Consider the following 56808-nt stretch of genomic DNA (forward strand, 5'->3'; position numbering starts at 1 on the left):
GTTAGTTTCGTGCCATTAGTTATTTCAGGCCCGATACGCGGTTGTCCGCAGATGCTCCGGGCTGAAAAGCGCTGCCATTCGCGAAGATACGGTCTCCCAGCACGCGCAGACCAATCATCTGACGGTTCTGATCGATACGGATTTTCAGCGGCGCAGTGGCATTCGGCAGGCTGATGAGGTGATCGCCCTTTTTCAGGCGCAAACGCACGACTTGTGTGAGGTTGGGCAGGGTACGCCAAGTGCGTGTGTCGGCCTGCTCGAAACCATCCCAGTGAGTCACGTATGAGGCCTTGCTCGGATCGCGGCGATTGTCGGTGCCCTGAACGTCTGCTGCGAGGAATGCCCGGTAGGTGGTGCGCTGAATAATCCCCGGCATATCGTCACGCAACGTCCGCAAGGACATGTCAGTGATGTTGTTGACCGAGATCAGCTTTTTCTGGCGCCCGTCGATGCTGACCTGGCTGATTGGCTGGGTGGAGGTGTCGGGCACCATCACCGGGAAGGAGATATTGGCAACGATGACTTGCCCGTCCGCCAGCTTCACCGGGTAGGGCACACGCACCGAACTGCGCGCGGGCGCCAGGCCACTTTGCACGATGATCAGCACGTCGCTTTCGTCGGCTTTGAGTCCGGGGCTGTCGAGGTCGCGCAATGCTTGCTGGAAAAACGCCATGTCCGGGCGCAGCTCAATGGCCTGACGATAACCCGGTGCCGCGAGATCCTTTTCACCCAGCGCTTCGTAGGTGAACCCGGCGAGATAGTGGCTGAACGCACTCTGATAACCGTTTTTCAACGCAATGACGGCGGGCGAATCGAGCATGACTACCGGGTAACCTTGCAGATCCTTGTAGTGCACGCGCGCGCCCTGAGCCTTGGCCGCTGCTTCGACGCGTTCGTATTCCAGTTCTCGCTGACGGGCGATCAGCGTTTCCCGCTCGTGGGTTTTCTTGATGTCGGCACGGGCGCCGTCGAAGTCATTCGCGGACAACTGGTTGAGGGCCATTTGCGTGGTCAGCATGACCTTTTCGTAGTCGTAGCCATCGTAACGGCGAATCTTGTCGTTGATGATGCCGCCCCAGTGATCGCCCATCGCGGCGAGCAATTTATCGCCGGTGGTTTCGATAGTGTCCTGACGCTGAATGATCATCTGTTCGGCACTGCGCCACGCCACCTGGCTCTGCGGCAACTCACCGCCGGCACTGAGAACTGCACCTTTCTCCAGGTAATAGAGCAAATCCTTTTCGGCATCGGGGTTGTGCGCTTCGATCAGTGCGAGTGAGCCGTCGACGTTGCCGGACTTGAGTTGGTCGGTGGTCTGTTGCAGTTCCAGGTCGTAATTGCGGTAAGCGCCGCATCCCGCCAGTTGCACAAGGGTCGCGATCATCAGGGGCAGCAACAGGCATTGGCGCATTGGAAGGGGTCATCCTTGAGCAGAAAAACGACAAGTTGACGCAGTATAGAGGTGAGTAGTGGCCATATGCTGCTCTGTTTTGCGCCGACACTTCGTGCCCTGCAACGGTTACAGGTGGGATGGCCGAGTGGATTGAGCTAGCCTTGGCCATCTGTCTTTCACTGAGTCCGGGACTTCAATGAATCAACTGCTGGCCATGCGTGCGTTTCGTTGCATCGTCGAATGTCGCGGCTTCAGCGCCGCCGCCGAGCGACTCGACACCACGCACTCGACGGTCTCCCGGCAGTTGCAGCAGTTGGAAACCGAGCTCGGCACGCGGTTGATCAACCGCAACACCCGACGCTTCAGCCTGACCACTGCGGGGCAGCAGTATTACGCGGCGTGCGTGGACATTCTCGATCGACTGGATCAAGCCGCCATCGCAGTCGGTCAGGCCCATGAAAGCCCCAGCGGCGTTCTGCGTATCAGCGCACCGATGGTGATCGGCACGCTGGAGCTGGCGAACTGGCTCCCGGCGTTTCAGCAGCGTTACCCCGATATTGAGGTCGATCTGTCCTGCGATGATCGCTTCGTCGATCTGATTGCCGAAGGTTTCGATGTTGCGCTGCGCATTTGCGGGCCACTGGCGGACTCGTCATTGGTGGCGCGATTGCTCACGGTCTCGGACATGTTGCTGGTGGCATCGCCGGCTTATGTGGCGCGCCATGGTCTGGTGCGTCAGGCCCGGGAGTTGACCGGGCATCAATTGTTGGCGTTTGCCGGTGGCAGCGACTGGTTGTTGTCCGATGCGCGCGGAGCAATCACGCCGCTCAGGGCACAAGGTCACTTCAAGGCGAACTCGATCAGCTCACTGCATGCTGCCGCGCTGGCCGGTGTCGGCATCGCCTCATTCACCCGGGCCACGGTGCAGGACGACTTGTTGAGCGGGCGGCTGGTGCAGATCCTGCCCAACTGCACCCTCGGCCAGCGGCATTATTACGCGCTGTATCCGCATGCCCGACATGTCGCACTGAAGGTCAAAGTGTTCGTTGATTTCATGACCGAGCATTACCGGAACCTGAGCACACCCACGCGTTAAAAACGCCGAAACGCCGACAAAGCTTGAGGGAAACGTGTTCGAAGTGAACAATATGTAACTTCGCATTTCCACTTGAGACCTCTTCATGACTGCCTCGTCCCGATTTCTGGCCTGGCTGGTGTTTCCGTTGTGCGCCCTGAGCAGCTTCAACCTGCTGGCCGATACCGTGGAAGGCGCACCGCAAGCGCTGCACCTGCTTGATTACATCAGCGCCGACTACCCGCAGACGGTCGCGGCGGGCAAAGTCGTCGACGACTCCGAATATCGCGAGCAGCTCGAGTTCACTCAGGCGCTGCAAGGCTTGATCGCCGACATGCCGGCCAAACCCGAGAAAGCGGCGCTGGAGCAGGGTATCGAAGCGCTGCACGCGGCGATCAGGGCGAAGCAGGACGGCGCCGACGTTGCCCGTCAGGCCCGGCAACTGGGCGCACAACTGGCCGTGGCGTATGAAGTCAGCCAGGCGCCGATCATCACCCCGGATCCGACCCGTGGCGCGCCGCTGTATGCGCAAAACTGCTCGGTGTGCCACGGCGACAGCGGCGCCGGTGACGGTCCGGCAGGTCTGGGCATGACGCCAGCGCCGGCCAATCTGCGTGACGCGGCGCGTCTGGATCACCTGAGTCTGTACGCGATCTACAACACCCTCGGCCAAGGCGTCGAAGGCACCGACATGCCGGCGTTTGCCGATCAACTGGATGATCGTCAGCGTTGGGATCTGGCCACCTACATCGCCGGCTTCAGCGCCGACGCCGCGGCGGCGACCTCCGAGAAAACCTACAACATCGCCGATCTGGCTCGCCAGACGCCGGCCGAAGTGCAGGCCGCCGAAGGTCCGCAAGCCGCTGCGACGTTCCGTGCCCAACGTGCACAGCCGCCGCAGGTCAAACGCGGCCCGGCGCAGTTGCTCGACTACACCGCAGCAACCCTGGACAAGAGCCTCGCGGCTTACCGCGCCGGAGAACACGATCAGGCCTACGACCTGTCGGTAGCGGCGTATCTGGAAGGTTTCGAACTGGTTGAAAGTTCGCTGGATAACGTCGACGCCAACGTGCGCAAGGACACCGAGAAGTCGTTGATGGCTTACCGGCAGTCGTTGCAGGACGGCCTGCCGGTGGCGCAGGCCGAACAACGTCTGGACGCGGCGAAAGCCAAACTCAAAGAGTCCGCCGGGTTGCTCGGCAGCGATGGTCTGAGCTGGTCGCTGAGCTACATTTCCGGCCTGCTGATTCTGCTGCGTGAAGGTCTGGAAGCGATTCTGGTGCTGGCGGCGATCCTCGCGTTCTTGCGCAACACCGGTCAGCAATCGGCGGTGCGCAGTGTCAATGTCGGTTGGGGCCTGGCGTTGCTGGCCGGTCTCGGCACTTGGGCGCTGGCGGCGTATGTGATTGATGTCAGCGGTTCGCAACGTGAGCTTCTGGAAGGTGCGACGGCGCTGTTCGCCAGTGTGATGGTGTTGTGGCTCGGCGTGTGGATGCACGACCGTCGTCACGCCGCGGCCTGGCAGGATTACATCAAGAGCAGCCTGGTGGGCGGCGGCGGGCGTTTCGGCTTCGCGATCCTGGCGTTCTTCTCGGTCTATCGCGAACTCTTCGAAGTGATCCTGTTCTACGAAACCCTGTGGCTGCAGGCCGGTCCTGCCGGGCATGACGCGGTGCTCGCTGGTGGGGCGACGGCGCTGGTGCTGCTGGTCGGTCTGGCGTGGGTGATCCTGCGCGGTTCGGCGAAACTGCCGCTGACACTGTTCTTCAGCATCAACGCCGCGCTGCTGTGCGCGCTGTCGGTGGTGTTTGCCGGGCATGGCGTGAAGGCGTTGCAGGAAGCCGGAATCTTCGGCACGCGGCCGGTGGCGTTCTTCGAGTTCGATTGGCTGGGGATTCACGCCGATGCCTATTCGCTGACGGCACAGGCTGTGGCGATTCTGGCGATTGTTGTGTTGTATGGGCGTAGTTGGGTGGCCGAGAAGAAGCGGGTCACCGCTTAACCGCATTCGCTGCGCTCACATTCGCGGGCAAGCCCGCTCCCACAGGATTTGCGCGTAACCTGTGGGAGCGGGCTTGCCCGCGATGCTTTTTGGGAAGAGGAAAAGATGATGCGTGTATGGATCGATGCCGACGCCAGCCCGCGGCAGGCGAAGGATCTGGTGGTGAAGTTTGCCCTCAAGCGCCAGTTCGAGGTGGTGCTGGTGGCCGGGCAGCCGCAGACCAAACCGGGGCTGGCCATCGTCAAGCTGATCGTGGTGCCGAGTGGCCCGGATGCGGCGGACGATTATCTGGTCGAGCACGCGGTGCCTGGTGAACTGGTGATTTGCAGCGATATCCCGCTGGCCGATCGGCTGGTGAAGAAGGGCGTGGCGGCGCTGGATCCGCGCGGCAAGGAGTTCGATGCGCAGAACATGGGCGAGCGCCTGGCCGTACGCAACCTGTTCACCGATCTGCGTGAGCAGGGTCAGATGAGTGGCGGCCCCGCACCGTTCGGCGATCGCGAGAAGCAGGCGTTCGCCAATGCGCTGGACCGGATCATCACGCGTCTGACCCGCAACCCCTGAGCCTTACGAACGCTCGTTCCCATGCTCCGCGTGGGAACGCATCTTGGGACGCTCCGCGTTCCGGCCTCACCGCAAATGTACCGCCGAAGTGAGCAGGCGCGGAGCGCCTATGGCGGCATTCCCACGCAGAGCGTGGGAACGATCGTGCGGGAGAATCAGGCATCGTTCTCGTGGGTCAGTTCAAGTACGCGGTCGACGAGTTTGTTGATCCCCGACGCCGCTTCGCTGATGTTCTGCGCCAGCATGTACGCCGGGGTGGTCACCAGTTTGCGCGCCTTGTCTTCGACGATGTCGGTCACCGCGCAGTCTTCGTGGGTTGCGCCCATCTTGTTCATCGCCGTGGCGGTGTCGGCGTCATTGCCGATGGTGCAGGTCACGCCCGGGCCGTAGATCTTTGCCGCGAGTGCCGGCGAGATGCACATCAGACCGACCGGTTTGCCCGCTTCGGCGAACGCTTCGGCCAACGCCAGAACCTCAGGCTGCACGGTGCAACCAGCACCCTCGACGGCGAAGTTCGAGAGGTTTTTCGCCGCGCCAAAACCGCCCGGCACGATCAGCGCATCGAAGTCGTCGACATCGGCCTCGCGGATGTCCTTGATGTTGCCGCGAGCGATGCGTGCCGATTCCACCAGCACATTGCGCGACTCGGGCATTTCTTCACCGGTCAGGTGATTGATCACATGCAATTGCGCGATGTTCGGCGCGAAGCACTGCACCTGCGCGCCGCGTTGATCGAGGCGCAGCAGGGTGATGACGCTCTCGTGGATTTCGGCGCCGTCGTATACGCCACTGCCGGACAGGATCACTGCAACTTTTTTGCTCATGGGTTTCTCTCCAGATTCATGGCGCTAAATGTCCACTAATTTGTCGCGTGTTGCCATAGGGTTAAGGGGCGGCTACACCTAGGATCTGTCCTTGGTATTCCAGTCAGGACGCGTCATGGACTTCATTCTGTATGCGGTGCCGTTTTTCCTGGTGTTGATCGCGGTGGAACTGATCGCCGACCGTTGGCGCGGGGTGAGCAACTATCGCCTGGCCGACGCGGTGAACAGCATCAGCACCGGCGTGCTGTCGACTACCACGGGCTTGCTGACCAAGGGCGTGGGCCTGGTGACCTATGCCTTTGCCCTTGATCATCTGGCGCTGTTCAGATTGCCGGTGGATAGCCCCTGGGTCTGGGTGTTTGCCTTCGTCCTCTATGACTTCTGCTACTACTGGCTGCACCGCATGGGGCATGAGCGCAACATCCTCTGGGCGGCGCACTCGGTGCATCACCAGAGCGAGGAGTACAACCTCTCTACTGCGCTGCGCCAGACCAGTACCGGGTTTCTGCTCGGCTGGATTTTTTACCTGCCGATGGCCGTGCTGGGTGTGCCGCTGCTGGTGTTCGTCAGCGTCGCGGCGTTGAACCTGCTTTATCAATTCTGGGTGCACACCAAGCACATTCCCAAACTCGGCTGGTTCGAGTGGTGCTTTGTCACGCCATCCAATCATCGGGCTCACCATGCACAGAACGCTCTCTACATGGATCGCAACTACGGCGGGGTGTTCATTCTTTGGGACCGGCTGTTCGGCACGTTTCAGGAAGAGGACGACAACGAGCCGGTGATTTTCGGCGTGACCACGCCGCTGGCGAGCTGGAATCCGCTGTGGGCCAATCTGCAGTTTTATACGCAGTTGTGGGATGACGCGCGGCGGGCCGAGAGTCGGTGGGACAAGCTGCGGATCTGGTTCATGCGCACGGGTTGGCGGCCGGCGGACGTCGCGGCGAATTACCCGATAAGCAAACCGGATTTCACCCGGTTCCGTAAATTCGAAGTGCCGCTTGAGCGCCGCCAGCAGTGGTACGTGGCGCTGCAGTTCTGCGCATATATCGCGTTAGGCAGCTATCTGATGAACCTGGAGCGCAGTTTGCCGCCTGCCGCGTTGTTGCTCGGCTGGGGCGCGGTGGCGTTCGGTGTGTTTGGGTTGGGCGTAACCCTGGAGAATCGCCCGTGGGCGCTGAAGGTAGAACTGCTGCGGCTGGCGTTGAACCTGCCATTGGTGTGGCTGGCGCCGCTGGTCGGGCTATGGCCGGCCAGCCCGTTGGTGTGGGCCGGCCTGTTCGGTTACAGCCTGCTCAGCGGCATCGGGCTGTACGGCTGTCGCCAGCGAATTACTCGGCTGGCGTCTTAGGTTCGGCGGCTTTGGCCTGTTCAGCCTGGTGCAGCTGTGCGGCTTTCGCGGCTTGCTCGTCGGCGTAGACCTGTTTCGCCAGGCGGGCATTCTTGAAGCGACGACGCAGCCACAGGCCAACGCCCAGTACCAGCAACGCCCCGAGTACCCACAGCTCGTATTTCTTGATACTGCCGAGCATGCCTTCCAGTACCGCGCCGAAGTGGTAAGCGGCGGCGGCCAGCGCAGTGGCCCAGATCGCCGCGCCAATCCCGTTGAGCAGCAGATAACGTCCCGGCGGATAACCCGACAGGCCGATCGCCACTGGCATCACCGTGCGCAAGCCATAAACGAAGCGGAAGCTCAGAACCCAGATGTCCGGATGCTTGCGGATGTGCTCCAGCGCGCGGTCGCCCATCAGCTGCCAGCGCGGTTTGCGCGCGAGCAATTTGCGCCCGTGCTTGCGGCCCAGGAAGTACCACAGCTGATCGCCGGCATAGCTGCCGAAGAACGCCACGACCACCACCAGGTTGATGTCCATGTAGCCACGGAACGCAAGGAAGCCCGCGAGCACCAGGATGGTTTCGCCTTCGAAGAACGTGCCGAGGAACAAGGCAAAGTAGCCAAAGTCATGCAGAAATTGTTGGAGCATTGTCTGGGTGCTGGCGAAATGAACGCGCAGCCTAACCCTTCGGACACATTCATGAAAGTGTCGAAATGTGTCTCGACGTGAACAATTCCTACACTGAGAATGGAATGCGGCTACATGTCACGGGTCTCACACAACTGTCATCTGTTAGTCATAATGGCCGTCTATAACTGTCACGCTCGCCCGTTTGCGCGGGCTCAGGAGTCTGCCGTGAGCTTTACCCCTGCCAACCGTTTATTCCCAGCCACGCGCCTGCGCCGCAATCGCCGTGATGATTTTTCGCGTCGGCTGGTGCGGGAAAATGTGCTGACGGTCGATGACCTGATCCTGCCGGTGTTCGTGCTCGACGGTGAAAACCGTCGCGAAGCCGTGGCGTCGATGCCGGGTGTAGAGCGTTTGACCATCGACCTGCTGCTTGAAGAAGCGGCGAAATGGGTCGAGCTGGGGATTCCGGCGCTGGCGCTGTTCCCGGTGACGCCACCTGAACTGAAATCCCTCGACGCTGCCGAAGCCTGGAATCCTGAAGGCATCGCCCAGCGTGCGACCCGCGCGTTGCGTGATCGCTTTCCGGAACTGGGGGTGATCACCGACGTCGCCCTCGATCCGTTCACCACCCACGGTCAGGACGGCATTCTCGACGAAGACGGCTACGTGCAGAACGACATCACCGTCGACGCACTGGTCCGCCAGGCCTTGTCCCATGCCGAGGCTGGCGCTCAAGTGGTTGCGCCGTCGGACATGATGGACGGCCGTATCCAGGCGATCCGCGAAGCACTGGAGATTGCCGGCCACGTCAATGTGCGGATCATGGCCTATTCGGCCAAGTACGCTAGCGCCTATTACGGCCCGTTCCGCGATGCCGTGGGTTCGGCTTCGAACCTGGGCAAGGCGAACAAGGCTTCCTATCAGATGGACCCGGCCAACAGCGACGAAGCGCTGCACGAAGTCGGCGCGGACTTGTCTGAAGGCGCGGACATGGTCATGGTCAAACCGGGCATGCCGTATCTGGACATTCTTTTCCGGGTAAAAGATGCCTTCAAAGTGCCGACCTTCGTCTATCAGGTTAGCGGCGAATACGCCATGCACATGGCGGCGATCCAGAATGGCTGGTTGAGCGAGGCGGTGATTCTTGAATCACTGACCGCCTTTAAACGTGCCGGCGCTGATGGCATCCTGACTTACTTTGCTGTCCGCGCCGCTCAATTGTTACGAGAGCAGAAATAGCCCTCCCAGGAACATTCGATGAATACCGAAGGACTCACAGAAGTTGCAGTAAAAGAAGCTCAGCCGGTGGTGGAGCAAATCACCGAAACCCCGCCGGAACTGGAGCCTGCGCCACCCGCGCCGGTCACCGAACCTGCTGCGGCGGCACCGGTGATAGCGATTCCCGGCCTGGATGACAGCAGCCTGTATATCCATCGCGAGCTTTCGCAACTGCAATTCAACATCCGCGTGCTGGAGCAGGCGCTGGACGAGTCCTATCCGTTGCTGGAGCGGCTGAAGTTCCTGCTGATCTTCTCCAGTAACCTCGACGAATTCTTCGAAATCCGCGTTGCCGGCCTTAAAAAGCAGATCACCTTCGCCCGTGAACAGGCCGGCGCCGATGGCCTGCAACCGCATCAAGCGCTGGCGCGGATCAGTGAGCTGGTCCACGGTCATGTTGACCGTCAGTACGCGATCCTCAACGATATCCTGCTGCCGGAGCTGGAAAAGCATCAGGTGCGCTTCATCCGTCGCCGCCACTGGACGACCAAGATCAAAACCTGGGTGCGCCGCTATTTCCGCGACGAGATCGCACCGATCATCACCCCGATCGGCCTCGACCCGACGCACCCGTTCCCGTTGCTGGTGAACAAGAGCCTGAACTTCATCGTCGAGCTCGAAGGCATCGACGCCTTCGGTCGCGATTCCGGTCTGGCAATCATCCCGGCACCGCGCCTGTTGCCACGGATCATCAAAGTGCCGGAAGAAGTCGGCGGTGCCGGCGACAACTATGTGTTCCTCTCGTCGATGATCCACGCCCACGCCGATGACCTGTTCCAGGGCATGAAGGTAAAAGGCTGCTACCAGTTCCGTCTGACCCGGAACGCCGACCTGGCGCTGGATTCCGAAGACGTTGAAGACTTGGCCCGTGCCCTGCGTGGCGAGTTGTTCTCGCGTCGTTACGGTGACGCGGTGCGTCTGGAAGTCGCCGACACGTGCCCGAAACATCTGTCTGACTACCTGCTCAAGCAGTTCAACCTGAGCGAGACCGAGCTGTATCAGGTCAACGGTCCGGTCAACCTGACGCGTCTGTTCAGCATCACCGGTCTGGACAGTCATCCGGAGCTGCAATACACGCCGTTCACCCCGCAGATCCCGAAACTGCTGCAAAACAGCGAGAACATTTTCAGCGTGGTCAGCAAGCAGGACATTTTGCTGCTGCACCCGTTCGAGTCGTTCACCCCTGTGGTCGACCTGCTGCGCCAGGCGGCGAAAGACCCGCACGTTCTGGCCGTGCGCCAGACGCTGTACCGCTCCGGCGCCAACTCGGAAATCGTCGATGCGCTGGTAGACGCCGCGCGTAACGGCAAGGAAGTCACGGCGGTCATCGAGCTGCGGGCGCGTTTTGACGAAGAATCCAACCTGCAACTGGCCAGCCGTCTGCAAGCAGCGGGCGCGGTGGTGATCTACGGCGTGGTCGGCTTCAAGACCCACGCCAAGATGATGCTGATCCTGCGTCGCGAGGCCGGCGAGATTGTGCGTTACGCGCACCTCGGCACCGGTAACTATCACGCCGGCAACGCCAAGCTCTACACCGACTACAGCTTGCTGACCTCCGACGATGCCTTGTGCGAAGACGTCGGCAAACTGTTCAGCCAGTTGATCGGCATGGGTAAAACGCTGCGCATGAAGAAGCTGTTGCATGCGCCGTTTACCCTGAAGAAGGGCATGCTCGACATGATTGCCCGCGAAACCCAGTTCGCCGTCGAAGGCAAACCGGCGCACATCATTGCCAAGTTCAACTCGCTGACCGATCCGAAGATCATTCGCGCGCTGTACAAGGCCAGCCAGTCCGGCGTGCGCATCGATCTGGTGGTGCGTGGCATGTGCTGCCTGCGGCCGGGCATTGCCGGGGTTTCGCACAACATTCATGTGCGCTCGATCATCGGCCGCTTCCTTGAGCACACCCGGGTGTTCTACTTCCTTAATGGCGGCGAGGAGCAGATGTTCCTCTCCAGTGCCGACTGGATGGAACGTAACCTCGACAAGCGCGTCGAGACTTGCTTCCCGGTGGAAGGCAAAAAGCTGCTGACCCGCGTGAAGAAAGAGCTGGAGCTCTACCTGACCGACAACACCCACAGCTGGAGCTTGCAGTCGGATGGTCGTTACATCCGCAACACGCCGACCGGCAACCAGAACCCGCGCAGTGCGCAGGCGACGTTGCTGGAGCGGTTGGGCAGCCCGATTTTGCCGGTGAGCAGCTGACCTTCAGCCCATAAAAAAGGCGATCCCACGGGATCGCCTTTTTTGTGCCTGCCGTTCACTCACCTGTGGCGAGGGGATTTATCCCCGATGGGGCGCGAAGCGGCCCCGGTCTTTTTCCCCAAAAAAAGCTGGGACTGCTCCGCAGTCCATCGGGGATAAATCCCCTCGCCACAAGGGTTATCAGTGGACGGTGAGGACGATGCCAACCCGCGTCAACCAATCCGCCTCAAGCCCGAAATCCGCCTGAGTCAGCTGATTCTCATCCAGCCAGTTTTCCGGGAATTCCACATCCAGAGTGTTGCCCTTCGCATGCAAAACCACCTGCGGCATCGCCTGCGTGCCGCGAATGTGGTGGAACAGAATGGCAAAGCGCAGCAACACGCAGAGGCGGATCAGCTTGTCGCCGTCGTCACCGAAATCGGCAAACTTGTCCTTGGGAATGTTGCGGCGATGGCCGCGCACCAGCAGGGCGAGCATTTGCTGATCTTCGCGGGAGAACCCGGCCAGATCCGAGTGCTCGATCAGGTAGGCGCCGTGCTTGTGGTAGTGATAGTGGGCGATGTCGAGGCCGACTTCGTGCACTTTCGCAGCCCAGCCCAGCAGTTCGCGCCAGATACCGTCATCCAGTTCCCAGTCCGCAGCCACCTGATCGAAGGCGTGCAGGGCTTTGCGTTCAACCCGCGCGGCCTGTTCCAGGTCGACGTGATAGCGCTCCATCAGCGAGGTCAGGGTGCGTTCGCGCACGTCTTCGTGGTGATGGCGACCTAGCAGATCGTAGAGCACGCCTTCCCGCAGTGCACCGTCGCAGTGATCCATGCGTTGCAGTTCAAGGGCGTCGAAGATCGCTTCGAGAATCGCCAGACCTGCCGGGAAAATTGCCCGGCGATCAGGCTTGATGCCTTCGAAATCGATCTTGTCGACATCGCCGAGTTTGAACAGCCGGCGCTTGAGCCACGCCAGACCTTCGGCATTCACTTCACCAGTGCCGTGCCCGCCGGCCTTCAGCGCCAGGCCGATGGCGCGGATGGTGCCCGAGGAGCCGATGGCTTCATCCCAGGTCAGGCGATGCAGGGCGTGTTCGATGCTCATGATCTCCAGTCGCGCCGCCGTGTAGGCCTGGGCATAGCGGGCCGGGGTGATCTTGCCGTCCTTGAAATAGCGTTGAGTGAAGCTGACGCAGCCCATCTGCAGGCTTTCGCGCAGCAGCGGTTCGAAGCGCTGGCCAATGATGAATTCGGTACTGCCACCGCCGATGTCGGCGACCAGGCGTTTGCCCGGGGTGTCGGCGAGGGTGTGCGACACGCCCAGATAGATCAGGCGCGCCTCTTCACGGCCGGAGATGACTTCCACCGGGTGGCCGAGGATTTCTTCGGCGCGGTGAATGAATTCGAGGCGGTTGCGCGCTTCGCGCAGGGCGTTGGTGCCGACGATGCGCACGGCGCCCAGCGGCATACCGTTGATCAGTTGGGCAAAACGCTTGAGGCAATCGAGGCCACGTTGCATCGATTCTTCGTTGAGCTGGCGCTGATCGTCGATGCCGGCGGCCAGCTGAACCTTCTCGCCCAGGCGCTCGAGAATGCGGATTTCGCCGTTCTGGGCCTTGGCCACGACCATGTGAAAGCTGTTGGAGCCCAGGTCGATTGCGGCGATCAGGGACAGATTCTTGGCTTGGGATTGCGGCATGGTCTGGGGGTCTCGGTCGATAACCCCGACATCGTGCCACGATCAAACGCTGGCGCCAACGCGCATGGTTCAAACCGTTGATTCAGCGCAGAAAAGCTTGAGACCGCGGCGCGGTCAATCGCGGGCAAGCCCGCTCCCACAGGTTTTTGTGTCGAACAGACAATCATGTTCCGCCGCAGAACCCTGTGGGAGCGGGCTTGCCCGCGAACGGGCCGCTAAAGTCCCTGAATAACCTTCAGGCTGTCGCTTCAACCGTACCAATGAAGTTGGCCAATTCCACCGTCTGCGGATTGGCAAACAACACCTTCGGATCCCCCACCTCATGCACCTTGCCGTGGTGCATGAACACCAGTTTGTCACCCACCTCACGGGCAAAGCGCATTTCGTGGGTGACCATGATCAGCGTCATGCCCTCCTTGGCCAGTTGGCGCACCACGGCGAGCACTTCATTGACCAGTTCCGGGTCGAGCGCCGAGGTGATCTCGTCACACAGCAGCACCTTGGGCGACATCGCCAGCGCCCGGGCAATCGCCACCCGTTGCTGTTGCCCGCCGGACAACCGATCCGGGAAGGCATCAAATTTCTCCCCCAGGCCGACCCGTTCGAGCATCTTGCGCGCCAGATCCGCAGCCTTGGCCTTGGGCACCTTCTGCACCACTTGCGGCGCGAGCATCACGTTTTCACCCACGGTCAGGTGCGGGAACAGGTTGAACTGCTGAAACACCATGCCGACCTTCTGCCGCAGGCTGCGCAGGTCGGCGCGGGCGGCGTCGAGGTACTCGCCGTCGACTTCGATCACGCCGTCGTTGATCGATTCCAGGCCATTGAGCGTGCGCAGCAGGGTCGATTTGCCCGAGCCGCTGCGGCCGATGATTGCCACCACCTGGCCTTCCTCGACACTGAGGTCGATACCTTTGAGCACGTGGTGATCGCCGTAGTATTTATGCAGGGCGGAAATTCTAAGCAGAGGCATGCAGTCTCCTTTCCAGGTAGCGCGCACTGAGGGACAAGGGGTAGCAGAGCAGGAAGTAGCCGAGGGCGACGAGGCCGTAGACCATGAACGGTTCGAACGTGGCGTTGGCGAGCATGCCGCCGGTCTTGGTCAGTTCGGTGAAACCGATGATCGAGGTCACGGCGGTGCCTTTGACCACTTGCACCGAAAAGCCCACGGTCGGCGCCACGGCAATGCGCAGGGCCTGCGGCAGAATCACGTAGCGCAATTGCTCCAGCGGATTGAGCGCCAGGCTCGACGAGGCTTCCCACTGACCATTGGGAATCGCTTCGACGCAGCCACGCCAGATCTCCGCCAGATAGGCGCTGGTGAACAAGGTCAGAGCAATCGCCGCCGCCATCCACGGCGAGATTTCGAGCCCCGCCAGTGCGACGCCGAAGAACACCAGAAACAGCTGCATCAACAGCGGCGTGCCCTGAAACAGTTCGATCCAGGTCCGGGCGATGTTGCTCGACACAGGGTTTTTCGAGATGCGCATGATCAGGATCAGCAGCCCGACGAGGCCACCGCCGATAAACGCCACCAGCGACAACGCCAGCGTCCATTGCAGACCGGTGAGCAGGTTGCGCAGGATGTCCCAGAAGGTGAAGTCGCTCATTGGCTGCTCCTCGCGATGTAGCGGCGGCCGACCCAGTTCAGCAGTTGGCGGATCAGCAGCGCCATGCACAGGTAGATCAGCGTGGTCAGCGCGTAGGTTTCAAAAGCGCGGAAGTTGCGCGACTGAATGAAGTTGGCGGCGAAGCTCAGCTCCTCGGTGGCGATCTGCGAACACACCGCCGAGCCGAGCATGACGATGATGATCTGGCTGCTCAGGGCCGGCCAGACCTTGCCCAGTGCCGGCAGCAGCACCACGTGGCGGAACGCCTCGAAGCGACTCATCGCCAGCGCGGCAGCGGCCTCCAGTTGGCCTTTTGGAATCGCCTGAATGCCGGCGCGGATGATCTCGGTCGAATACGCGCCGAGGTTGATCACCATCGCCAGCACCGCCGCTTGCCACTCGGAAATCTGCACGCCCAGCGACGGCAGGCCGAAGAAGATGAAGAACAGTTGCACCAGAAACGGCGTGTTGCGGATCAACTCGACGTAGACGCCGAAGATCGCCGAGAACGGGCGAATATTCCACGCCCGCACCAACGCCCCGACAATGCCCACGCCCACCCCGAGCACCGCGCCGATGGCCGTCAGCTCAAGGGTGAACAGCGCCCCGCGCAACAGCAGGTCGGTGTTCTGCACCACCGGCATGAAATCGAACTGATAAGCCATGAAGGTCTCCCGCGCAGTCGATCAGAGATCGGCCGGCAGCGGCTCTTTCAGCCAGGTCTGCGAGTTCTTTTCCAGAGCGCCGTCAGCCTTGGCGGTGGTCAGGATGTCGTTGACCTTGGCCAGCAGCGCCGCTTCGTTCTTGTTCACGCCAACGTAGACCGGCGAATCCTTGAGCTTCACTTTCAGCGCCGGCACACGTTTTGGGTTCTTTTCGCTGATCGCGACCATCACCACGTTGCCGCTGGCGATCAGGTCGACTTGGCCGGCGAGGTAAGCGGCGATGGTCGAGTTGTTGTCTTCGAAGCGCTTGATGGTCACGCCTTCGGGGGCAACCTTGGTCAGCTCGATGTCTTCGATGGCGCCACGGGTGACGCTGATGGTTTTGCCTTTGAGGTCGTCAAGGTTGGCGATCGCAGCGTCTGGCGGGCCGAACACGGCGAGGTAGAACGGCGCGTAGGCGCGAGAAAAATCGATGACTTTCTCGCGCTCGGGGTTTTTGCCGAGGCTGGAAATCACCAGGTCGACCTTGCCGGTGGTCAGGAACGGGATGCGGTTAGTGCTGTTGACCGGCGTCAGTTCGAGTTTGACCTTGAGTTGATCGGCCAGCAGTTTCGCCGTATCGATGTCCAGGCCACGAGGCTTCATGTCCGGGCCGACCGAGCCGAAAGGCGGGAAGTCCTGGGGCACCGCAACTTTCAATGTGCCGCGTTTGACCACATCGTCGAGACCGTCGGCGTGAGCAGGGGCCTGGCTTAGCAGCAGAGAGGAGAACAGGGCGGCGAGGAGGGCGCTGTAACGCTTGGTCATGGACAATCTCCGGATCGGCGAGAAGTTAAATCTGCGATCGGACAGAGCATGTGCCGTGCCAATACGCGGATTTCGTCCCGGCAGGCCGCAGTTTCAGCGGGTTTATTCGGTCTTACTGGTCTGAACAGTCAGGTTGTTTTTCGCACTGCCATGGCGCATCGGCCCGCCGCACCGAACCCCGCTGGGGCACGACTTGCCGGACTCGTCGAATAGCTTTACAACTAGCCGCACATTGGCCTGGCGCGTCCGAAAAACCATGAATTCGATCTCCCGTGCGGTACCCGAAGTGGCGCTGCAAGCGATCCGCAAACTGATCACCGAACAGGGCTTTGGCGCGGGCGACGCCTTGCCGTCACAGCGCGATCTGGCGTTGCAGTTGGGTGTCAGCCGCGCTTCGTTGCGTGAGGCGTTGTCGTCGCTGAGTGCCCTCGGGGTGGTCAGCATTCAGCCGGGCAAGGGGGTTTTCGTACAGTCACCGGTCGAGTTGTCGCGCGGTGAGAATGCTCCAGGCTGGTCGTTCGCGGCGCAGGCCTCGCCGCTGGATATCTTTCAACTTCGCTATGCACTGGAAGGCTTTGCCGCCGGGCTGGCGGCGGTGACGCTGAGCACGTTCGATCTGGATGCGCTGGAAGACAACGTGGCGGCGATGCGCGAGCAATTGAAGGCTGGCGACTTCGAAGCGGCGGCGAAACTGGATTTTGAATTCCACCGGCGAATCCTGCTGGCCAGCGGTAATCAGGCGATGCTGAGCATCCTCACCGCCAGCGCCGAGATCTTTCTGGAGAGCCAGAAACTACCGTTCATCCGCGCCGAACGGGCCATGGAAACCTGGCAGGAGCACCGCAAGATCCTTCGTGCACTGGCTCGCCGCGCTTCGGGCGCCGCGCAAAAAGCCATGCAGGAGCACGTGCGCAACGCGGCACTGCGCACCGGAATCGCCTTCATCGCCCCCGCCACGGCGTGACTTGAGCTATACCCAAACTCATGGGGCACCATAGCAAGACTCAATCATCTGCGGCTTCCTGAACCGGGGAAGGGCGGATATGATGGGCCACGTTTTTTTGCTTACAACCTGGAGAATTCCATGAGCAGCGATCTTATCAAACACGTTAGCGACGCTAGCTTCGAAGCCGACGTACTCAAGGCCGAAGGCGCTGTACTGGTCGACTACTGGGCTGAATGGTGTGGCCCTTGCAAAATGATCGCTCCGGTTCTGGACGAGATTGCCGAGACTTACAAAGGCAAGCTGACCGTTGCCAAACTGAACATCGACGAGAACCAGGAAACCCCGGCCAAGCACGGCGTGCGTGGTATCCCGACACTGATGCTGTTCAAGAACGGCAACGTTGAAGCGACCAAAGTCGGCGCCCTGTCGAAGTCGCAACTGGCTGCTTTCCTCGACGCCAACATCTAAGCGTCGCTGTAAAGTGCCTGAAAAAAAGCCCCGCAATTAGCGGGGCTTTTTGCGTATTCAGGGCTAGACGCTCCGAAACTCAGGTGGTACATTCGGCCCCGCACTGGTTTCTCCACTGCCCCCTGCTAGCCGTCGCCGACGCACTCCTTTTCGAATAAGTTCGCGATCCTGTCGCCTTCTCCGCGGCGCGGCCTCATTAAGCCAAAAGCTTAATTTCCCCCCCTCCATAAATGATTACGTCATTCCTATATGAATCTGACTGAACTCAAGCAAAAGCCGATTACCGAACTGCTCGAATTGGCCGAACAGATGGGCATAGAAAATATGGCCCGTTCGCGCAAGCAGGACGTGATTTTCTCCCTGCTGAAAAAGCACGCCAAAAGCGGCGAGGAAATCTCCGGTGATGGCGTGCTGGAGATTCTCCAGGACGGCTTCGGCTTCCTGCGCTCCGCTGACGCCTCCTACCTGGCCGGCCCGGACGATATCTACGTCTCGCCGAGCCAGATCCGCCGTTTCAACTTGCGCACCGGTGACACCATCGTTGGCAAGATTCGCCCTCCGAAGGAAGGCGAGCGGTATTTCGCCCTGCTCAAGGTCGACACGATCAACTTCGATCGTCCGGAGAACGCGAAAAACAAGATTCTCTTCGAGAACCTGACCCCGCTGTTCCCGACCGTGCGCATGAAGATGGAAGCCGGTAACGGTTCCACCGAAGACTTGACCGGTCGTGTGATCGACCTGTGCGCCCCGATCGGCAAAGGCCAGCGTGGTCTGATCGTCGCTCCGCCGAAAGCCGGTAAAACGATCATGCTGCAAAACATCGCAGCGAACATCGCCCGTAACAACCCTGAAGTTCATCTGATCGTGCTGCTGATCGACGAACGTCCGGAAGAAGTGACCGAAATGCAGCGCACCGTGCGCGGCGAAGTGGTTGCCTCGACCTTCGACGAACCGCCGACCCGTCACGTACAGGTTGCCGAAATGGTGATCGAGAAGGCCAAGCGCCTTGTTGAACACAAGAAGGACGTGGTGATCCTGCTCGACTCCATCACCCGTCTGGCCCGCGCCTACAACACCGTGATCCCGAGCTCCGGCAAGGTGCTGACCGGTGGTGTTGACGCCCACGCCCTAGAGAAACCAAAACGTTTCTTCGGCGCTGCGCGAAACATCGAAGAAGGCGGCTCGCTGACCATTATCGCCACCGCGCTGGTTGAAACCGGCTCGAAGATGGACGAAGTGATCTACGAAGAGTTCAAGGGTACCGGCAACATGGAACTGCCGCTGGACCGCAAGATTGCGGAAAAGCGCGTCTTCCCGGCCATCAACATCAACCGTTCCGGCACCCGCCGCGAAGAGTTGCTGACCGCCGACGACGAACTGCAGCGCATGTGGATCCTGCGCAAGCTGCTGCACCCGATGGACGAAGTTGCCGCCATCGAGTTCCTGGTCGACAAGCTGAAAACGACCAAGACCAACGACGAGTTCTTCTTGTCGATGAAGCGCAAGTAATACGCAGCTGTTTAAAAGAACGCCCCGAAAGGGGCGTTTTTTTTTGCGCTAGCGGTGCATAACTTTCGCCAGCCGCTAGTGTCCTTGTTTGATCGCATGTATCTACAAGGACAAGAAGAGTTATGCATACGTTTGGCAATCGCCGTGATATCGACGGATTACGGGCACTGGCGGTCATTCCGGTCCTGCTGTTTCATTTCGGCTTCAATACATTCAGTGGCGGCTTTGTCGGCGTTGACGTCTTTTTCGTCATTTCCGGCTTCCTGATCACCACCATCCTGTTCCGTGAAATCAGTGCGCAGCGTTTCAGCTTCCTTGATTTTTGGGGGCGCCGCGCCCGTCGCATCCTGCCCGCCTTGACCGTGGTGGTCGTGGTAACACTGGCGCTGGGTTGGCTGTTGCTGACGGCCAAAGACCTTTCCGAACTGGGGCGCACGATTCGTTACCAGTCGTTGTTCATCTCCAACATCCTGTTCATGCGTGAAGATGGCTACTTTGCGCCGGCGTCGGAGCTCAAACCGCTGCTGCATACCTGGTCGCTGGCGGTGGAAGAGCAGTACTACATCTTCTTCCCGCTGATGATGGTGTTGCTGATGCGCTATGTCCGGCATTGGCGCTGGATGCTGTTCGCCGTGCTGCTGGTGTCGTTCGGCCTGAACATCGTCTATATCGAGCGCAGGCCCGAATTCGCGTTTTTCTCGCTGCCGACTCGCGCCTGGGAGTTGCTGTGCGGCGCCATGCTGGCGGTGCTGCCTGCGCCGAAGCAGGCCCCAAGCGCATGGCTTCGGCAGTCTGTCGGCCTGGCCGGATTGGCTGCGGTGCTGGTGGCGATCTTCACTTTTGACCGATCCACGGTGTTTCCGGGCTGGGCAGCATTACTGCCGGTATTGGGTACGACGGCGCTGATCTGGTCGGGCGCGCAGGGCGCGACATGGACTAGCCGGCTGTTGAGTATGCAAGTCCTGGTGTGGATCGGCCTGCTGTCCTATTCGCTTTATCTCTGGCATTGGCCGGTCTATGTGTATGCCAATGCGATCTCGATCGACGGCATCCAGCCTCTTGAGGCGCTGGGCTGGATGGCCCTGGCGCTGGGCCTGGCATGGCTGAGCCTGCGTTATATCGAACTGCCGTTTCGGGAAAAGCGAGTATTCCCCAGCCGTAACTCGGTGTTGGTCGGCGGTCTGGTATCGATCACCGTGCTGGCGATCACCGGTTCGGCGATTCGCTCGGCAGACGGTGTTCCACAGCGTCTGAGCGGCAAGGCGCTGGAGTACGCTCAGTCCCGGGAGTGGAACGCCGGGCAGTCGAAATGCATGCACTTGAGCACAGACAAGGCGCTGACCAAGTCATGTCTGGTGGGCGGCGATCCGGAGAGTGGGGCGACAAAGTTGTTCTGGGGCGACAGCCACGCCGCCGCATTGTTGCCGGCCATCGAAGGCAACACCGGTCGTAATGTCCAGCCTGCGTGGCTGTACAGCTTGACGGGTTGCCCGCCGATTATCGAAGACAGGCTGCGCCAGCAGTGCAAAGACTTCAATAAGCGCAACATGGAACGCGTCACCAGCCTGGGAATCAAGGACGTGGTGCTGGCAGCGAACTGGAGCCTGTACGTTTATGGTCGCGAAGATGGCGACGGCGATCTGCAGTTCCTGCTTGATCGCAAAGACAATCCACGCCAGGCAGAGCAGCGCATGGCCGCCGCCATCAAGGCGCAAGTGGCCGAGCTGCGTGAAGCCGGTGTGCAAGTCTGGCTGTTCAAGGAGGTGCCGCTGCAACACAAGAGCTTCATCGACCGCCTGACCAGCCTGGCGCGTATCGGCCGTTCCGCAGAAGGCCTCGGTCGCCCGCTCAACGAGCACCTGGCTCGCCAGCAGTTTTTCACTTCGCTGTTTGGCTCGATGAGCGCCGCCGATTCCGGCATTCATGTCATCGATCCGACGCCGCTGATGTGCAAGGACGGCTTGTGCCCCATCGATGTCGACGGCCACTCGCAGTACAAGGATGCCGATCATCTTTCCGACGTTGGCAGCGCCAGACTGAGCCCGTTGTTTGCGCCGTTGATGCTGGGCACCAGCAACAATTGATTGCTGCCAGGCTCTGACGGGCTGCTGTTTGCCCGTCAGAGCAGGTAGGATGTACGCCTATTTTGAGGGTGCCATCGTCAATGAAATTCAAGGATCTTCGGGATTTCGTGCAGCAGCTTGAGCAGCGCGGAGAGTTGAAACGCATCCAGATTCCCGTCTCGCCGGTGCTGGAAATGACCGAGGTGTGCGATCGCACGCTGCGGGCCAAAGGCCCGGCGCTGCTGTTCGAAAAACCGACCGGCTACGACATTCCGGTGCTCGGCAACCTGTTCGGCACGCCCGAGCGGGTGGCGATGGGCATGGGCGCCGAATCGGTCAGCGAGCTGCGCGAAATCGGCAAGCTGCTGGCGTTCCTCAAGGAGCCGGAGCCGCCGAAGGGCTTGAAAGACGCGTGGTCGAAACTGCCGATCTTCCGCAAGATCATCTCGATGGCGCCGAAAGTCGTCAAAGACGCGGTGTGCCAGGAAGTTGTCATCGAAGGCGACGACGTCGACCTGGCGATGCTGCCGGTACAGACCTGCTGGCCCGGCGACGTCGGTCCGCTGATCACCTGGGGCCTGACCGTCACCAAAGGCCCGAACAAGGACCGCCAGAATCTCGGTATCTACCGTCAGCAAGTGATCGGCCGCAACAAAGTCATCATGCGCTGGCTCAGCCACCGTGGCGGCGCGCTGGACTATCGCGAATGGTGCGAGAAACATCCGGGCCAGCCGTTCCCGGTGTCTGTGGCCCTTGGCGCCGATCCGGCAACCATCCTTGGCGCCGTGACCCCGGTGCCGGACAGCCTGTCCGAATACGCTTTCGCCGGCCTGCTGCGCGGTAACCGCACCGAACTGGTCAAGTGCCGGGGCAACGACCTGCAAGTGCCGGCCACCGCCGAGATCATCCTCGAAGGCGTGATCCACCCGGGCGAAATGGCCGACGAAGGACCGTACGGCGACCACACCGGTTACTACAACGAAGTCGACAGCTTCCCGGTGTTCACCGTCGAGCGCATCACCCACCGCATCAAGCCGATCTACCACAGCACTTACACTGGCCGTCCGCCGGATGAGCCAGCGATCCTCGGTGTAGCGCTCAACGAAGTGTTCGTGCCGATCCTGCAGAAGCAGTTCCCGGAAATCACCGACTTCTACCTGCCGCCGGAAGGCTGCTCGTACCGCATGGCCATCGTGACCATGAAGAAGTCGTATCCGGGGCATGCCAAGCGCGTGATGCTCGGTGTCTGGTCGTTTTTGCGACAGTTCATGTACACCAAGTTCGTTATCGTCTGTGACGACGATATCAACGCCCGGGACTGGAACGACGTGATCTGGGCCATCACCACGCGCATGGACCCCAAGCGCGACACGGTGATGATCGACAACACGCCGATCGACTATCTCGACTTCGCCTCGCCGGTCTCCGGCCTGGGTTCGAAAATGGGCCTGGATGCCACCCACAAGTGGCCGGGCGAAACCACTCGCGAGTGGGGCCGTGTGATCGTCAAGGACGACGCCGTCACCCAACGGATCGATGCCATCTGGAATCAGTTAGGAATAGATTGATGCGTGTAACCCTGCAGCCCTCCGGAGCGGTGCTTGAGATACGGCCCGGCGAGCGGATTCTCGATGGTGCGCGGCGCCTGGGCTACGACTGCCCGCAAAGCTGCCGCAACGGCAATTGTCACGTGTGTGCGGCGCTGCTGGTCGAAGGCCGTGTCGAGCAGGCCGGCAAGGTGCATGACCACGGCGAGTTCTACACTTGCATAGCCGAGCCGCTGGAAGACTGCATCCTGCTGTGGGATGGCGTGCTCGCGCTGGGAGAACTGCCGGTGCGCAGCCTGTCGTGTCAGGTCATTGAATGCCGGGACGTCGGCGGCGACACCTGGCGCGTGCGTCTGCGTGCACCGGCCGGCAAGCCACCACGTTATCACGCCGGGCAGTATCTGATGATCGAACGCGAGAACGGCGAGAAGTCGGCGTTCTCCATGGCCTCGGCACCCCACGGCGGGCGCGATCTGGAAATCCACGTGCTGGCGCGCGAAGCGAGTGCGTTGAGTCTGATCGAGCAACTGCAACGCAACGCGATGGTGCGCGTCGAACTGCCGTTCGGCGACACCCATCTTGCCGAATTGCCCGACGGGCCGCTGGTGCTGATCGCCGCAGGTACTGGCATGGGCCAGATCCACAGCCTGATCGAGCATTGCCGCGCCAACGGCTTCAAACACCCGGTGCATCTGTACTGGGGCGTGCGTCGTCCGGAGGACTTCTATCAGATCGAACATTGGGATGAATGGCTGAAGCTGCCCAATCTGTTCCTGCACAAAGTTGTCAGCGACCAGTGCGGCTGGGAAGGGCGCTGCGGGATGTTGCACGAAGCGGTGTGCGAAGACTTCCCGGATCTGAAACCGTTGCACGTCTACGCCAGCGGCTCACCGGCCATGGTCTACGGCACGCTGGATGCACTTGTTGAAGCAGGCATGGACGCTCATCAAATGCGTGCCGATGTGTTCGCTTACGCTCCGCGCTCCTGAGTCTTTATAACCCTCTATATAGCTGATCGGTATTTATCTAATTGGGTAAATACCGCTAGGTTATATATCAATAGGGCAATTAATTAAGAACTGTGCCATGGCACTTAAATTGCCTTAAAACATATGTGCCTTATTGTTACAGCGGTGCGTTCTATTAAGTAATTCTTCACCCGCGGGGAGCTGAACGCTATTCGCCATGAGCGCCATTGAAAACGGATTCTTGAATCTCGCTTACCCTCCACGGCTCGATCTTGGGCCGCAGCTGACGCACGAACAACTTCTCGCTTCCATGCAATCGACCATGGCACGCCACAAGGGCGGGCCGGTGTGGCTGTTCGCCTATGGTTCGCTGATCTGGCGGCCGGAATGTTCGGCAGTCGAACGGGTGCGCGGTCGCGTGCATGGCTACCATCGCGGCTTGTACCTGTGGTCGCACGAGCATCGCGGCACGCCGGAAATGCCCGGCCTGGTGTTTGGTCTGGATCGCGGCGGTTCGTGTAGCGGCTTCGCCTATCGGCTACCGGAAGACAACCTCGACGCTGCGCTGTATGCGCTGTGGAAACGCGAGATGCCGGTGCCGTCCTATCGGCCACACTGGCTCAATTGCCGACTCGAAGATGGCACTCAGGTACAGGCGTTGGGATTTGTGTTGGAGCGACACCTGCCCAGCTATGCCGGCAACCTGCCAGATCATGTGCTGAGCCAGGTGTTCGAAAGCGCCTGCGGGCGTTACGGCACCACTCGCGATTATGTCGAGCAGACCGCACACGCCCTGCGCAGCCACGCCATGCCAGATCGGAATCTGGAGGCGCGGCTCAAGCGCTGTAAGTCAAAAGCCGATCAGGCGATGGCTTCGCGGCTCTGACTGGCGACTTGCTTGTGCCACAGGGTCGGGGCCAGGAAGGCCATCGACAGCAGGCAAGCGCCGACCAGCAAGACGAAACCACCGTCCCAGCCGAAGTGGTCCACGGTGTAGCCCATCGCCGCACTGGCCGCGACCGAACCGCCCAGATAACCGAACAGACCGGTGAAACCGGCAGCAGTGCCGGCGGCTTTCTTCGGTGCCAGTTCCAGCGCCTGCAGGCCGATCAGCATTACCGGGCCGTAGATCAGGAAGCCGATCGAGAACAGCGCGATCATGTCGACGGTCGGGTTGCCGGCCGGGTTCAGCCAGTAAACCAGGGTCGCCACGGTCACCAGTGCCATGAACACCATGCCGGTCAGGCCACGGTTGCCACGGAAGATCTTGTCCGACATCCAGCCGCACAGCAGCGTGCCCGGAATGCCCGCCCACTCGTAGAAGAAATAGGCCCACGAGGTTTTATCCACGGTGAAACCCTTGGCTTCCTTGAGGTAGGTCGGCGCCCAGTCCAGAACGCCGTAGCGCAGCAAGTAGACGAAGACGTTGGCCATGGCGATGTACCAGAGCATTTTGTTGCGCAGCACGTACTTGACGAAGATTTCCTTGGCGCTGAATTCGTCTTCGTGGCTGGCGTCGTAACCTTCCGGGTAGTCGTTCTTGTACTTCTCGATCGGCGGTAGGCCCACCGATTGCGGGGTGTCGCGCATGGTGATGAAGGCAAACACCGCCACGCCCAGCGCCACCGCTGCCGGTACGTAGAACGCTGCGTGCCAGTCGTTGAACAGGCCCATGCCGATCAGGAACAGCGGGCCGATCAGGCCACCGCCGACGTTATGCGCCACGTTCCACACCGACACTACGCCGCCACGTTCCTTCTGCGACCACCAGTGCACCATGGTCCGGCCACTTGGCGGCCAACCCATGCCCTGGGCCCAGCCGTTGATGAACAACAGAATGAACATCATGGTCACGCTGGACGTTGCCCATGGTGCGAAACCGAAAATGAACATCACCCCGGCCGACACCAGCAGGCCGAACGGCAGGAAGTAACGCGGGTTGGAACGGTCGGACACCAGGCCCATGAGGAATTTCGACAAGCCGTAAGCGATCGCGATCGCCGACATCGCCAGACCCAGATCACCGCGGCTGTAGCCTTCGTCGATCAGGTACGGCATGGCCAGTGAGAAGTTTTTGCGCAGCAGGTAATAACCCGCGTAGCCAAAGAAGATGCCGGCGAAGATCTGCCAACGCAGGCGTCGATAAGTGCTGTCTATTTTTTCTTCAGGCAATGGAGCCTGATGTGCGGCAGGACGAAAGAAAGCAAACATTCAAGAGCTCCAAATTTCTTGTTTTGACTGCGGATGCGAATGTTACAGTTTCGTTACCGAAAATAGCACCGGTTCGCATCGACCAAACAGCGGAAATAGTCGAATTCGCGTGTTCCTTTACGAACCTGTCGCTCAGCTGTAAGAACAGGGCGTTTTTGTAGCGGTCGACGATGGCTGTCATAGACTCCTGATCAGTCACTCCGACCGATGCAACCGAGATAAATGTTGGCTCTGAAGGTTCGTATGTTGCTGCCCGGATTGCTGGCGGCGGCCGTAATCACTGTGTCCGTTCTGGCACTGAGTTACGCCCAGGATTCTGCGGCACCGGGTTTGCGCAATGTCACGGTGCTGATCGTGCGTCATGCGGAAAAACCTGAGGTCGGCAGGCAGCTCAATGCCCGAGGAGAGCAACGGGCTGTGGCCTATGCCGACTATTTCAGTGCGCTGATGCTGGACGGCCAGACGCTGATACCTCAGCGCCTGATCGCTACCGCCGACAGCGCGGAAAGTATGCGCCCGCGTCAGACGCTGATCCCGCTGTCCCAGCGCCTGCAACTGCCCATCGAACAGCCTTATGCCAATAACGATGTCGACAAACTGGTCAGTTTGCTGCGCAAGAGTAATCAGGCGAAAACCGTGCTGATTGCCTGGCACCACGGACATATCAACAAGTTGATCTCGGCTTTTGGTGGCGACGGCCCGGCATTGATCGGCCAACCGAAATGGCCGGTGGATGTCTACGACTGGCTCATCGTTTTGCGCTTCGACGACAAGGGGCAACTTGTCGAATCGCGTAGCCAGAAGATTCAGGAACATTTGCTGCCGGGCGATATTGCTGATCCCGGTCGCGGCTAACAGTCCGTCAGAAAAGTTACCGGTGACCCTTTTGCGCGGTTATTTACCTTTTTTAGGGACGGGGTTTAGGAAATGTCCTGCGTCCAAAGGAGAAGCTGCGCCATTCAGTTCAAAGCCATTGCTCCGTAACCTTTGTGCTGTTGCCGGGAAAGGCGAATCACTAAGGAAGGGGTGGGATCATGCGCTGGTTTTTTGCTTGGCTTTTGTTGGTGTTCGGAGGTTCCGCGCTGGCCTCAGAGAAGTTTTTGATCCCGGAAAACAATCCCAAACCGGTCTATCCTCGAATGCTGCAGCGGGCGGGCATCACCGGGGAGGTGAAGGTCAGTTTCATCGCCAGGGCGGATGGCTCGGTCAGCGACATCAGGATTCGGGAAAGCACTCACCCGGACTTGGCCGAAGCAGTTCGAGCCGCGATAGCGCAGTGGCGGTTCAAACCCTGGGTGGTTGAAGGGGACAAACCTGAAGAGCAGGAAATCGTCGCGCCAATGATTTTCCACCTCGAAGACCACCCGCTTCATATCAACCAATGGCTGAAAACAGTTAAATGCCGGGCCGTTAACGAAAACCTTGGAAATATGAGCGAGTTCGATTGGGTTGACTCAAGCGTATTTGCGTATACGCGGGCCTATCTTTCAAATTCAATCACCAGGCATCAATTGTCGGATGAGGAGCGTCTGGCGATGATTGCGAAGATGAATCAGCGAGTACCGACAATTGTCAGGGGCTGTCGGGACAATCCGACACGCAAATTCATGAGTCTTTTGCCCGTGGAGATTCGCGAGTTGCTTTGATTTGAGCCACTAAGGAAAAGCCAGAACCGCCGCACAGACAGTTCTGGCCTCCATCAGAAACTCAGCGCACCTGCACCACCACCTTGCCCACCGCCTTGCGCTGGCCAAGATCATTGATCGCCTGCGCCGCATTGCTCAGTGGATACACCTGCGACACCAGCGGCTTCAACTTGCCCTCGGCAAACCAGCCGAACAACTGCTGGAAGTTTGCAGCGTTGTCCTGTGGCTGACGCTGGGCGAACGAGCCCCAGAACACGCCGAGCACCGCCGCGCCTTTGAGCAGGGCAAGGTTGACCGGCAGCTCGGGAATGCGCCCGCTGGCGAAACCGACCACCAGCAAGCGGCCGTTCCAGGCGATGGCGCGGATGGCTTGATCGAACAGGTCGCCACCGACCGGGTCGTAAATCACGTCGGCGCCTTGGCCATCGGTGAGGCGTTTGATCTCGTCCTTGAGGCTGGTTTCGCTGTAGTTGATCAGCTCGTCGGCGCCGGCCGCCTTGGCCACGGCGAGTTTTTCCGCGCTGCTGGCGGCGGCGATCACGCGGGCGCCCATGGCTTTGCCAATCTCCACGGCAGCGAGACCGACACCGCCGGACGCACCGAGCACCAGCAGGGTTTCGCCCGGTTGCAGATTGGCGCGTTGCTTGAGTGCGTGCATCGAGGTGCCGTAGGTCATGCTGAAGGCGGCGGCGGTGTTGAAGTCCATTGATGGCGGAATCGGCAGCACGTTATAGCCCGGCACCGCGACCTGCTCGGCGAAACTGCCCCAGCCGGTCAGGGCCATGACCCGGTCGCCGATTTTCAGATGACTGATCTTTTCACCCACAACGCTGACCACGCCGGCCGCTTCACCACCCGGCGAGAACGGGAAGGGCGGCTTGAACTGGTATTTGCCCTCGATGATCAGCGTGTCCGGGAAGTTGACCCCGGCGGCGTGCACGTCCAGCAGGATTTCGTTCTTCTTCGCGACAGGGCTGGCGACGTCTTCCAGCACCAGCGATTCGGCAGGGCCGAAGGCTTTGCACAGCACGGCTTTCATCAGGGCTATTCCTTTGGGAGTGATGGCCGATAAGTGTAGGTGTGTCAGTAAACGGGTCAACGAGCATGCCCGGCCCTGATAGTCAGCCATAAGCTTGTGCTTGCGCGGCGGGTCGTTATGCTAGGCCGCAAACCGGATAAGGAGCGAATTGTGAAAGCGTGGATCATGTTGTTGCTGGCCCTGTCTCTGCCTGTGGCAGCGCTGGCCGAAGAAGCCAAAGAAGGCGAGGCGCCGAAGGTCAATTACATCACCCTGAGCCCGCCGTTCGTGGGCAACTACGGGCTGGACGGCACGCCGAAGCTCAAGGTTTACAAGGCCGATGTGGCATTGCGTGTGACGGGCGAAGAGGCGACCAAACTGGTCAAGGCCAACGAGCCGCTGATCCGCAATCAACTGGTGGCGCTGTTCACCCAGCAGACTACTGAGGCGATGGGCAGCATCGAAGGCAAGGAAAAGCTGCGTCAGGAAGCCCTGAAGCAAACCCAGCAAGTGATGAATGACGAGACCGGCAAGCCGGTGGTTGAAGATCTGTTGTTCAACAACCTGATCATTCAGTAAGCACACCGGCCGCTGTTCAGGACGCCAGGCTTTTGCGAAAGCGTGCCAGTGCGATGAGGAAGAACAGTAGGCCGATGGCCGTCAGCGCCAGCAAGTCCGGCCAGACCACGCTCAGCCCGGCGTCGCGAAACAGTATCGCGGCGCTAAGGCTGACAAAGTGCGTGGACGGTGAGCCCTGCATGACCCACTGCAGCCACTGCGGCATGCTGTCCAATGGCGTGCTGCCACCAGACAGCAGCAACATCGGGATGATCACCGGAATCGCCAGCAGGCCGAACTGCGGTGTCGAGCGCGCCAGCGTCGCGAGGAAGATTCCCAACGCGGTACTGGCAAACAGATAAACCGCGGTCACCAGCAAAAACAGGCTCATCGAGCCGGCCAACGGTACGCCGAGCGCGCCTTTGACCACCACCTCCAGCGACAGCCAGGTGCACAGCACCACCACCAGCAGATTGCTCCAGATTTTCGCCAGCATGATTTCCAGCGCCGTCAGCGGCAGCACCAGCAAATGGTCGAGCGTGCCGTGTTCGCGTTCGCGCAGCAGCGCCGTACCCGTGAGGATGATCGCCAGAATGGTGATGTTGTTGACGATCTGAATCACCGCCAGAAACCAGCCGCCCTCCAGGTTGGTATTGAACAGCGCGCGGGTGGTCAGTTGAATCGGCGTCTTGCTCGCGGCATCGCCCTGGCCGCCATAGTCCTGCAGTTCACGCTGGAAGATCCGGCCGATGTAACCGGCGCCCATGAACGCCTGACTCATGGCGGTGGCGTCCACATTGACCTGAATGGCCGGGTGCCGCGCCGCCAGCAGGTCGGTTTGAAAACCTGCCGGAATGTTGATGACGAAGGTGTACTGGCCGCTGTCCATGACCTGGTCCAGTTGCGGGTAAGGCAACAGCACCGGCGGCTGGAACTCCGGCGGTTGCAGGGCCTGGGCCAACTGGCGCGAGAGCGCGCTGTGGTCTTCGTCGACGATCGCCACGCTGGCGTTGTGCACGCCGATCACTGAGCCGGCGGCGGGCATGTAGATCGCCACGGTGAAGGCGTAGAACAGGAACAGCAGCAAAACGCTGTCGTGGCGCAGGCTGGTCAGTTCCTTGAGTCCCAGGCGCAGGATGTGCACGAACTTGTGCATTCAGGCCTCCTGCTTTTTCAGCATGACCAGGCTCAGCCCGGTGAACCCGATAAAGAACCCGAACAGCGCCAGGCACTGCGGCCATAGCTGCCGCAGGTCCAGCGCTTTGGTGAACGTGCCCACCGCGATGTCGAGAAAGTGCCCCGCCGGAAACAGCATGCCCATCACCGCAGCCGCACCTTCCAGCGAAGAGCGCGGCACGATCAGCCCGGAAAACTGGATGGTCGGCAGGCTGGTGATGATCATGGTGCCGAGGATCGCGGCGATTTGCGTGCGGGTGAACGCTGAAATCAGCAGGCCCATGCTGGTGGTCGCCAGCACGTAGAGCAGGCCGCCGAAGGCCAGCGTCAGCAGGCTGCCCTTGAACGGCACGCCGAACAGCCAGCGGTTCATCGCCACCAGCAGCGCAAGATTGACCAGGCTGACCAGCAGGTACGGCGCCTGTTTGCCGAGCAGAAACTCCAGGCGGGTCAGGGGCGTGGCGTAGAAATTGGTGATCGAGCCCAGCTCTTTTTCGCGGACGATGCCCAGCGCCGTCAACATCGCCGGAATGAACGCCAGAATCAGCGCCATAACCCCGGGGCCGATGGCGTTGACGCTGACCACATCCTGGTTGTAGCGAAAGCGGGTTTCCAGGCTGGCGCCCGCCTGATGTTGCATCGCGGGGCTACTTTGCTCGGCCAACTCTTGCAGGTTGGCCAAGTGCACGGCTTCGACATAATTGCGGCTGGTCTCGGCGCGAAACGGCATGCCGCCATCCAGCCACGCCGCCACCGCAGGCTGGCGCCCGGCGTACAGGTCGCGGCCAAATCCGGGCGGGATTTCCAACGCCAGTTTGATCTCCGAACGTTGCAGGCGTCGGTGCAGCTCTTGAGCGTCGTGGATGGCCGGCCGCTCATCGAAGTAGCGCGAGCCGCGAAAGGCTTCCAGATAGGTTCGGCTCTGCGGTGTCTGGTCCTGGTCGTACACGGCGAACGCGAGGTTTTCCACGTCCAGGGAAATCCCGTAGCCGAAAATCACCATCATGAAAATCGCCCCCGCCAGCGCGAACGCCATGCGCACCTTGTCACGCAGCAGCTCCTTGCCTTCGCGACTGGCCACCGCCAGCAGGCGACCGAGGCTGAAGCCGCGCTGTTTGAGCGGCGGTGCATTGGCCGTTGGCGCCGTCGTCGATTCATTCGCGGGCGGCGATTCGGCGGTGCCCTGAGCCTGTTCCAGACACGTCACGAAAGCGGCTTCCAGCGTCTCTCCAGCAAACTGACATTGCAGCGCCGCCGGGGTATCGCACGCCAGGACTTTGCCGGCGTGCATCAGCGAGATGCGGTCGCAGCGCTGGGCTTCGTTCATGAAGTGGGTGGAGAGAAAAATCGTCACGCCTTGTTCGCGGGACAGTTCGATCAACAGTCGCCAGAAGTCATCGCGAGCGGCCGGGTCGACGCCGGACGTCGGCTCATCGAGGATCAGCACTTCCGGGCGATGCAACACCGCGACCGCCAGCGACAGGCGTTGACGCAGCCCAAGGGGCAGAGCGCCTGACGGCTGATCAGCAACGCCGCGCAGATTGAAGCGCTCGATCAACGCTTCGATGCGTGGCGCGCTTTCGGCTTTGGGCAAGTCGAACAGCCGGGCATGCAGCTCAAGGTTCTGTCGCACACTGAGTTCGCCATACAGCGAAAAGCTCTGGGACATGAAGCCGACCCGTTTGCGCGTGGCCAGATCCTTGGCATCCACCGGATTGCCCAGCAGTGTCGCGCGGCCTTCGCTGGCCGGCATCAGCCCGGTCAGGACTTTCATGGTGGTGGTTTTGCCGCAGCCGTTGGAGCCGAGGAAGCCGAAAATCTCGCCGCGACCGATGGCGAAGCTGACGTGATCCACGGCGGTGAAGTCGCCGAAGCGCAGCGTCAGATCGTAGGCCTCAATCGCGATATCGGTGGTGCCGCCGCTACGTGGCGGAATCACCAGCGGCTTGGCGTCATGCTGGCTGTCACCCTGGAAATGGGTGAAGGCCTCGTCGAGTTTGCCACTCGGGGTGACGGCCGCCAGTTCACGGCTCAGGCCGGTGGCAATCAATTGGCCGTTGTCGAGCATCAGACAATGCTCGAACTGTTCGGCTTCCTCCATATAAGCGGTGGCGACCAGCAGAGTCAGTTGCGGGCGCTGGCGCCGCACGTCGTCGACCAACTCCCAGAAACGCCGGCGTGAGAGCGGGTCGACACCGGTGGTCGGTTCATCGAGGATCAACAGGTCCGGCTCATGGATTAGCGCGCAGCACAGCCCCAGTTTCTGTTTCATGCCACCGGACAACTTGCCGGCGGGGCGCTCGGCGAACTTCAGCAGGTCGGTGGCGAGCAGCAGGTTGTGCATGCGTTGTTCGCTGTCGGCCTTTGACAGGCCGAACAGCGTGGCGAAGAACTGTATGTTTTCGCGGATCGACAGCTCGGGATACAGGTTGCCGCCCAATCCCTGGGGCATGAAGGCGATGCGCGCATACAGCGTGTCGCGGTGGCGGCGCTGCTGGATCGGCCCGCCGAGGACGTCCAGTTGCCCTTGCTGCAAGGCCTTCACTCCGGCGATCAGCCCCAGCAGGCTGGATTTGCCCGCGCCATCGGGGCCGATCAGCCCGCAGCGGGTGCCGGCAGGCAGGCTGAAGGTGATATCGCTCAGTGCTTGCTGTTTGCCGTAGCGGTGCGCGATAGCATTCGCCTGAACCGCGAGGCTGCTCATTGCAGATTGGCCGGCCAGGTGATCGGCGCGGTGCGCACATACCCGGCGCCGGGCATGCCGGGCTTGGCTTGCGGCACGGCGCTGGGTTGGGTCAGGCGCAGCTTGACGCGGAACACCAGTTTTTGCCGCTCGTCGCGGGTTTCGACTTCCTTGGGGGTGAACTGCGATTTGCCGGCGACGAAACTGATTTTTGCCGGCAAGGGCTTGTCGGGCAGGGCATCGAGCAGCACCCGCGCTTCATCGCCCACCGCCAGACGCCCGGCCACCGAGGCGGACAGATAGAGGTTCATGTACTGATCGTTGGGATCAATCAACAGCAGGACGCGGCCACCGGCGCCTAGCACTTCCCCGGGTTCGGCCATGCGTAACTGGATCACGCCATCAAGCGGCGCGCGCAGGCTGCTGTCGTCGATTTCGCTGGTCAGTTGAGCGACCTGCGCCTGCGCTGCGCCGATCGCTGCAGCAACCGCCGACACCTGGGCGCGGGCCGCCGTCACGGCAGCGTTGCCGGTGCCGATGCGCGACTGCAATTGATCGATGACCTGGGCGCTGACAAAACCGTGCTTGAACAGCGACTGAGAGCGCCCGAGTTCCTGCTGGGCCAGCAGTAGCTCACTCTGACGCAACTGCACATTGGCCTGGGCGGCGTTGAGGTTTTCCCGGGCGCGCAAGACCTCGGCTTCGGCCTGGTTGCGCTGGGCTTCAAGGGTGCGGGTGTCCATGCGCGCCAGCAATTGGCCTTGAGTGACCTTGTCGCCTTCATCGACCAGCACCTCGGCGAGGCGACCGGGTGTCTTGCTGGCGATCTGCACTTCGGTGGCCTCAAGTCGTCCGTTGCCGGCCGACAGCCCCTCGGGCAGGCGACTGCTGATCGACTTCCAGTAACCGAAGCCGCCGGCGGCCAATAATAAGGCTATGAGCGATCCGGCAAATAACAGTGAGGAACGGCGGTGCGTCGACATGGGGGGCATCCTGCGGCTGTGGCGTCCAGTCTGACGGTTCAAGCGCTGGGGGCGCTTGATGTCAATCAAATGAGCGGCAAGCCTAGACCCTTTTGTCTGCCAACAGTGCGTGACCGGGCGGTTCTCAGCGCAGGCCGAGCACAGCGGCCCATTGTTCGGCGGTGACGGGCATCACTGAAAGCCGCGAGCCTTTCTGCACCAGTGGCATTTGCGCCAGCGCGGTCTGCTGTTTCAGGTAATCGAGCTTCAAGACCCGCGCAAACGTCTCGACATGCGCCACATCGATCGCACTCCAGGCGTTTTTCTCCGGCGTGGCTTTGGGGTCGAAGTAATGGCTTTCCGGTTCCAGTGCGGTGGGATCCGGGTACGCCGCCTCGATTATTTTCCCGATACCGGCAATCCCTGGCTCAGGACAGCTGGAATGGTAGAAAAAGAACTCATCACCTACCGCCATCGCCCGCAGGAAGTTGCGTGCCTGATAGTTGCGAACCCCGTCCCAGCGCGCTTTGCCGAGTTTTTCAAGACCTTTGATCGAGAGTTCGTCCGGCTCGGATTTCATCAGCCAATAGGCCATGGTTTTTGCTCCTGAAGCGTTCATTGGGCAAGTTGTCGGGCAATTTTATGACAAACCGACGGTCGGTTGACGTCAGCGTTTGCGCGCAGGTTCACGTTGTCGCAAAATGCCGGCCTTTAAAGCTTGACGCTGCTGCACGGCCTACGAATGGAAACCGCTGCTGTCATCGTGATGATGTGCCTTGAGGGGGGCAATCGATGAAACGCAAACCGGATTTGCTGTGGACTTTGGTGATTTTGTTCGGCCTCGGTGTCGTGACCACCGGTTATGCACAGAGTCTGTGGGCCAACAAGGCCGATGCACCGATTGAAGTGGCGCAACAGGTTCAACAGTCGACCGCCTTCAAGCGCTGAAGCTGCCTTCCCGACGCCGCTGATCTGCGCGGCGTCCTATCCCGCGAAATACCATGCCTTGTCGGTGACCGTGCCTTGTAACGGCACATCCCAACTCGCCTGCGCCAGTCGTTCGACTTTCTGACACTCATGAGCCAGCCCGAGCAGTGTCGGCTTGCGCCAGTTCTGGCGCCGCGCCAGGTACGCCAGGCTGCGATCATAGAAGCCGCCGCCCATTCCCAGTCGCCCACCGACATCGTCAAACCCCACCAGCGGTAACAACACCAGGTCCAGCGTCCAGATTTTCCGCTGGCGCGCCAACTGCGCGCGCGGTTCGAGAATGCGGAAGCGATTGGGCTTGAGTTTCTCGCCGGGGCGGATGCGCTGGAAGACCATTTTGGTTCGCGGCCAGGCGCTGAGTACCGGCAAATACGTGGCCTTGCCCCGGCGTTGTGCTTCGCGCAGCAGCAGTCGCGGGTCGATTTCACCGTCAGTGGGCAGGTACAGGGAGATATGTTTTGCCCGGCGAAAATGCGGGTCTTGGGCCAGTTGCCGGAACAGGCCCTTGGCGGCCTGCCGTTGTTCACCGGGAGTCAGTGAGCGGCGCGCCTTGCGCAGCAGGCGGCGGAGTTGCGGGCGTGGCAGCAGCGCGGGTTCGGTCATGGTTCGGCTTCGGCAGGTTGGACGAAAACGTACGCATAAAAAATCCGATGTCGGTTTTCACCGACATCGGATTCGAATCAGGCTCCCCGGATGAACCGCTGTCAACTTAGCCCTTGAACCCGAAAGTTCAAGGTGGAAGATGCAGTAGACTTTAAGGCTTTCCGTCTGGCGGACATGCACACCAGCCCAACGTGCAACTTCCAGGGTAGTGCGAATCGGCTCAGGGACATCGTCAACTGGCAAGCACCCCAGGGAGTGCCGCGAGTATACCTCAAGCGGCCTGGCGAATCAGCCCTTGCTGATGTCCGGATCGTCGGCCAGGACCAGATCGACACGATCGAGCAAGTCGCGCACCTGTTCACGGGTCGAGCCGCTGGCCTGGATGTCCGGGCGCTCTTCTTTGTGCAAGAGGTCGTGGGTGATGTTCAGCGCGGCCATCACGGCAATGCGGTCGGCGCCGATGACTTTGCCGCTGCTGCGGATCTCGCGCATCTTGCCGTCGAGGTAGCGTGCGGCACTGACCAGATTGCTGCGTTCTTCCTGCGGGCAGATGATCGAATACTCTTTGTCGAGGATCTGCACGGTAACGCTATTGCTTGAACTCATGAGTCTTGCTCCAGGGCCTTGAGGCGCGAAATCATCGATTCGACCTTACGCCGGGCGATTTCGTTTTTTTCAATGAGGTGCGCGCGTTCCTCGCGCCAGGTCTTTTCCTGAGCTAGTAAGAGTCCGTTTTGGCTCTTTAGTTGCTCGACTCGGCCAATCAGCAGTTCGAGTCTGGCCATCAGCGCTTGCAGGTCGTTGTCTTCCATTGGATTCACTGTCTGATGGGTTAGCTGGCGGACAGCCTTTAATAGTCTTGGCGAGTCTGTCGATGTAGGATACAAGGCCTTCATTCTAGACATAGCGCCGTCTGGCGCCTAGCTGCCCATGACCATTGCGAATTCCCCGTACCAAGCCTTTGCCACCCTGCTGACTTCCAGCGGCCACAACGTCTCGCCTGCCGAACTGCATGGCGTGCTGCTCGGACGCAGCTGCGCCGGTGCCGGCTTCGATAACGAAGGCTGGCTGATCGACGCCGCCGAACTGCTCGAAGGCGACATCCAGGACAACGTCCGCAACGCCCTGATCGGCCTGCAAGAGATGGTCAAGGGCGAGCTGACCGGCGACGACGTCACCGTCGTTCTGCTGCTGCCGACCGATGACGCCCCGCTGGCTGAGCGCGCCGCTGCACTGGGCGAGTGGTGCCAAGGCTTTCTCAGCGGTTTCGGCCTGAACTGCCGCGACAGCAGCATGCTCAGCACCGAAGCTACCGAAGTGCTGCAGGATCTGGCCGCCATTTCCCAGGTGCAAGACGCCCTGGAAGAATCCGAAGACGGCGAAACCGACTACATGGAAGTCATGGAGTACCTGCGCGTCGCGCCGCTGCTGCTGTTCTCGGAAACCAAGAAAACCGACGTGCCGCCAGCCGCCAAGCCGTCGCTGCATTAATCGCGTGCCAGGGAAAGCCATCTGCCCATGATCCATATCCCGAAAGCGGAATACAGCCGTCGCCGCAAGGCCCTGATGGCGCAGATGGAACCCAACAGCATCGCGATTCTGCCTGCCGCCGCGGTAGCGATCCGCAACCGCGACGTCGAGCATGTCTACCGTCAGGACAGCGACTTCCAATACCTCAGCGGTTTCCCCGAGCCGCAAGCCGTCATCGTCTTGATGCCCGGCCGCGAGCACGGCGAATACGTGCTGTTCTGCCGTGAACGCAATGCCGAACGCGAATTGTGGGACGGCTTGCGCGCAGGCCAGGAAGGCGCGATCCGCGACTTTGGCGCTGACGACGCGTTCCCGATTACCGATATCGACGACATTCTGCCGGGCCTGATCGAAGGCCGTGACCGGGTGTATTCGGCGATGGGCAGCAACCCCGAGTTCGATCGGCACCTGATGGACTGGATCAACGTGATCCGCTCTAAAGCGCACCTCGGCGCCCAGCCGCCGAACGAATTCGTTGCCCTGGATCATCTGCTGCACGACATGCGCCTGTATAAATCGGCGGCAGAAGTGAAGGTGATGCGCGAAGCCGCACGGATCTCGGCCCAGGCCCACATCCGGGCTATGCAGGCCAGCCGTGCCGGGCTTTATGAGTACAGCCTCGAAGCCGAACTCGACTACGAATTCCGCAAGGGCGGGGCGAAGATGCCGGCCTACGGCTCGATCGTCGCGGCCGGGCGCAACAGCTGCATCCTGCATTACCAGCAGAATGACGCACTGCTCAAGGACGGTGATCTGGTGCTGATCGACGCCGGTTGCGAGATCGACTGCTACGCCAGCGATATCACCCGCACCTGGCCGGTCAACGGCAAGTTTTCGCCCGAGCAGAAAGCGATCTACGAGTTGGTGCTGGCCTCGCAGGAAGCCGCGTTCGCCGAAATCGCCCCGAACAAGCATTGGAATCAGGCGCATGAAGCCACGGTTCGAGTGATTACCACCGGGCTGGTGAAACTTGGATTGCTGCAAGGCGAGGTCGACGAGTTGATCGCGACTGAAGCCTATAAAGCTTTCTACATGCACCGCGCCGGCCACTGGCTGGGCATGGATGTGCACGACGTCGGCGAGTACAAGGTCGGCGGCGAATGGCGCGTGCTGGAGGTCGGCATGGCGCTGACCGTCGAGCCGGGTATCTACATTGCCCCGGACAATCAGAACGTCGCGAAGAAATGGCGCGGCATTGGCGTACGCATCGAGGACGACGTGGTGGTGACCAAAACCGGTTGTGAAATCCTCACCAGCGGCGTGCCGAAAACCGTCGCCGAAATCGAAGCGCTGATGGCGCAAGCACGGACACACGCAGCATGAGTCGAGTCAATCTGGCAATCATCGGTGGCGGCCTGGTCGGCGCCAGTCTGGCGTTGGCCTTGCAGGCCGGGGCCAAGGCCCGTGGCTGGAAAATTGTCCTGATCGAGCCGTTCGCCCCCGGCGACAGTTGGCAGCCGAGCTACGACGCGCGTTCGTCGGCGTTGTCCTTCGGCTCGCGGCAGATTTATCAACGGCTGGGCGTGTGGCAGGAAATCTCCCGCCGCGCCGAGCCGATCAAACAGATTCACGTCTCCGACCGTGGTCGCTTCTCCACCGCACGTTTGTCGGCGATGGAAGAGGGCGTACCGGCGCTCGGTTACGTGGTGGAAAACGCCTGGCTCGGCCAGTGTCTGTGGCAGCACATCGACAAAGACGTGATCAGCTGGCGCTGCCCGGCGGAAGTCACGCGCATGGAGCCGCTGCCGGATGGCTATCGCCTGACGCTCAATGATGAAACCACCCTTGAATGCGACCTCGCGGTGCTCGCCGATGGCGGGCGCTCGGGGCTGCGCGAGCAATTGGGCATCAACGTGCGCAAGCGTCCGTATAACCAGAGCGCGCTGATCGCCAACATCACCCCGAGCGAAGCGCACAACGGCATGGCCTTCGAACGCTTCACCGACGAAGGCCCGATGGCCTTGCTGCCGCTGCCGGAAAACCGCTGTGCTTTGGTCTGGACCCGTTTGGGCATGGACGCGCAGCGTCTGGCGGACTTGAGTGAGCGCGATTTCCTCAGCGAATTGCAGGGCGTGTTCGGCTATCGCCTCGGTACGCTGAAACAGGTCGGCGCGCGGCACTTGTATCCGCTGTCGCTGGTTGAAGCTGAGGAACAGGTGCGTTCGCATCTGGCCGTGCTCGGCAACGCGGCGCACAGCCTGCATCCGATTGCCGGTCAGGGTTTCAACCTGTCTCTGCGCGATGCCGATGCCTTGGCCGCCGCTTTGTTGAGCAGCGACAAACCGCTCGGCGACTTCGCCACCTTGCAGGCGTATCGCGAGCGGCAGCGTCTTGATCAGGACCTTACAGTCGGCTTCTCCGATCAGGTCACGCGCTTGTTCGGCAGCACGCAACCGCTGGTTTCGCTGGGCCGTAATATCGGTCTGCTCGGCCTCGATCTGTTGCCGCCAGCCAAGCGCTGGTTTGCCCGTCAGGCGATGGGGTTGGGAACCCGACCGGATGCTTAAGTGGTTGACCGCCAGATTTGGCAAAGCGCGCTTGATGCGCTGGGTGATGACGTTCTATCCGCCATACCTGGGCGCCGGAGTGCGGGTGCGGCACATCAGCGATGACTTCCGCGACATTCAAGTGTCGATGGGCCTGGGCTGGTATAACCGCAACTACGTCGGTACCCAGTTCGGCGGCAGTCTGTATTCGATGGTTGATCCGTTTTTCATGCTGATGCTGATGGAAAACCTCGGATCGCGGTACATCGTCTGGGACAAGGCGGCCGATATCGATTTCATTGCGCCGGGCAAAGGCCCGGTATTCGCCCGCTTCAGCATCGACGAGACCTTGCTCGACGAGATCCGCCGGCAGACCGCCAGTGGCGAGAAATACCTGCCGCAGTTGCAGGTCGACATTCATGACGGCGCCGGCAACCTTGTGGCGCGGGTCGGTAAAACCCTTTACGTGCGGCTCAAGCCGCAAGCGAGACAGGCTTAAAGCATGGAAATGCGCGCAGATCTGCTGATTGTCGGAGCCGGAATGGTCGGCAGCGCCCTCGCGCTGGCGTTGCAGGACAGCGGGCTGGAAGTATTGCTGCTCGACGGCAGCCCGTTGAGCGTGAAACCGTTCGATGCCGACGCGGCGTTTGAACCGCGTGTCAGTGCGCTGTCGGCGGCCAGCCAGCGAATCCTCGAACGCCTCGGCGTGTGGGATGGCATCGCCAAGCGGCGCAGCAGCCCGTACACCGACATGCACGTGTGGGACGGCAGTGGCACCGGGCAGATTCACTTTTCTGCGAGCAGCGTACATGCCGAGGTACTCGGCCATATCGTCGAGAACCGCGTGGTCCAGGATGCTTTGCTCGACCGTTTGCACGATTGCGATCTGGGCATGCTGGCCAATGCGCGACTGGAACAGATGCGTCGCTCGGGCGATGACTGGCTGCTGACGCTGGCCGATGGTCGGCAATTGCGTGCGCCACTGGTGATCGCAGCGGATGGCGCCAATTCGGCCGTACGCCGCCTGACCGGCGTGGCCACCCGCGAATGGGATTACCTGCATTACGCCATTGTCACCAGCGTGCGTAGCAGCAAACCGCATCAGATGACCGCGTGGCAACGCTTCACCGATCACGGCCCGCTGGCGTTTCTGCCGCTGGAGCGCGACGGTCAGCAGGATTGGTGCTCGATCGTCTGGTCGACCACGCCGAGCGAGGCCGAGCGCTTGATGAAGCTGGATGAGGCGGACTTCTGCCGTGAGCTGGAGCGTGCGTTTGAAGGTTGTCTGGGCGAAGTCGTCAGTGCCGACCCACGTCTGTGCGTGCCGCTGCGTCAGCGGCATGCCAAGCGTTACGTGGCTGAAGGGCTGGCGCTGATTGGCGACGCTGCGCACACCATTCACCCGTTGGCGGGGCAGGGTGTGAACCTGGGCTTCCTCGACGCGGCGGTGTTGGCCGAAGTGCTGCTGCAAGCGAACGAGCGCGGTGAGCGACTGGCGGACGTGAAGGTCCTGAGCCGCTACGAGCGTCGACGCATGCCGCACAATCTGGCGCTGATGGCGGCGATGGAAGGGTTTGAGCGATTGTTCCAGGCAGATCCGCTGCCGTTGCGCTGGTTGCGTAACACGGGTTTGAAACTGGTCGAGCAGATGCCCGAAGCGAAAGCGTTATTTGTGCGTGAAGCCCTCGGCTTGACCGGTGATCTTCCCGCGCTCGCTAAAGCCTGACATTTTCATTGAGGCTGATGGCCTCTTCGCGGGCAAGCCCGCTCCCACAGTGGTCGGTGTGAAACATCAATGTTGTGTACACCCGAAGACCCTGTGGGAGCGGGCTTGCCCGCGATGGCGTCGGTGAAGCCACTACAAAAACACGCTGTGCAACATCTGGTAACTCCTTCGAACAGTGTTCGATTGAGATGGTAAATGTGAGTCCTTATCATTTGGCCCACATTTTCCGACCGAGAGACCACTCCCATGTTGGCACCCAAGCGTCTTCTGACCGCACTGGCCTTGACCCTGATTGGCAGTACCACTGCCCAGGCCGCCGACGAGGTGGTGGTTTACTCCTCGCGCATCGATGAGCTGATCAAGCCAGTGTTCGATGCATACACCGCCAAGACCGGGGTGAAGATCAAGTTCATCACCGACAAGGAAGCGCCGCTGATGCAGCGCATCAAGGCCGAAGGCGAGAACGCCACCGCCGACCTGCTGCTGACTGTCGATGCCGGCAACCTCTGGCAGGCCGAGCAGATGGGCATCCTCCAGCCGTTTACGTCGAAAACCATCGACGCCAACATTCCCGCTCAATATCGCTCGTCCACTCACGCCTGGACTGGCCTGAGCCTGCGTGCGCGGACCATCGCCTATTCCACTGAGCGGGTGAAACCGGGTGAATTGACCACCTACGAAGCGCTGGCCGACAAGAACTGGGAAGGGCGCCTGTGCCTGCGCACGGCGAAGAAGGTCTACAACCAGTCGCTAACGGCGACCATGATCGAAGTCCACGGCGCCGAGAAAACCGAGAAAATCCTCAAGGGCTGGGTCAACAACCTGTCCACCGACGTGTTCTCCGATGACGTCGCGGTGCTTGAGGCGATCAACGCCGGCCAGTGCGACGTCGGCATCGTCAACACTTACTACTACGGTCGACTGCACAAGCAGAAACCGGATCTGCCAGTGAAACTGTTCTGGCCGAATCAGGCGGATCGCGGCGTGCACGTCAACCTGTCGGGGATCGGCCTGACCAAGCATGCACCGCACCCGGAAGCCGCCAAGGCCCTGGTCGAGTGGATGACCACGCCTGAGGCGCAGAAGATTTTTGCCGACGTAAACCAGGAGTTCCCGGCCAACCCGGCGGTGAAACCATCGGAAGAAGTGGCTGCGTGGGGCCAGTTTGTCGCTGATACCTTGCCGGTGGAAGTGGCGGGCAAGCGTCAGGCCGAGGCGATCCGGATGATGGATCGGGCGGGTTGGAACTGAGGCTTTTTCGATATATTTGTCTGCTTCAAGATCCAGCCCCTCACCCAGCCCTCTCCCCAAGGGAGAGGGGGAAAAGGGAGCCGATCTGAGTTGGATTCAAATCCTGAGTTCGACTCGATGTTTCAGGTCGATGTAGCTTGCATGAGCACCTCGGTCAGTCCCCTCTCCCCCCGGGAGAGGGTTAGGGTGAGGGCAGCAATCTCAACCTGAAACCCTAATCCCAAGAACACCCCAATCCCTCCAGAGATTCAAAAGTGGCCCACCCCGCCCAACGCCGCTGGTATCCCATTGTCTTCGCCATTGCCTCGCTGGTGCTGTTGCCCCTGAGCGTCCTGCTGCTTTCATGGCAGACCATCGATCAACAAATCTGGTCGCACCTGTGGGAAACCCAGATGCCGCGCCTGTTGGGTAACACCCTGACCCTGGTGCTCGGCGTCGGTGTCGGTGTGACGCTGCTCGGTGTCAGTCTCGCCTGGCTCACCAGCCTCTGCGAATTCCCAGGGCGGCGCTGGCTCGACTGGGCGCTGATGCTGCCGTTCGCCATCCCGGCCTACGTACTGGCCTTCGTTTTCGTCGGCCTGCTGGATTTCGCCGGCCCCGTGCAAACGCTGCTGCGTGAATGGTTCGGCACGGGCCTGCGGTTGCCACGGGTACGCTCCACCGGCGGGGTAATTGTGGTGCTGGTGCTGGTCTTCTATCCCTACGTTTACCTGCTGGCGCGCAGCGCGTTTCTTGCTCAGGGCAAAGGCCTGATGGAAGCCGCACGGGTGCTCGGGCAATCGCCGTGGCAAGCGTTCTGGCGCGTTGCGTTGCCGATGGCGCGGCCGGCGATCGGCGCCGGTGTAGCGCTGGCGCTGATGGAGACTCTGGCGGATTTCGGCGCAGTCTCGGTGTTCAACTTCGACACCTTCACCACGGCCATCTACAAAACCTGGTACGGCTTCTTCAGCCTGCCGAGCTCGGCGCAACTGGCCAGCCTGTTGTTGCTGGTGGTGATGCTGGTGCTGTACGGCGAACGCCGCGCACGCGGGGCCAATCGGGCGGGCAACGAGCGGCCACGGGTCAAGGCGCTGTACCACCTGCGTGGGTTCAAGGCGCTCGCGGCGATGAGCTGGTGCGGATTGGTCTTCGCCTGCGCTTTCGTCATTCCGATGCTGCAGCTGTTCGTCTGGTTCTGGCAGCGCGGCCGTTTCGATCTCGATGAGCGTTACGCCGGGCTGATCGTCCACACCCTGTATCTGGGCGGCATGGCCGCGTTGATCACCGTCAGCGTCGCGTTGTTGCTGGCGTTTGCCCGACGCTTGGCACCGACTCCGGCGATCCGTTCCGGCGTCAGTCTGGCCAATCTTGGCTACGCCTTGCCGGGCTCGGTGCTGGCGGTCTCGATCATGCTGGCGTTCAGTTATCTGGATCGCGAACTGGTGATTCCGCTTTCGGGCTGGCTCGGTGGCGCCGGTAAACCCTTGCTGCTGGGCAGTCTGGCGGCGTTGTTGATGGCTTATCTGGTGCGATTCATCGCTGTCGCCTACGGCCCGCTGGAAAACAGCTTGGCGCGTATACGGCCGTCTTTGCCCGAAGCGGCACGTAGCCTGGGTGTCAGTGGGCCGCGACTGTTTTTCAAAGTGTATCTGCCACTGTTGCTGCCCGGCACGTTGAGCGCGGCGTTGCTGGTGTTCGTCGATGTCCTCAAGGAAATGCCCGCGACCCTGCTGATGCGCCCGTTTGGCTGGGACACGCTGGCCGTGCGCATCTTTGAAATGACCAGCGAAGGCGAATGGGCGCGGGCATCGTTGCCAGCGCTGACTCTGGTTCTGGTCGGTTTATTGCCGGTTATCGGACTGATCCGCCGCTCGGCGCACCGAAACACTTAGTAGTGAGTCCTGAATCATGCGGCTACAATGCGCGGCATTCGGTGCGGTTCGTCTGACAGATCTGTTCGCTGGAATCGGCTGAGAGCCTTCTATTTCAAGGCTTTCACCCGTGCAGCGGCTGTCCGCACCTTCGCCACGCCCGGAAGGAGAAACCCATGGGACAGCGTACGCCTCTGTATGACCTGCATCTCGCCCTCGGCGCGAAGATGGTCGATTTTGGCGGTTGGGACATGCCATTGCATTACGGCTCGCAGGTCGAGGAGCACCACGAAGTGCGCCGCGATTGCGGGGTGTTCGATGTTTCCCACATGACCGTAATTGATGTCACCGGTGTTCAGGCCAAAGCCTGGCTGCAGCATTTGCTGGCCAATGACGTCGAGCGCCTGCACAACCCCGGCCGTGCGTTGTACAGCACCATGCTCAACGAGCGTGGCGGCATCGTCGACGACATGATCGTCTACCGTCTCGAGGACGGTTATCGGCTGGTGTTCAACGCCTCCACCCGTGATCAGGACCTGGCCTGGATGAATGCGCAAGTGGGCGGTTACGACGTGCAGCTGCACGAGCGCTCCGAACTGGCCATGCTCGCCATTCAAGGCCCGCAGGCTCGGCACAAGATTGCCGAACTGGTCACCCAGTCCCGCGCCTCGCTGATCCAGCAGCTCAAACCTTTCGAAGCGCACGCCGACGGCGACTGGTTCATCGCCCGTACCGGTTACACCGGTGAAGACGGTCTGGAAATCGCCTTGCCGGCTGATCAGGCTCCAGCGTTTTTCAACGATCTGGTCGGTGCCGGCATTTCGCCGATCGGCCTTGGTGCCCGCGACACCTTGCGGGTTGAGGCCGGGATGAACCTCTACGGTCAAGACATTCATCAGGACGTTTCGCCGCTCGCCTCGAACATGGCCTGGAGCATTGCCTGGGAACCGGCCTCGCGCCAGTTCATCGGCCGCGCCGCGCTGGAGGCGGAAAAAGCCGCGGGTGTTGCGCACAAACTGGTCGGTCTGGTGCTCGAAGAACGCGGTGTTTTGCGTGCTCATCAGGTGGTTCGCATCGCCGATGTTGGCGAAGGGGAGATCACCAGTGGTAGTTTCTCTCCTACGCTAAGCAAATCGATTGCCCTGGCGCGTGTTCCGATGGCCACCGCCGACCGCGCCGAAGTGGAAATCCGTGGCAAGTGGTACCCGGTACGCGTGGTCAAACCGACCTTCGTGCGCCACGGCAAAACTTTGATCTAACCTTTTCCGGCGGGCAGACCGCTGACAATTTCTTGAGGACACCGAAGATGAGCGATATCCCTGCCGAACTGCGTTTTGCCGAAAGTCACGAATGGGCACGTCTGGAAGCTGACGGCACCGTCACTGTGGGCATCAGCGATCACGCGCAGGAAGCGCTGGGTGACGTGGTGTTCGTTGAACTGGCTGAGGTCGGCAAAGTGTTTGCTGCCGGTGATGCAGCAGGTGTTGTTGAATCGGTGAAGGCGGCTTCCGACATCTACTCCCCAGTTGGCGGAGAAGTGATCGCGGTCAACGAAGAACTGGCCAACTCGCCGGAAGAACTGAACAACGAGCCGTACGCTGCCTGGATCTTCAAACTCAAGCCAAGCGACAAGGCTGAGCTGGACAAGCTGCTGGATGCCGCGGCCTACAAGGCAGCCATCGGCGAATAAGCTTCGAGCGATACCCCAAAGCCCCGACTCGTCGGGGCTTTTTCATGGGCAATGAAAATTCAGTGTGGGAGCGGGCGTCTGTACTGAAAATGAGTTGCGACACGGGCTGCTATGCTGGTTTGACCGTGTTGCATTGACGCCGAGCGCCAGCCTAGAGAGAGCCCGTCATGTCCCAGTTGCCGTCCCTGAGCCAGTTACGCGATTCCGAGGCCTTCCTGCGCCGTCACCTCGGCCCGGATGCCGCTGAGCAACAAGCCATGCTCGACAGTCTCGGTCTCGGCAGCCGGGTCGAACTGATCGAGCAAACCGTGCCGCCGGGCATTCGCTTCAATCGCCCGCTCGATCTGCCGCCGGCGCTGGATGAGCAAGCCGCACTGGCCAGACTGCGCGGGTATGCCGAGCAGAATCAGGTGTGGACCAGCCTGATCGGCATGGGTTATCACGGCACCCTCACGCCGACCGTCATCTTGCGCAACGTGCTGGAAAATCCCGGTTGGTACACCGCGTACACGCCGTATCAACCGGAGATCGCCCAAGGTCGGCTCGAAGCCTTGCTGAACTTCCAGCAAATGACCATCGACCTCACCGGCCTCGAACTGGCTAACGCTTCTTTGCTCGATGAAGCCACCGCCGCCGCTGAAGCCATGGCACTGGCCAAGCGCGTTGCCAAGTCGAAGAGCAATCTGTTTTTTGTCGACGAGAACTGTCATCCGCAAACCGTTTCCGTGGTGCAGACCCGTGCCGAAGGATTTGGCTTCGAGTTGATCATCGATGCTGTGGATAACTTGAAGCAGCACCAGGTGTTCGGTGCGCTGCTGCAATATCCCGACACCCACGGCGAAATCGCTGATTTGCAGCCGCTGATTGACCACCTGCATGCACAGCAGGCGTTGGCCTGCGTCGCCACTGATCTACTGAGTCTGTTGTTGCTGACGCCGCCGGGTGAATTGGGCGCTGATGTGGTGTTCGGCTCGTCCCAGCGTTTCGGCGTGCCCATGGGCTACGGTGGGCCGCACGCGGCATTTTTTGCCAGCCGCGAGGAATACAAACGGGCGATTCCCGGGCGGATCATTGGCGTGTCGAAGGATGCCCGGGGCAACGTGGCACTGCGCATGGCCCTGCAAACCCGCGAGCAACATATCCGCCGCGAGAAGGCCAATTCGAATATCTGCACGGCACAGGTGTTATTGGCCAACATCGCCAGTTTCTATGCGGTTTACCACGGGCCGGAAGGTTTGAAACGAATCGCCCAGCGCGTACATCGGCTGACCTGCATCCTCGCGGCGGGTCTTGAGCGCCACGGCATCAAACGGGTCAACGCACGGTTTTTCGACACGCTGACGCTGGACGTTGGCGGCGCGCAAACCGCAATCATCGAAAGCGCCCAGGCCGCGCAGATCAACCTGAGAATCCTCGGCCGTGGTCGCGTCGGTCTGAGCCTGGATGAGACGAGCGATGAAAATACAGTCGCAAAACTCTTCGATGTGCTGCTTGGTGCCGATCATGGTTTAAACGTCGGCGATCTCGATGCTGAAGTCCTGGTTTCAGGCATTCCCGATAACCTCCAGCGCAAGACGCCTTACCTGCGCCATCCGGTGTTCAACGCTCATCACAGCGAAACCGAGATGCTGCGTTACCTCAAGCAACTGGAGAACAAGGACCTGGCGCTCAACCAGTCGATGATCCCGCTGGGCTCCTGCACGATGAAACTCAACGCCACCAGCGAAATGATCCCGATCACCTGGCCGCAGTTCGCCAACCTGCATCCGTTTGTGCCCCGAGAGCAGGCAGTCGGCTACACCCTGATGATCGAAGAGCTCGAGCGCTGGCTGTGCGCGATCACTGGGTTCGATGCTATTTGCATGCAGCCCAACTCCGGCGCTCAGGGTGAGTACGCCGGGCTGCTGGCGATCCGCAAATATCACGAGAGCCGCCAGCAGGGGACGCGGGATATCTGCCTGATTCCCTCCTCGGCCCACGGCACCAATCCGGCCTCGGCGCAGATGGCCGGGATGCGCGTGGTGATTGTCGAGTGCGACGAGGCGGGCAACGTCGATCTGGATGATCTGAAGGCCAAAGCCGCCGAGGCCGGGGCCAGGTTGTCGTGCCTGATGGCGACGTATCCGTCGACCCATGGCGTGTATGAAGAAGGCATCAGCGAAATCTGCGAAGTTATCCACCAGCACGGCGGTCAGGTGTACATGGACGGCGCCAACCTCAACGCGCAGGTTGGGCTGGCGCGGCCGGCGGACATCGGCGCCGACGTGTCGCACATGAACCTGCACAAGACGTTCTGCATTCCCCATGGCGGCGGCGGGCCGGGCATGGGGCCGATCGGCATTCGTGCGCATCTGGCGCCATTTGTCGCCAACCATCCGGTGGTGCCGATTGCCGGGCCGCTGGCGCAAAACGGTGCGGTCAGCGCAGCGCCGTGGGGCAGCGCAAGTATTCTGCCGATCAGCTGGATGTACATCGCCATGATGGGCCCGCAACTGGCCGATGCCAGTGAGGTGGCGATTCTGGCGGCAAACTATCTGGCGCAACATTTATCCGGCGCGTTTCCGGTGCTGTACACCGGGCGCAACGGGCGAGTGGCGCATGAATGCATTCTTGATCTGCGGCCGCTGAAGGCGCAGACCGGGATCAGCGAAGAAGATGTCGCCAAGCGCCTGATGGACTATGGCTTCCATGCGCCGACCATGTCATTCCCGGTGCCGGGGACGTTGATGGTCGAGCCGACCGAGAGCGAGTCGAAGGCCGAACTGGACCGCTTTATCGGCGCCATGTTGAGCATTCGCGCAGAAATCAGCGAGGTGCAGAACGGCAACTGGCCGGCGGAAGACAACCCGCTCAAGCGTGCGCCGCACACGCTGGCGGATGTTACCGGGGTGTGGGAGCGGCCTTACAGCATCGAGCAGGGCATTACCCCGGATGCGCATACCAAGGCGCACAAATATTGGCCGGCGGTGAATCGGGTGGATAACGTCTATGGCGACCGCAATCTGTTTTGCGCTTGCGTGCCGGTGGATGATTACCGCTGACTTTTCTGGAAGTTATCCAAATCCTGTGGGAGCGGGCAGATCCAGCATATTGGGTGAATGCTGCACCGCCATCGCGGGCAAGCCCGTTCCCACAGGGTTCTATGGCGCATCTGAAATAGCGGGCAAAAAAATGCCGCTCATGTGAGCGGCATTTTCTTCGGTGAAAGGCTTATTCGGAAGCCACTGCGTTCTTCGCCAGAATCGCGTTCGCCAGTTCCATGTCCGTCGCTTGCAGGCCCGGATTGTCGGCGCGGACTTTCTGCATCGCCGCTTCCAGGTACGGGCCACGGATCCCGCCATCACTGGCAACGAAACTGCCGGCATCGTCCTGTGCGGCGACGATCAGCTTGTGATCCTTGAAGGTCAGGTAGGTCGAGCCAGTGGTGGCGCCGGACGAAATGACGTTACGCCAAAAGCTGTCGGCCATCGCTGAACCAACAGGGAGGGACAGCAAGGCAAGGGTGGCGACAGCAAGTTTGAGACGCATGATGAGATGACTCCTGGGGGTTAACTACGGCCTTGGATCGTCATTTGCCCGATCCGGTTCCATGAGTGCTCTGTTTCAGCCTGTTGCGCAATCTAGCGCTAGGGCTCCAACGAGTTGTTTGGCACCATGCGCGATGGTTTTCACGCATGGACGCTGCCTTGAATTTTCCTGCTTTGTTTTATGCCATGTTCTGGTGGTTTCTCATGGTCGGTTTCATCGGCCTGCCCGTGCTGCTGATCATGCTGTGTATACCGGCGTGGCGCAGGCCGTTGCTGCGGCATCCACGCAAGGTCGGGGCCATGGCATTGGTCTGTGTCAGCGTTGTTGGCTTGACCTCGTATCGGCTATGGGTCGATCACCGGGAGCGTCAGCTGCGTAATCCCACGCTCGATCACGCTGTTCAGGTCGGGGAGCTGACTTTGCCGGCTGGTGCCAGTGTGCACCTGAGTACGCTCGAACCGCTGGACGAGAAGGGTGAGCCGCAAATCCATGGTCTGGCCAGTGTACGCAGTGCTGAATTCATCGCTCCGCATGCCATTGCCGGGATAAAGGTTTCGGCATTGAAAATGTATTTCCTGCCCGAAGCCGAGTTGCTGCTGGCAGGGGATCAAGTGGTCGATGGCTGGCCCTGTGCGGGCGGCACCTGGTTGAAGATGAGTGTCACCGAGGAGACCCGTCTGCAACCTGAGCGCTGGCGTTTTAGTGCTTGTACGCTGGTGGCCGGTGCGCAGATTGCCGGAGAGACCTGGCCGGCGCAAAGCCGAATCTATCGGGAGGGCGACGAGTACACCGTCAGTGACTGGATGGCCCGGGAGCCTGTTTCAGTGCGCGGCATCGTGTTGTCGAGTGTCTCCGTGACACTCGACCAGCAGCACCGGCTATTGCGGTGGGACGGTCAGCTGGAAAATCCGCTAACCGTCGGCGACTGGCAATACCCACATGGAATGCGGGTGGCGCAGAACAGTCCGGGCACCTTGATGTTCAGCCCGAGCAAGTCCGACGCGGTACGAAATCTGCGCACCGGGAAAGGACTCAAGCTCAACCACTCGATTCTGCAACGGCAATCCGACGGCAGCGTGCTGTGGATCAAGCCCAATGCCGAGGTCAATGTGATCGACTGGTAGCGTCTCTAGCGCTGCTCGCTCTGTGGCGTCACCCGCAACACCTCCTCGATCGTCGTCAGTCCGGCCGCGACTTTCTGTGCTCCGGACAAGCGCAGGCTGCGCATGCCTTCCTTGAACGCCTGGCGCCGAATCGCCGTGAGGTCGGTGTCGGGGGTGATGAACGCCTTGAGGCTATCGCTCAGTTGCATGATTTCGTAGACCCCGGCGCGACCGCGATAACCGGTGTCGCGGCATTCCAGGCAGCCAATCGCGCGTTGCGCATTCGTCGGCAGCGGTGCTTGCCACGGTCGGGTCAGGGTTTGCCAGTCTTCTTCCTCAAGCGTGAGGGGCGCCTTGCAGTGCGGGCACAGGGTGCGCACCAACCGTTGGGCCATGACGCCAAGCACGGTGGCTTTGATCAAGTAATGCGGCACGCCGAGCTCCAGCAGACGGCTGATCGCGCTCGGCGCATCGTTGGTGTGCAGCGTCGACAGCACCAGGTGCCCGGTCAGTGCAGCCTGAATCGCCATTTCAGCGGTTTCGAGGTCGCGGATCTCGCCGATCATGATGATGTCCGGGTCTTGCCGCATCAGCGCACGCACGCCGGCGGCGAAGCTCAGGTCGATGTTGTGCTGGACCTGCATCTGGTTGAAGGCCGGTTCGACCATTTCGATCGGGTCCTCGATGGTGCAGAGGTTGACCTCCGGCGTCGCCAGTTTTTTCAGCGTGGTGTACAGCGTGGTGGTCTTCCCCGAACCGGTTGGCCCGGTGACCAGAATGATGCCGTTGGGCTGGCGGGTCATGTCCTGCCAGCGGCGCAGGTCGTCAATTGAAAACCCGAGCTGGTCGAAGTCCTTGAGCAGAACCTCCGGGTCGAAGATCCGCATGACCATTTTTTCGCCGAACGCCGTGGGCAAGGTCGACAGCCGCAACTCGACCTCGCCGCCGTCCGGGGTCTTGGTCTTGACCCGGCCATCCTGGGGTTTGCGCTTCTCGGCGACATTCATCCGGCCGAGGCTTTTCAGACGGCTGACTATCGCCATGGTCACCTGCGGCGGGAATTGATAGACGTTGTGCAGCACGCCGTCGATGCGAAAACGCACGGTGCCTTGCTCGCGGCGCGGCTCGATGTGGATATCGCTGGCGCGCTGCTGGAAGGCGTACTGGAACAGCCAGTCGACGATGTTGACGATGTGCGCATCGTTGGCGTCCGGTTCCTGATCGCTGGCGCCGAGGTTGAGCAGTTGTTCAAAGTTGCCGAGGTTGCCGCTTTGCTGATCGGCATTGCTGGCGCCGCTGACCGATTTGGCCAAGCGGAAAAACTCGACGCTGAAACGCTGGATATCCGCCGGGTTGGCCACTACTCGCTTGATCGGCAGTTTCAGGACGTGGGTCAGATCGGCTTCCCAGCCATTCACATAGGGCTGGGCACTGGCCACCGTTACCGAGTCGCGGTCGACCGCGACGGCAAGAATCTTGTGCCGTTGGGCAAAGGCGTAGGACATCAGCGGGGTGATGGCGGCGACGTTGATCTTCAGCGGGTCGATGTGCAAATACGGCTGCCCGGCCTGTTGCGCCAGCCACAAGGTCAGGCTTTCGAGGTCGAGATGTTTGCCCGGACGGCTGAGGTCGTCGAGCTGTTGGCTGGCGATGAATTCCAGTGGGTGCATCTGGCTGTGGGCGGCGTGGCGCCGACGGGCGTTCAGCGCCTGTTCGGCCGAGTCCTGGCTGATGAAGCCTTGGGCGACCAGTTCACGCAACACATCGTTGAGTTCCAGCCAGCGGTCCTGAGTGGCGAGTTGAACGGACATGCGGGCTCCTTTTGAACGACTGTGCGCAAAGGATAGTCGTGGCCCCGCAGACTGTTGGGCCACTACCCGACGAAGCCGTTGCCGGATTTGTCAGCCGGCCGCTTGCGCCTGCGCATCCCACGCCGTGTCGGCGTTTTGCAGGTTCACCGAGCACACGCTGATCAGGTTACGAAGTTTTTCCGCAATCACTTGCGCGCGATGCCAGCTCAGGCCGCCCATGACAAGGTCGATCGACAACAGATCATTCAGGCGCTGCACATTGACCTGCTCGGGGGTAAGGAATTGCAACGCGAACAGGTTCAACACCCGCACCAGCAAATCCGGCTCGGCCTCGGCGAGGATTTGATACTGCGCCAGGCAGTGGGCATTGCTGACGTTCCACACGTCGGCGCGGGTGGGGGCGCTGTTCACGGCTTCAAGGTGCGGCATGGCAAGTCTCCAAATTCACGGGAGAAATTTTTACATTCGCTGATGGGTATTTCTTGGCTAAGATCGGCGTTATTGACGAGTCAGCGAATAGATCAATTCGCCAGGTTATCTGTTTGAGGTTTTTATATGCACAGCGAGCTGGACAGCTACGACCGCAAGATTCTCGCCCTGCTGCAAGAGCATGCGTCGCTATCGAGTGCGCAGATCGCCGAACAGGTGGGGCTGTCGCAATCGCCCTGCTGGCGGCGGATTCAGCGGATGAAAGAGGAGGGCATCATTCGCGGGCAGGTGACGTTGCTGGATCGCAAGAAGATTGGCCTGAATACGCAGATTTTTGCCGAGATCAAACTCAATGCCCACGGGCGTTCAAACTTCACCGAGTTCACCGAGGCGATTCGCGGCTTTCCGGAAGTGCTGGAGTGTTATGTGCTGATGGGCGCGGTGGATTTTCTGCTGCGCATTGTCGCGGCGGACATCGAGGCGTACGAGCGGTTCTTCTTCGAGAAACTGTCGCTGGTGCCGGGGATTCAGGAAGTGAATTCGATTGTGGCGCTTTCCGAAATCAAGTCCACAACCAGCCTGCCTGTAGTGCGGTGATTGTGTTGGTTTCATCGCTGGCAAGCCAGCTCCCACAGGTTTTGTGCTGAAACACAATCTGCATTCCAACACTGAACCCTTTGGGAGCTGGCTTGCCAGCGATGGCGGACTTACATGCGCAGCAGCATTTTCCAGGCACGGTTCTGGTAAACCGCAATCGACTGCTGCTTGCGCGCATCGAGCAGTTCGTCAGTGATCGTCGGCTCGTTGGCCAGTTGCGCAAGTTTGTTCAGCTCGCCGTACAGGCGATCCATTTCCGGGATCTCCAGCACGTTACGCGCGTGGTGCAACCAGACCTGAATACGCTCGATACGCGGCAATTGCTCGGCCAGATCTTCCGGCTGCTGCTGGTAACGCTGCAATTGCAGGGCCGTGGCTTCTTCACCCAATGTGCGCGGCAACCAGCTGTGCAACTGCGCGCCACCCTGACGGTTGCCACGCACGTTGCGCTCGGCCGTCCAGCTGCGAGCCAGCAACCAGCGCGAAGCAGTCAGCGAGAACAGGCCCCAACGCGGGTCTTCCAGTTCTTCGAGGAACTGTTCCGGCGCGGCTTTGCGCACGTCTTCGTCTTCGATGCCGACCTGCACCAGTGGGCGCCAATCTTCCAGCAAGGCATCCAGCGCCACGCGCAGGTCGTGGGTCGACGGACGCGGTGCGGCCTGGCCGAGGCTGCTGAGCAGGGCGCGCATTTCGGCGAGGTTCTCGACCCAGTCCAGCAACAGGCGCCAGTGACCGTTGAAACGATACTGTTCGGCCAGACGCTGGCTGCTGCCGAGCAAGTGCCAGCCCAGCGCGGCGAAAGCGTCGTCCAGCTGGGTTTCCGGCGTCAGCTCGGGTGCCGGCAGGCTCAGCGAGTAACTGTTGGCGTCGTACAGACGATAACCGCGCTCGGCCTTGCTGATGTCACACGGCATCAGCGCCAGGGTTTGCGCCAGTTCAGCGGCCAGTTCCAGCAGCGCTGCAGGCTCGCCTTCGCGCAGTTCCAGTTCCAGCTCGCAGATTTCTTCTTTCTGTTTGCCGACTACCACATGACCCAGGTCCAGCGCGGCTTCGATGACCACTTTGGCCTTGCCACGACCCCAGGCGATTTCGGCGCGCTCGCGGACGAAATCGGTGGTGAAGATCGGTTTCAGGGTTTTCTTGTCCAGCTCGGCCAGCGACTCGGGCCAGCATTCGCCGTCGAGTTTCTTCACGTCGAGCTTGGCTTTCGGCAACTTCCAGTCGTACTCGTTACGCTCGGACAGACCGGCGACGCTCTGGCCGCGAGTCTTGAGGGTCTGAATCACTTCGTCGCCATCCTTGCGCAGGCGCAGGGCAACTTTGGCCTGGGCCAGATCGCGCTCTGGGGTGTCGAAGTACTGGTTCATCAACTCACGGCGTTCCCAGCCATTTTTGTTGCGTTTTTTCAGTAACGGGTGCTCGCGCAGGGCAGCGAGGGTTTCGCGGCTGACGCGGAGTTTGATTTCGGTTTCTTTCTGCATGGCCGGAAAATCCAGGATCGGGAGCGCAGCCGGGGGAATGTGTGGCTGCCAAGGCCGTGCAGTGTACAGGACTCGAACTTCCTACGCCCTGCGGCGGTTTATTCCTGACGCCGGATGGCTCTATGATGGACTTCAAATCGGGAGTGGGAGTCAGCGATGCCTTTGCCGTCCATGCAAGACCAGTTCGCTGCGCTGATTGCCGCGCCGTCGGTCAGTTGTACGCAGCCAAGCCTGGATCAGTCCAACCGGGCGGTGATCGATCTGCTCGCCGGATGGCTCGGTGATCTGGGTTTCAGTTGCGACATCCAGCAGGTCAGTCCCGGCAAATTCAATCTGCTCGCGAGTTTCGGCAGTGGTCCCGGCGGGCTGGTGCTGGCCGGGCACAGCGACACGGTGCCGTATGACGATGCACTGTGGCAGACCGATCCGCTGAAACTCACCGAAGTCGATGGTCGCTGGGTCGGGCTCGGCAGTTGCGACATGAAGGGCTTCTTCGCCCTGATCATCGAAGCCGTGCTGCCGCTGCTTGATCAGCCGTTCAAGCAACCGCTGCTGATCCTCGCCACCTGCGACGAAGAAAGCTCGATGTCCGGCGCTCGCGCGCTGGCCGAGGCCGGGCGACCGCTGGGCCGTGCGGCCGTGATCGGCGAGCCGACCGGGCTCAAGCCGATCCGTATGCATAAAGGTATCATGATGGAGCGCATCGACATTCTCGGGCAGAGCGGCCACTCGTCGGATCCGCGCCTGGGCCACAGTGCCCTCGAAGCGATGCACGATGCTATCGGCGAACTGCGTGGTTTGCGCCTGTTGTGGCAGCGTGAATTCAACAATCCGCAATTCAGCGTGCCGCAACCAACGATGAACTTCGGCTGCATCCATGGCGGCGACAACCCCAACCGTATCTGCGGCCAGTGTTCGTTGGAGTTCGACTTGCGGCCGTTGCCGGGCATGGACCCGAAAGTCCTGCGCGCCGAGATTCTGCGCAAGCTCAACCCGGTTGCCGAACGGCATCAGGTGAAGATCGACTACAAACCGTTGTTCCCGGAAGTGCCGCCATTCGAACAGGCCGAAGACGCCGAATTGGTGCGCATCGCCGAGAAGCTTACCGGCCACAACGCCGAAGCAGTGGCGTTCGGCACCGAAGCGCCTTATCTTCAGCGCCTTGACTGCGAAACCATCGTACTCGGCCCCGGCGACATCGCCTGTGCGCATCAGCCCGGCGAGTACCTCGAAATGTCACGTTTGCAGCCTACCGTGCATCTATTGCGGCAACTGATTGAACATTACTGTCTGACAAGTGCCCCAACGTCACAGGATTTGTAGGAGTGAGCCTGCTCGCGATAGCGGTGAGACAGTCACCGGAGATATTGACTGACACTCCGCTATCGCGAGCAGCTCATTCCTACAAGGGATCTGTGTTTTGCTCGACCAAACGCTGTAAATTGCCAGCATTCCAACCCGTATTCATGAGGAGAGCGCGCGTGTCGCCAAGCCTGTTCCGACGATAACCATCAGCCCGCTGTGCGTTTTCCGTTTCGCCCCTTTTCCGGCTGCTCTTTATTACAGGCCCAGGTTCATGCCCGAATACGTCAATTGGCTTCGTCACGCGTCCCCTTATATCAATGCCCACCGCGACTGCACCTTCGTCGTCATGCTGCCCGGCGACGGCGTGGAGCATCCGAATTTCGGCAATATCGTCCACGACATCGTCCTGCTGCACAGCCTCGGCGTGCGTCTGGTGCTGGTGCACGGTTCGCGCCCACAGATTGAAACCCGCCTCGCCGCCCGTGGCCTGACGCCGCATTACCACCACGGCATGCGCATCACCGATGCGGCGACGCTGGAGTGTGTGATCGACGCCGTCGGCCAGTTGCGCATTGCCATCGAGGCACGGCTGTCGATGGACATGGC

General features: G+C 60.8%; 52 protein-coding genes and 1 other RNA gene (1 of these 53 only partly in view). 31 read left to right on the forward strand and 22 right to left on the reverse strand.

All coding sequences use genetic code 11. The features are described 5' to 3' along the window. Positions 1-19: 19 nt before the first annotated feature. Entirely contained in the window at positions 20-1411 is a 1392-nt protein-coding gene (locus AC3WMT_RS04910; protein ID WP_103302534.1) for a COG3014 family protein, read from the reverse strand. Between the two features lie 178 nt (positions 1412-1589). Here AC3WMT_RS04910 and AC3WMT_RS04915 point away from each other — a divergent pair, with 178 nt between their 5' ends. From AC3WMT_RS04915 to AC3WMT_RS04925, 3 genes are all read left to right on the forward strand, one after another. After that, the gene (locus tag AC3WMT_RS04915) at positions 1590-2489 is read left to right on the forward strand and encodes a LysR family transcriptional regulator (RefSeq protein ID WP_103302533.1); all 900 of its coding nucleotides are present in this window, start codon (positions 1590-1592) and stop codon (positions 2487-2489) included. Positions 2490-2574: 85 nt separating this feature from the next. Next, positions 2575-4470, forward strand: coding sequence for an FTR1 family protein (locus AC3WMT_RS04920; RefSeq protein ID WP_103302532.1), 1896 nt, complete (start codon positions 2575-2577; stop codon positions 4468-4470). 108 nt (positions 4471-4578) lie between these two features. Beyond that, positions 4579-5034 carry a YaiI/YqxD family protein gene (locus AC3WMT_RS04925; protein WP_103302531.1) on the forward strand — a complete coding sequence of 152 codons (456 nt, stop codon included), beginning with the start codon at positions 4579-4581 and terminating at the stop codon, positions 5032-5034. Between the two features lie 155 nt (positions 5035-5189). Here the strand turns inward: AC3WMT_RS04925 and elbB are convergent, their stop codons facing one another. Beyond that, on the reverse strand, positions 5190-5858 hold the full coding sequence (gene elbB / locus AC3WMT_RS04930; RefSeq protein ID WP_103302530.1) for an isoprenoid biosynthesis glyoxalase ElbB: 669 nt from the start codon (positions 5856-5858) through the stop codon (positions 5190-5192). 115 nt (positions 5859-5973) lie between these two features. On the opposite strand from elbB, the gene AC3WMT_RS04935 reads away from it, so the two are divergent. Beyond that, complete coding sequence (locus AC3WMT_RS04935; RefSeq protein ID WP_103302529.1) at positions 5974-7209, forward strand: sterol desaturase family protein; 1236 nt, start codon at positions 5974-5976, stop codon at positions 7207-7209. On the opposite strand, the gene AC3WMT_RS04940 is transcribed toward AC3WMT_RS04935, so the two are convergent. Beyond that, positions 7190-7840 carry a DedA family protein gene (locus AC3WMT_RS04940; RefSeq protein ID WP_103302528.1) on the reverse strand — a complete coding sequence of 217 codons (651 nt, stop codon included), beginning with the start codon at positions 7838-7840 and terminating at the stop codon, positions 7190-7192. The genes AC3WMT_RS04935 and AC3WMT_RS04940 overlap by 20 nt on opposite strands. Positions 7841-8047: 207 nt before the next feature. Here AC3WMT_RS04940 and hemB point away from each other — a divergent pair, with 207 nt between their 5' ends. Together hemB and ppk1 are read left to right on the forward strand one after the other, a co-directional pair. Continuing rightward, the gene (gene hemB, locus AC3WMT_RS04945) at positions 8048-9061 is read left to right on the forward strand and encodes a porphobilinogen synthase (RefSeq protein ID WP_103302527.1); all 1014 of its coding nucleotides are present in this window, start codon (positions 8048-8050) and stop codon (positions 9059-9061) included. Positions 9062-9079: 18 nt separating this feature from the next. Beyond that, positions 9080-11305 (forward strand): polyphosphate kinase 1, encoded by a 2226-nt coding sequence (gene ppk1 / locus AC3WMT_RS04950; protein WP_103302526.1) that lies wholly within the window; start codon positions 9080-9082, stop codon positions 11303-11305. 180 nt (positions 11306-11485) lie between these two features. On the opposite strand, the gene ppx is transcribed toward ppk1, so the two are convergent. The 5 genes from ppx to AC3WMT_RS04975 form a co-directional block, all read right to left on the reverse strand. After that, positions 11486-12988 (reverse strand): exopolyphosphatase, encoded by a 1503-nt coding sequence (ppx, locus tag AC3WMT_RS04955; RefSeq protein ID WP_103302525.1) that lies wholly within the window; start codon positions 12986-12988, stop codon positions 11486-11488. 235 nt (positions 12989-13223) lie between these two features. Next, positions 13224-13961 (reverse strand): amino acid ABC transporter ATP-binding protein, encoded by a 738-nt coding sequence (locus AC3WMT_RS04960; protein WP_103302524.1) that lies wholly within the window; start codon positions 13959-13961, stop codon positions 13224-13226. Further along, positions 13948-14598, reverse strand: a complete 651-nt coding sequence (locus AC3WMT_RS04965) for an amino acid ABC transporter permease (RefSeq protein ID WP_103302523.1) — start codon at positions 14596-14598, stop codon at positions 13948-13950. The genes AC3WMT_RS04960 and AC3WMT_RS04965 overlap by 14 nt, the downstream gene beginning before the upstream one ends. Beyond that, complete coding sequence (locus AC3WMT_RS04970) at positions 14595-15263, reverse strand: amino acid ABC transporter permease (protein ID WP_103302522.1); 669 nt, start codon at positions 15261-15263, stop codon at positions 14595-14597. Before AC3WMT_RS04970 ends, AC3WMT_RS04965 begins: the two co-directional genes overlap by 4 nt. 21 nt (positions 15264-15284) lie before the next feature. Next, the gene (locus AC3WMT_RS04975) at positions 15285-16070 is read right to left on the reverse strand and encodes a transporter substrate-binding domain-containing protein (RefSeq protein WP_103302521.1); all 786 of its coding nucleotides are present in this window, start codon (positions 16068-16070) and stop codon (positions 15285-15287) included. A gap of 256 nt (positions 16071-16326) precedes the next feature. Between AC3WMT_RS04975 and AC3WMT_RS04980 the strand changes: the two genes are divergently transcribed. From AC3WMT_RS04980 to AC3WMT_RS05010, 7 genes are all read left to right on the forward strand, one after another. Further along, on the forward strand, positions 16327-17034 hold the full coding sequence (locus tag AC3WMT_RS04980) for a FadR/GntR family transcriptional regulator (protein WP_103302520.1): 708 nt from the start codon (positions 16327-16329) through the stop codon (positions 17032-17034). 120 nt (positions 17035-17154) lie between these two features. Next, a complete protein-coding gene (trxA, locus tag AC3WMT_RS04985) occupies positions 17155-17484 on the forward strand; it encodes a thioredoxin TrxA (protein WP_003206727.1) in 330 nt (109 codons plus the stop codon). Between the two features lie 249 nt (positions 17485-17733). Then, complete coding sequence (rho, locus tag AC3WMT_RS04990; protein WP_003229334.1) at positions 17734-18993, forward strand: transcription termination factor Rho; 1260 nt, start codon at positions 17734-17736, stop codon at positions 18991-18993. Between the two features lie 122 nt (positions 18994-19115). After that, entirely contained in the window at positions 19116-21077 is a 1962-nt protein-coding gene (locus AC3WMT_RS04995; protein WP_103302519.1) for an acyltransferase family protein, read from the forward strand. A gap of 80 nt (positions 21078-21157) precedes the next feature. After that, positions 21158-22624 (forward strand): 4-hydroxy-3-polyprenylbenzoate decarboxylase, encoded by a 1467-nt coding sequence (ubiD, locus tag AC3WMT_RS05000; protein WP_103302518.1) that lies wholly within the window; start codon positions 21158-21160, stop codon positions 22622-22624. Then, positions 22624-23592, forward strand: a complete 969-nt coding sequence (locus AC3WMT_RS05005) for a CDP-6-deoxy-delta-3,4-glucoseen reductase (protein WP_103302517.1) — start codon at positions 22624-22626, stop codon at positions 23590-23592. Before ubiD ends, AC3WMT_RS05005 begins: the two co-directional genes overlap by 1 nt. A gap of 196 nt (positions 23593-23788) precedes the next feature. After that, positions 23789-24457, forward strand: coding sequence for a gamma-glutamylcyclotransferase (locus tag AC3WMT_RS05010; RefSeq protein ID WP_103302516.1), 669 nt, complete (start codon positions 23789-23791; stop codon positions 24455-24457). Here the strand turns inward: AC3WMT_RS05010 and glpT are convergent. After that, the gene (glpT, locus tag AC3WMT_RS05015; RefSeq protein WP_103302515.1) at positions 24433-25782 is read right to left on the reverse strand and encodes a glycerol-3-phosphate transporter; all 1350 of its coding nucleotides are present in this window, start codon (positions 25780-25782) and stop codon (positions 24433-24435) included. The genes AC3WMT_RS05010 and glpT overlap by 25 nt on opposite strands. A 225-nt stretch (positions 25783-26007) precedes the next feature. On the opposite strand from glpT, the gene AC3WMT_RS05020 reads away from it, so the two are divergent. Continuing rightward, positions 26008-26637 (forward strand): flagellar basal body-associated protein FliL, encoded by a 630-nt coding sequence (locus AC3WMT_RS05020; RefSeq protein WP_103302946.1) that lies wholly within the window; start codon positions 26008-26010, stop codon positions 26635-26637. 179 nt (positions 26638-26816) lie between these two features. Next, positions 26817-27428: an energy transducer TonB gene (locus tag AC3WMT_RS05025; protein WP_103302514.1), complete on the forward strand. Its 612-nt coding sequence runs from the start codon at positions 26817-26819 to the stop codon at positions 27426-27428. Positions 27429-27489: 61 nt separating this feature from the next. Here AC3WMT_RS05025 and AC3WMT_RS05030 read toward each other — a convergent pair whose 3' ends face one another. Beyond that, entirely contained in the window at positions 27490-28467 is a 978-nt protein-coding gene (locus AC3WMT_RS05030) for an NADPH:quinone oxidoreductase family protein (protein ID WP_103302513.1), read from the reverse strand. Between the two features lie 150 nt (positions 28468-28617). Between AC3WMT_RS05030 and AC3WMT_RS05035 the strand changes: the two genes are divergently transcribed. Next, on the forward strand, positions 28618-29025 hold the full coding sequence (locus AC3WMT_RS05035; RefSeq protein ID WP_027610485.1) for a flagellar basal body-associated protein FliL: 408 nt from the start codon (positions 28618-28620) through the stop codon (positions 29023-29025). A gap of 16 nt (positions 29026-29041) precedes the next feature. Here the strand turns inward: AC3WMT_RS05035 and AC3WMT_RS05040 are convergent, their stop codons facing one another. From AC3WMT_RS05040 to AC3WMT_RS05055, 4 genes are all read right to left on the reverse strand, one after another. Beyond that, positions 29042-30160, reverse strand: a complete 1119-nt coding sequence (locus AC3WMT_RS05040; RefSeq protein WP_103302512.1) for an ABC transporter permease — start codon at positions 30158-30160, stop codon at positions 29042-29044. After that, positions 30161-32884, reverse strand: a complete 2724-nt coding sequence (rbbA, locus tag AC3WMT_RS05045; protein WP_103302511.1) for a ribosome-associated ATPase/putative transporter RbbA — start codon at positions 32882-32884, stop codon at positions 30161-30163. It lies immediately after the preceding gene. Further along, a complete protein-coding gene (locus AC3WMT_RS05050; RefSeq protein ID WP_103302510.1) occupies positions 32881-33846 on the reverse strand; it encodes an HlyD family secretion protein in 966 nt (321 codons plus the stop codon). The genes rbbA and AC3WMT_RS05050 overlap by 4 nt, the downstream gene beginning before the upstream one ends. A 124-nt stretch (positions 33847-33970) precedes the next feature. Next, the gene (locus AC3WMT_RS05055) at positions 33971-34420 is read right to left on the reverse strand and encodes an EVE domain-containing protein (RefSeq protein WP_103302509.1); all 450 of its coding nucleotides are present in this window, start codon (positions 34418-34420) and stop codon (positions 33971-33973) included. Positions 34421-34617: 197 nt separating this feature from the next. Here AC3WMT_RS05055 and AC3WMT_RS05060 point away from each other — a divergent pair, with 197 nt between their 5' ends. Next, positions 34618-34773 (forward strand): hypothetical protein, encoded by a 156-nt coding sequence (locus AC3WMT_RS05060; protein WP_007911192.1) that lies wholly within the window; start codon positions 34618-34620, stop codon positions 34771-34773. Positions 34774-34809: 36 nt separating this feature from the next. On the opposite strand, the gene AC3WMT_RS05065 is transcribed toward AC3WMT_RS05060, so the two are convergent. From AC3WMT_RS05065 to AC3WMT_RS05080, 4 genes are all read right to left on the reverse strand, one after another. After that, a complete protein-coding gene (locus AC3WMT_RS05065) occupies positions 34810-35415 on the reverse strand; it encodes a 5-formyltetrahydrofolate cyclo-ligase (RefSeq protein WP_103302508.1) in 606 nt (201 codons plus the stop codon). Between the two features lie 79 nt (positions 35416-35494). Further along, positions 35495-35673: non-coding RNA, 6S RNA (gene ssrS, locus AC3WMT_RS05070), on the reverse strand. A 30-nt stretch (positions 35674-35703) separates the two neighbouring features. After that, positions 35704-36021, reverse strand: coding sequence for a cell division protein ZapA (locus AC3WMT_RS05075; protein ID WP_007967943.1), 318 nt, complete (start codon positions 36019-36021; stop codon positions 35704-35706). Further along, a complete protein-coding gene (locus AC3WMT_RS05080; RefSeq protein WP_103302507.1) occupies positions 36018-36227 on the reverse strand; it encodes a TIGR02449 family protein in 210 nt (69 codons plus the stop codon). Before AC3WMT_RS05080 ends, AC3WMT_RS05075 begins: the two co-directional genes overlap by 4 nt. 118 nt (positions 36228-36345) lie before the next feature. On the opposite strand from AC3WMT_RS05080, the gene AC3WMT_RS05085 reads away from it, so the two are divergent. The 10 genes from AC3WMT_RS05085 (at position 36346) to gcvP (ending at position 48989) form a co-directional block, all read left to right on the forward strand. Continuing rightward, entirely contained in the window at positions 36346-36906 is a 561-nt protein-coding gene (locus AC3WMT_RS05085; RefSeq protein WP_103302506.1) for a YecA/YgfB family protein, read from the forward strand. 27 nt (positions 36907-36933) lie between these two features. Further along, the gene (gene pepP, locus AC3WMT_RS05090; protein WP_103302505.1) at positions 36934-38268 is read left to right on the forward strand and encodes a Xaa-Pro aminopeptidase; all 1335 of its coding nucleotides are present in this window, start codon (positions 36934-36936) and stop codon (positions 38266-38268) included. Further along, positions 38265-39452 (forward strand): 2-octaprenyl-6-methoxyphenyl hydroxylase, encoded by a 1188-nt coding sequence (gene ubiH / locus AC3WMT_RS05095; protein ID WP_103302504.1) that lies wholly within the window; start codon positions 38265-38267, stop codon positions 39450-39452. The genes pepP and ubiH overlap by 4 nt, the downstream gene beginning before the upstream one ends. Continuing rightward, positions 39445-39930: a DUF4442 domain-containing protein gene (locus AC3WMT_RS05100; protein ID WP_103302503.1), complete on the forward strand. Its 486-nt coding sequence runs from the start codon at positions 39445-39447 to the stop codon at positions 39928-39930. Before ubiH ends, AC3WMT_RS05100 begins: the two co-directional genes overlap by 8 nt. Positions 39931-39939: 9 nt before the next feature. After that, positions 39940-41157: a 2-octaprenyl-3-methyl-6-methoxy-1,4-benzoquinol hydroxylase gene (locus AC3WMT_RS05105; protein WP_177431365.1), complete on the forward strand. Its 1218-nt coding sequence runs from the start codon at positions 39940-39942 to the stop codon at positions 41155-41157. Positions 41158-41403: 246 nt separating this feature from the next. Next, complete coding sequence (locus AC3WMT_RS05110; protein ID WP_103302501.1) at positions 41404-42408, forward strand: extracellular solute-binding protein; 1005 nt, start codon at positions 41404-41406, stop codon at positions 42406-42408. 254 nt (positions 42409-42662) lie between these two features. After that, complete coding sequence (locus AC3WMT_RS05115; RefSeq protein WP_103302500.1) at positions 42663-44279, forward strand: ABC transporter permease; 1617 nt, start codon at positions 42663-42665, stop codon at positions 44277-44279. Positions 44280-44434: 155 nt separating this feature from the next. After that, a complete protein-coding gene (gene gcvT, locus AC3WMT_RS05120) occupies positions 44435-45517 on the forward strand; it encodes a glycine cleavage system aminomethyltransferase GcvT (protein WP_103302499.1) in 1083 nt (360 codons plus the stop codon). A 47-nt stretch (positions 45518-45564) separates the two neighbouring features. Continuing rightward, complete coding sequence (gene gcvH, locus AC3WMT_RS05125) at positions 45565-45948, forward strand: glycine cleavage system protein GcvH (protein ID WP_103302498.1); 384 nt, start codon at positions 45565-45567, stop codon at positions 45946-45948. 167 nt (positions 45949-46115) lie between these two features. Next, positions 46116-48989, forward strand: coding sequence for an aminomethyl-transferring glycine dehydrogenase (gcvP, locus tag AC3WMT_RS05130; protein WP_103302497.1), 2874 nt, complete (start codon positions 46116-46118; stop codon positions 48987-48989). Positions 48990-49158: 169 nt separating this feature from the next. On the opposite strand, the gene AC3WMT_RS05135 is transcribed toward gcvP, so the two are convergent. Beyond that, complete coding sequence (locus AC3WMT_RS05135; protein WP_169843014.1) at positions 49159-49479, reverse strand: DUF2388 domain-containing protein; 321 nt, start codon at positions 49477-49479, stop codon at positions 49159-49161. Between the two features lie 155 nt (positions 49480-49634). Between AC3WMT_RS05135 and AC3WMT_RS05140 the strand changes: the two genes are divergently transcribed. Beyond that, positions 49635-50600, forward strand: a complete 966-nt coding sequence (locus tag AC3WMT_RS05140) for a hypothetical protein (protein WP_249412078.1) — start codon at positions 49635-49637, stop codon at positions 50598-50600. A 5-nt stretch (positions 50601-50605) separates the two neighbouring features. Here AC3WMT_RS05140 and tfpB read toward each other — a convergent pair whose 3' ends face one another. After that, a complete protein-coding gene (gene tfpB, locus AC3WMT_RS05145) occupies positions 50606-52390 on the reverse strand; it encodes a type IV pilus assembly ATPase TfpB (RefSeq protein WP_103302496.1) in 1785 nt (594 codons plus the stop codon). A 90-nt stretch (positions 52391-52480) separates the two neighbouring features. Further along, complete coding sequence (locus AC3WMT_RS05150; RefSeq protein ID WP_103302495.1) at positions 52481-52819, reverse strand: ACT-like domain-containing protein; 339 nt, start codon at positions 52817-52819, stop codon at positions 52481-52483. A gap of 126 nt (positions 52820-52945) precedes the next feature. Here AC3WMT_RS05150 and AC3WMT_RS05155 point away from each other — a divergent pair, with 126 nt between their 5' ends. After that, positions 52946-53416, forward strand: coding sequence for an Lrp/AsnC family transcriptional regulator (locus AC3WMT_RS05155; protein ID WP_103302494.1), 471 nt, complete (start codon positions 52946-52948; stop codon positions 53414-53416). A gap of 110 nt (positions 53417-53526) precedes the next feature. On the opposite strand, the gene AC3WMT_RS05160 is transcribed toward AC3WMT_RS05155, so the two are convergent. After that, positions 53527-54897: a CYTH domain-containing protein gene (locus AC3WMT_RS05160; RefSeq protein WP_103302493.1), complete on the reverse strand. Its 1371-nt coding sequence runs from the start codon at positions 54895-54897 to the stop codon at positions 53527-53529. A gap of 156 nt (positions 54898-55053) precedes the next feature. Between AC3WMT_RS05160 and argE the strand changes: the two genes are divergently transcribed. Next, the gene (argE, locus tag AC3WMT_RS05165; RefSeq protein ID WP_103302492.1) at positions 55054-56220 is read left to right on the forward strand and encodes an acetylornithine deacetylase; all 1167 of its coding nucleotides are present in this window, start codon (positions 55054-55056) and stop codon (positions 56218-56220) included. A 253-nt stretch (positions 56221-56473) separates the two neighbouring features. Further along, on the forward strand, positions 56474-56808 hold the start of the coding sequence (gene argA / locus AC3WMT_RS05170; protein ID WP_103302491.1) for an amino-acid N-acetyltransferase. The gene runs 967 nt beyond the window's last position; the window shows 335 of its 1302 coding nt (coding positions 1-335); it begins with the start codon at positions 56474-56476; its stop codon lies beyond the right edge, outside the window.

Source organism: Pseudomonas sp. FW305-7, from assembly GCF_058786735.1.

Excerpts from the sequence above, each read along its gene's own strand:
- AC3WMT_RS04910 (WP_103302534.1), bottom strand. The coding sequence starts at position 1,411 with ATGCGCCAATGCCTGTTGCTGCCCCTGATGATCGCGACCCTTGTGCAA.
- AC3WMT_RS04915 (WP_103302533.1), top strand. The coding sequence starts at position 1,590 with ATGAATCAACTGCTGGCCATGCGTGCGTTTCGTTGCATCGTCGAATGT.
- AC3WMT_RS04920 (WP_103302532.1), top strand. The coding sequence starts at position 2,575 with ATGACTGCCTCGTCCCGATTTCTGGCCTGGCTGGTGTTTCCGTTGTGC.
- AC3WMT_RS04925 (WP_103302531.1), top strand. The coding sequence starts at position 4,579 with ATGCGTGTATGGATCGATGCCGACGCCAGCCCGCGGCAGGCGAAGGAT.
- elbB (WP_103302530.1), bottom strand. The coding sequence starts at position 5,858 with ATGAGCAAAAAAGTTGCAGTGATCCTGTCCGGCAGTGGCGTATACGAC.
- AC3WMT_RS04935 (WP_103302529.1), top strand. The coding sequence starts at position 5,974 with ATGGACTTCATTCTGTATGCGGTGCCGTTTTTCCTGGTGTTGATCGCG.
- AC3WMT_RS04940 (WP_103302528.1), bottom strand. The coding sequence starts at position 7,840 with ATGCTCCAACAATTTCTGCATGACTTTGGCTACTTTGCCTTGTTCCTC.
- ppk1 (WP_103302526.1), top strand. The coding sequence starts at position 9,080 with ATGAATACCGAAGGACTCACAGAAGTTGCAGTAAAAGAAGCTCAGCCG.
- ppx (WP_103302525.1), bottom strand. The coding sequence starts at position 12,988 with ATGCCGCAATCCCAAGCCAAGAATCTGTCCCTGATCGCCGCAATCGAC.
- AC3WMT_RS04960 (WP_103302524.1), bottom strand. The coding sequence starts at position 13,961 with ATGCCTCTGCTTAGAATTTCCGCCCTGCATAAATACTACGGCGATCAC.
- AC3WMT_RS04965 (WP_103302523.1), bottom strand. The coding sequence starts at position 14,598 with ATGAGCGACTTCACCTTCTGGGACATCCTGCGCAACCTGCTCACCGGT.
- AC3WMT_RS04970 (WP_103302522.1), bottom strand. The coding sequence starts at position 15,263 with ATGGCTTATCAGTTCGATTTCATGCCGGTGGTGCAGAACACCGACCTG.
- AC3WMT_RS04975 (WP_103302521.1), bottom strand. The coding sequence starts at position 16,070 with ATGACCAAGCGTTACAGCGCCCTCCTCGCCGCCCTGTTCTCCTCTCTG.
- AC3WMT_RS04980 (WP_103302520.1), top strand. The coding sequence starts at position 16,327 with ATGAATTCGATCTCCCGTGCGGTACCCGAAGTGGCGCTGCAAGCGATC.
- trxA (WP_003206727.1), top strand. The coding sequence starts at position 17,155 with ATGAGCAGCGATCTTATCAAACACGTTAGCGACGCTAGCTTCGAAGCC.
- rho (WP_003229334.1), top strand. The coding sequence starts at position 17,734 with ATGAATCTGACTGAACTCAAGCAAAAGCCGATTACCGAACTGCTCGAA.
- AC3WMT_RS04995 (WP_103302519.1), top strand. The coding sequence starts at position 19,116 with ATGCATACGTTTGGCAATCGCCGTGATATCGACGGATTACGGGCACTG.
- ubiD (WP_103302518.1), top strand. The coding sequence starts at position 21,158 with ATGAAATTCAAGGATCTTCGGGATTTCGTGCAGCAGCTTGAGCAGCGC.
- AC3WMT_RS05005 (WP_103302517.1), top strand. The coding sequence starts at position 22,624 with ATGCGTGTAACCCTGCAGCCCTCCGGAGCGGTGCTTGAGATACGGCCC.
- AC3WMT_RS05010 (WP_103302516.1), top strand. The coding sequence starts at position 23,789 with ATGAGCGCCATTGAAAACGGATTCTTGAATCTCGCTTACCCTCCACGG.
- glpT (WP_103302515.1), bottom strand. The coding sequence starts at position 25,782 with ATGTTTGCTTTCTTTCGTCCTGCCGCACATCAGGCTCCATTGCCTGAA.
- AC3WMT_RS05025 (WP_103302514.1), top strand. The coding sequence starts at position 26,817 with ATGCGCTGGTTTTTTGCTTGGCTTTTGTTGGTGTTCGGAGGTTCCGCG.
- AC3WMT_RS05030 (WP_103302513.1), bottom strand. The coding sequence starts at position 28,467 with ATGAAAGCCGTGCTGTGCAAAGCCTTCGGCCCTGCCGAATCGCTGGTG.
- AC3WMT_RS05040 (WP_103302512.1), bottom strand. The coding sequence starts at position 30,160 with ATGCACAAGTTCGTGCACATCCTGCGCCTGGGACTCAAGGAACTGACC.
- rbbA (WP_103302511.1), bottom strand. The coding sequence starts at position 32,884 with ATGAGCAGCCTCGCGGTTCAGGCGAATGCTATCGCGCACCGCTACGGC.
- AC3WMT_RS05050 (WP_103302510.1), bottom strand. The coding sequence starts at position 33,846 with ATGTCGACGCACCGCCGTTCCTCACTGTTATTTGCCGGATCGCTCATA.
- AC3WMT_RS05055 (WP_103302509.1), bottom strand. The coding sequence starts at position 34,420 with ATGGCCTATTGGCTGATGAAATCCGAGCCGGACGAACTCTCGATCAAA.
- AC3WMT_RS05060 (WP_007911192.1), top strand. The coding sequence starts at position 34,618 with ATGAAACGCAAACCGGATTTGCTGTGGACTTTGGTGATTTTGTTCGGC.
- AC3WMT_RS05065 (WP_103302508.1), bottom strand. The coding sequence starts at position 35,415 with ATGACCGAACCCGCGCTGCTGCCACGCCCGCAACTCCGCCGCCTGCTG.
- AC3WMT_RS05075 (WP_007967943.1), bottom strand. The coding sequence starts at position 36,021 with ATGAGTTCAAGCAATAGCGTTACCGTGCAGATCCTCGACAAAGAGTAT.
- AC3WMT_RS05080 (WP_103302507.1), bottom strand. The coding sequence starts at position 36,227 with ATGGAAGACAACGACCTGCAAGCGCTGATGGCCAGACTCGAACTGCTG.
- AC3WMT_RS05085 (WP_103302506.1), top strand. The coding sequence starts at position 36,346 with ATGACCATTGCGAATTCCCCGTACCAAGCCTTTGCCACCCTGCTGACT.
- pepP (WP_103302505.1), top strand. The coding sequence starts at position 36,934 with ATGATCCATATCCCGAAAGCGGAATACAGCCGTCGCCGCAAGGCCCTG.
- ubiH (WP_103302504.1), top strand. The coding sequence starts at position 38,265 with ATGAGTCGAGTCAATCTGGCAATCATCGGTGGCGGCCTGGTCGGCGCC.
- AC3WMT_RS05100 (WP_103302503.1), top strand. The coding sequence starts at position 39,445 with ATGCTTAAGTGGTTGACCGCCAGATTTGGCAAAGCGCGCTTGATGCGC.
- AC3WMT_RS05105 (WP_177431365.1), top strand. The coding sequence starts at position 39,940 with ATGCGCGCAGATCTGCTGATTGTCGGAGCCGGAATGGTCGGCAGCGCC.
- AC3WMT_RS05110 (WP_103302501.1), top strand. The coding sequence starts at position 41,404 with ATGTTGGCACCCAAGCGTCTTCTGACCGCACTGGCCTTGACCCTGATT.
- gcvT (WP_103302499.1), top strand. The coding sequence starts at position 44,435 with ATGGGACAGCGTACGCCTCTGTATGACCTGCATCTCGCCCTCGGCGCG.
- gcvH (WP_103302498.1), top strand. The coding sequence starts at position 45,565 with ATGAGCGATATCCCTGCCGAACTGCGTTTTGCCGAAAGTCACGAATGG.
- gcvP (WP_103302497.1), top strand. The coding sequence starts at position 46,116 with ATGTCCCAGTTGCCGTCCCTGAGCCAGTTACGCGATTCCGAGGCCTTC.
- tfpB (WP_103302496.1), bottom strand. The coding sequence starts at position 52,390 with ATGTCCGTTCAACTCGCCACTCAGGACCGCTGGCTGGAACTCAACGAT.
- AC3WMT_RS05150 (WP_103302495.1), bottom strand. The coding sequence starts at position 52,819 with ATGCCGCACCTTGAAGCCGTGAACAGCGCCCCCACCCGCGCCGACGTG.
- AC3WMT_RS05155 (WP_103302494.1), top strand. The coding sequence starts at position 52,946 with ATGCACAGCGAGCTGGACAGCTACGACCGCAAGATTCTCGCCCTGCTG.
- AC3WMT_RS05160 (WP_103302493.1), bottom strand. The coding sequence starts at position 54,897 with ATGCAGAAAGAAACCGAAATCAAACTCCGCGTCAGCCGCGAAACCCTC.
- argE (WP_103302492.1), top strand. The coding sequence starts at position 55,054 with ATGCCTTTGCCGTCCATGCAAGACCAGTTCGCTGCGCTGATTGCCGCG.